Annotated in this window: 46 protein-coding genes (1 of these 46 running past the window's edge); 18 read left to right on the top strand and 28 right to left on the bottom strand. The window is 71.4% G+C overall.

What is annotated here, in order from left to right:
- Positions 1–10: 10 nt before the first annotated feature.
- Positions 11–2,020, top strand: a complete 2,010-nt coding sequence (locus AQJ54_RS22810; protein ID WP_062240530.1) for a beta-galactosidase — start codon at positions 11–13, stop codon at positions 2,018–2,020.
- A 220-nt stretch (positions 2,021–2,240) separates the two neighbouring features.
- On the top strand, positions 2,241–3,881 hold the full coding sequence (gene pgm / locus AQJ54_RS22815) for a phosphoglucomutase (alpha-D-glucose-1,6-bisphosphate-dependent) (RefSeq protein ID WP_062240532.1): 1,641 nt from the start codon (positions 2,241–2,243) through the stop codon (positions 3,879–3,881).
- A 465-nt stretch (positions 3,882–4,346) separates the two neighbouring features.
- Here the strand turns inward: pgm and AQJ54_RS22825 are convergent, their stop codons facing one another.
- The 8 genes from AQJ54_RS22825 to AQJ54_RS22860 form a co-directional block, all read right to left on the bottom strand.
- The gene (locus AQJ54_RS22825) at positions 4,347–5,333 is read right to left on the bottom strand and encodes a TIGR01777 family oxidoreductase (protein WP_062240535.1); all 987 of its coding nucleotides are present in this window, start codon (positions 5,331–5,333) and stop codon (positions 4,347–4,349) included.
- A gap of 66 nt (positions 5,334–5,399) precedes the next feature.
- The gene (locus tag AQJ54_RS22830) at positions 5,400–6,092 is read right to left on the bottom strand and encodes a GAF and ANTAR domain-containing protein (protein WP_062033770.1); all 693 of its coding nucleotides are present in this window, start codon (positions 6,090–6,092) and stop codon (positions 5,400–5,402) included.
- 166 nt (positions 6,093–6,258) lie between these two features.
- A complete protein-coding gene (locus AQJ54_RS22835) occupies positions 6,259–7,437 on the bottom strand; it encodes an MFS transporter (protein ID WP_248845415.1) in 1,179 nt (392 codons plus the stop codon).
- Positions 7,434–8,003 (bottom strand): Chromate resistance protein ChrB, encoded by a 570-nt coding sequence (locus tag AQJ54_RS22840; protein ID WP_062240537.1) that lies wholly within the window; start codon positions 8,001–8,003, stop codon positions 7,434–7,436. Before AQJ54_RS22840 ends, AQJ54_RS22835 begins: the two co-directional genes overlap by 4 nt.
- A 43-nt stretch (positions 8,004–8,046) precedes the next feature.
- Positions 8,047–9,408, bottom strand: coding sequence for a GH1 family beta-glucosidase (locus AQJ54_RS22845; protein ID WP_062240539.1), 1,362 nt, complete (start codon positions 9,406–9,408; stop codon positions 8,047–8,049).
- A gap of 20 nt (positions 9,409–9,428) precedes the next feature.
- Positions 9,429–10,268: a carbohydrate ABC transporter permease gene (locus tag AQJ54_RS22850; RefSeq protein ID WP_020136930.1), complete on the bottom strand. Its 840-nt coding sequence runs from the start codon at positions 10,266–10,268 to the stop codon at positions 9,429–9,431.
- Between the two features lie 13 nt (positions 10,269–10,281).
- Positions 10,282–11,274, bottom strand: a complete 993-nt coding sequence (locus AQJ54_RS22855; RefSeq protein ID WP_062240541.1) for a carbohydrate ABC transporter permease — start codon at positions 11,272–11,274, stop codon at positions 10,282–10,284.
- Between the two features lie 5 nt (positions 11,275–11,279).
- Positions 11,280–12,596, bottom strand: coding sequence for an ABC transporter substrate-binding protein (locus AQJ54_RS22860; protein ID WP_062240543.1), 1,317 nt, complete (start codon positions 12,594–12,596; stop codon positions 11,280–11,282).
- Positions 12,597–12,752: 156 nt separating this feature from the next.
- On the opposite strand from AQJ54_RS22860, the gene AQJ54_RS22865 reads away from it, so the two are divergent.
- Positions 12,753–14,021: an ROK family protein gene (locus AQJ54_RS22865; protein WP_062240544.1), complete on the top strand. Its 1,269-nt coding sequence runs from the start codon at positions 12,753–12,755 to the stop codon at positions 14,019–14,021.
- Positions 14,022–14,201: 180 nt separating this feature from the next.
- Here AQJ54_RS22865 and AQJ54_RS22870 read toward each other — a convergent pair whose 3' ends face one another.
- Positions 14,202–14,570 carry a VOC family protein gene (locus AQJ54_RS22870; RefSeq protein ID WP_062240546.1) on the bottom strand — a complete coding sequence of 123 codons (369 nt, stop codon included), beginning with the start codon at positions 14,568–14,570 and terminating at the stop codon, positions 14,202–14,204.
- A gap of 62 nt (positions 14,571–14,632) precedes the next feature.
- On the opposite strand from AQJ54_RS22870, the gene AQJ54_RS22875 reads away from it, so the two are divergent.
- The gene (locus AQJ54_RS22875; protein WP_062033725.1) at positions 14,633–15,103 is read left to right on the top strand and encodes a MarR family winged helix-turn-helix transcriptional regulator; all 471 of its coding nucleotides are present in this window, start codon (positions 14,633–14,635) and stop codon (positions 15,101–15,103) included.
- A gap of 64 nt (positions 15,104–15,167) precedes the next feature.
- On the opposite strand, the gene AQJ54_RS22880 is transcribed toward AQJ54_RS22875, so the two are convergent.
- The 7 genes from AQJ54_RS22880 to AQJ54_RS22910 form a co-directional block, all read right to left on the bottom strand.
- The gene (locus AQJ54_RS22880) at positions 15,168–16,589 is read right to left on the bottom strand and encodes an RICIN domain-containing protein (protein ID WP_062240548.1); all 1,422 of its coding nucleotides are present in this window, start codon (positions 16,587–16,589) and stop codon (positions 15,168–15,170) included.
- Between the two features lie 130 nt (positions 16,590–16,719).
- Positions 16,720–19,305 (bottom strand): alpha-L-rhamnosidase, encoded by a 2,586-nt coding sequence (locus AQJ54_RS22885; RefSeq protein ID WP_062240550.1) that lies wholly within the window; start codon positions 19,303–19,305, stop codon positions 16,720–16,722.
- A complete protein-coding gene (locus AQJ54_RS22890) occupies positions 19,302–20,198 on the bottom strand; it encodes a carbohydrate ABC transporter permease (RefSeq protein WP_062033734.1) in 897 nt (298 codons plus the stop codon). The genes AQJ54_RS22885 and AQJ54_RS22890 overlap by 4 nt, the downstream gene beginning before the upstream one ends.
- A gap of 6 nt (positions 20,199–20,204) precedes the next feature.
- Positions 20,205–21,089 (bottom strand): carbohydrate ABC transporter permease, encoded by an 885-nt coding sequence (locus tag AQJ54_RS22895; protein ID WP_062033737.1) that lies wholly within the window; start codon positions 21,087–21,089, stop codon positions 20,205–20,207.
- Between the two features lie 50 nt (positions 21,090–21,139).
- Complete coding sequence (locus AQJ54_RS22900; protein ID WP_062240552.1) at positions 21,140–22,450, bottom strand: ABC transporter substrate-binding protein; 1,311 nt, start codon at positions 22,448–22,450, stop codon at positions 21,140–21,142.
- Between the two features lie 291 nt (positions 22,451–22,741).
- Complete coding sequence (locus AQJ54_RS22905; RefSeq protein ID WP_062240554.1) at positions 22,742–23,740, bottom strand: LacI family DNA-binding transcriptional regulator; 999 nt, start codon at positions 23,738–23,740, stop codon at positions 22,742–22,744.
- Between the two features lie 425 nt (positions 23,741–24,165).
- Positions 24,166–24,954 (bottom strand): CPBP family intramembrane glutamic endopeptidase, encoded by a 789-nt coding sequence (locus tag AQJ54_RS22910; RefSeq protein WP_062240556.1) that lies wholly within the window; start codon positions 24,952–24,954, stop codon positions 24,166–24,168.
- Between the two features lie 248 nt (positions 24,955–25,202).
- Between AQJ54_RS22910 and AQJ54_RS22915 the strand changes: the two genes are divergently transcribed.
- The gene (locus AQJ54_RS22915) at positions 25,203–26,414 is read left to right on the top strand and encodes a metallophosphoesterase (RefSeq protein ID WP_062240558.1); all 1,212 of its coding nucleotides are present in this window, start codon (positions 25,203–25,205) and stop codon (positions 26,412–26,414) included.
- Positions 26,415–26,585: 171 nt separating this feature from the next.
- On the opposite strand, the gene dhaK is transcribed toward AQJ54_RS22915, so the two are convergent.
- Positions 26,586–27,590, bottom strand: a complete 1,005-nt coding sequence (dhaK, locus tag AQJ54_RS22920; protein WP_062240560.1) for a dihydroxyacetone kinase subunit DhaK — start codon at positions 27,588–27,590, stop codon at positions 26,586–26,588.
- Positions 27,591–28,096: 506 nt separating this feature from the next.
- On the opposite strand from dhaK, the gene AQJ54_RS22925 reads away from it, so the two are divergent.
- From AQJ54_RS22925 to AQJ54_RS22940, 4 genes are all read left to right on the top strand, one after another.
- Complete coding sequence (locus AQJ54_RS22925) at positions 28,097–28,945, top strand: MIP/aquaporin family protein (RefSeq protein ID WP_062240562.1); 849 nt, start codon at positions 28,097–28,099, stop codon at positions 28,943–28,945.
- Between the two features lie 62 nt (positions 28,946–29,007).
- Positions 29,008–30,525, top strand: coding sequence for a glycerol kinase GlpK (gene glpK, locus AQJ54_RS22930; protein ID WP_062033750.1), 1,518 nt, complete (start codon positions 29,008–29,010; stop codon positions 30,523–30,525).
- 166 nt (positions 30,526–30,691) lie between these two features.
- Positions 30,692–32,404 (top strand): glycerol-3-phosphate dehydrogenase/oxidase, encoded by a 1,713-nt coding sequence (locus AQJ54_RS22935; protein WP_062033753.1) that lies wholly within the window; start codon positions 30,692–30,694, stop codon positions 32,402–32,404.
- Positions 32,405–32,516: 112 nt separating this feature from the next.
- On the top strand, positions 32,517–33,020 hold the full coding sequence (locus AQJ54_RS22940; protein WP_062033756.1) for an AMIN-like domain-containing (lipo)protein: 504 nt from the start codon (positions 32,517–32,519) through the stop codon (positions 33,018–33,020).
- 115 nt (positions 33,021–33,135) lie between these two features.
- On the opposite strand, the gene AQJ54_RS22945 is transcribed toward AQJ54_RS22940, so the two are convergent.
- Positions 33,136–33,504, bottom strand: a complete 369-nt coding sequence (locus AQJ54_RS22945; RefSeq protein ID WP_062033759.1) for a hypothetical protein — start codon at positions 33,502–33,504, stop codon at positions 33,136–33,138.
- A gap of 182 nt (positions 33,505–33,686) precedes the next feature.
- On the opposite strand from AQJ54_RS22945, the gene AQJ54_RS42995 reads away from it, so the two are divergent.
- The gene (locus AQJ54_RS42995; RefSeq protein WP_063806451.1) at positions 33,687–34,667 is read left to right on the top strand and encodes a helix-turn-helix domain-containing protein; all 981 of its coding nucleotides are present in this window, start codon (positions 33,687–33,689) and stop codon (positions 34,665–34,667) included.
- On the opposite strand, the gene AQJ54_RS22950 is transcribed toward AQJ54_RS42995, so the two are convergent.
- Both AQJ54_RS22950 and AQJ54_RS22955 read right to left on the bottom strand, forming a co-directional pair.
- Positions 34,612–35,523, bottom strand: coding sequence for a hypothetical protein (locus AQJ54_RS22950; protein ID WP_062033765.1), 912 nt, complete (start codon positions 35,521–35,523; stop codon positions 34,612–34,614). The two genes, AQJ54_RS42995 and AQJ54_RS22950, sit on opposite strands and share 56 nt — an antisense overlap.
- Before the next feature lie 5 nt (positions 35,524–35,528).
- Entirely contained in the window at positions 35,529–35,963 is a 435-nt protein-coding gene (locus tag AQJ54_RS22955) for a hypothetical protein (RefSeq protein ID WP_062033767.1), read from the bottom strand.
- Between the two features lie 322 nt (positions 35,964–36,285).
- Between AQJ54_RS22955 and AQJ54_RS22960 the strand changes: the two genes are divergently transcribed.
- Entirely contained in the window at positions 36,286–37,686 is a 1,401-nt protein-coding gene (locus tag AQJ54_RS22960) for an MFS transporter (protein ID WP_062240564.1), read from the top strand.
- Between the two features lie 52 nt (positions 37,687–37,738).
- On the opposite strand, the gene AQJ54_RS22965 is transcribed toward AQJ54_RS22960, so the two are convergent.
- The 4 genes from AQJ54_RS22965 to lnt form a co-directional block, all read right to left on the bottom strand.
- Entirely contained in the window at positions 37,739–39,694 is a 1,956-nt protein-coding gene (locus AQJ54_RS22965; protein ID WP_062241265.1) for a helix-turn-helix domain-containing protein, read from the bottom strand.
- Positions 39,695–39,760: 66 nt separating this feature from the next.
- The gene (locus tag AQJ54_RS22970; RefSeq protein ID WP_062240566.1) at positions 39,761–40,567 is read right to left on the bottom strand and encodes a 3-hydroxybutyrate dehydrogenase; all 807 of its coding nucleotides are present in this window, start codon (positions 40,565–40,567) and stop codon (positions 39,761–39,763) included.
- 54 nt (positions 40,568–40,621) lie between these two features.
- Positions 40,622–41,101 (bottom strand): NUDIX hydrolase, encoded by a 480-nt coding sequence (locus tag AQJ54_RS22975; RefSeq protein WP_062240568.1) that lies wholly within the window; start codon positions 41,099–41,101, stop codon positions 40,622–40,624.
- Between the two features lie 191 nt (positions 41,102–41,292).
- Positions 41,293–42,906: an apolipoprotein N-acyltransferase gene (lnt, locus tag AQJ54_RS22980; protein WP_062240570.1), complete on the bottom strand. Its 1,614-nt coding sequence runs from the start codon at positions 42,904–42,906 to the stop codon at positions 41,293–41,295.
- Between the two features lie 229 nt (positions 42,907–43,135).
- Between lnt and AQJ54_RS22985 the strand changes: the two genes are divergently transcribed.
- Positions 43,136–44,164, top strand: coding sequence for an O-antigen ligase family protein (locus AQJ54_RS22985; RefSeq protein WP_079069989.1), 1,029 nt, complete (start codon positions 43,136–43,138; stop codon positions 44,162–44,164).
- Between the two features lie 15 nt (positions 44,165–44,179).
- Here AQJ54_RS22985 and AQJ54_RS22990 read toward each other — a convergent pair whose 3' ends face one another.
- Together AQJ54_RS22990 and AQJ54_RS22995 are read right to left on the bottom strand one after the other, a co-directional pair.
- Positions 44,180–44,740: a hypothetical protein gene (locus AQJ54_RS22990; RefSeq protein ID WP_062240571.1), complete on the bottom strand. Its 561-nt coding sequence runs from the start codon at positions 44,738–44,740 to the stop codon at positions 44,180–44,182.
- 206 nt (positions 44,741–44,946) lie between these two features.
- Positions 44,947–45,735 carry a glutamate racemase gene (locus tag AQJ54_RS22995; RefSeq protein ID WP_062026576.1) on the bottom strand — a complete coding sequence of 263 codons (789 nt, stop codon included), beginning with the start codon at positions 45,733–45,735 and terminating at the stop codon, positions 44,947–44,949.
- A 39-nt stretch (positions 45,736–45,774) separates the two neighbouring features.
- Between AQJ54_RS22995 and AQJ54_RS23000 the strand changes: the two genes are divergently transcribed.
- Positions 45,775–46,971, top strand: a complete 1,197-nt coding sequence (locus AQJ54_RS23000; RefSeq protein ID WP_062240573.1) for a glycosyltransferase — start codon at positions 45,775–45,777, stop codon at positions 46,969–46,971.
- A gap of 13 nt (positions 46,972–46,984) precedes the next feature.
- On the opposite strand, the gene AQJ54_RS23005 is transcribed toward AQJ54_RS23000, so the two are convergent.
- A complete protein-coding gene (locus AQJ54_RS23005) occupies positions 46,985–48,238 on the bottom strand; it encodes a TerD family protein (protein ID WP_062240575.1) in 1,254 nt (417 codons plus the stop codon).
- Between the two features lie 294 nt (positions 48,239–48,532).
- On the opposite strand from AQJ54_RS23005, the gene AQJ54_RS23010 reads away from it, so the two are divergent.
- The 4 genes from AQJ54_RS23010 (at position 48,533) to AQJ54_RS23025 (ending at position 53,281) form a co-directional block, all read left to right on the top strand.
- Positions 48,533–48,982 carry a DUF6643 family protein gene (locus tag AQJ54_RS23010; RefSeq protein ID WP_030326270.1) on the top strand — a complete coding sequence of 150 codons (450 nt, stop codon included), beginning with the start codon at positions 48,533–48,535 and terminating at the stop codon, positions 48,980–48,982.
- Positions 48,983–49,024: 42 nt separating this feature from the next.
- Complete coding sequence (locus AQJ54_RS23015; RefSeq protein WP_062240577.1) at positions 49,025–49,864, top strand: MOSC domain-containing protein; 840 nt, start codon at positions 49,025–49,027, stop codon at positions 49,862–49,864.
- Between the two features lie 264 nt (positions 49,865–50,128).
- Positions 50,129–50,734, top strand: a complete 606-nt coding sequence (locus AQJ54_RS23020; RefSeq protein ID WP_062241269.1) for an Rv1733c family protein — start codon at positions 50,129–50,131, stop codon at positions 50,732–50,734.
- A gap of 111 nt (positions 50,735–50,845) precedes the next feature.
- Positions 50,846–53,281, top strand: coding sequence for a right-handed parallel beta-helix repeat-containing protein (locus tag AQJ54_RS23025; RefSeq protein WP_062240578.1), 2,436 nt, complete (start codon positions 50,846–50,848; stop codon positions 53,279–53,281).
- Here the strand turns inward: AQJ54_RS23025 and AQJ54_RS23030 are convergent.
- Positions 53,251–55,707 (bottom strand): hypothetical protein, encoded by a 2,457-nt coding sequence (locus AQJ54_RS23030; protein ID WP_248845416.1) that lies wholly within the window; start codon positions 55,705–55,707, stop codon positions 53,251–53,253. The two genes, AQJ54_RS23025 and AQJ54_RS23030, sit on opposite strands and share 31 nt — an antisense overlap.
- 290 nt (positions 55,708–55,997) lie before the next feature.
- Between AQJ54_RS23030 and AQJ54_RS23035 the strand changes: the two genes are divergently transcribed.
- A protein-coding gene (locus tag AQJ54_RS23035) for a DeoR/GlpR family DNA-binding transcription regulator (RefSeq protein WP_020136966.1) crosses the window boundary here: on the top strand, positions 55,998–56,826 show its 5' portion. The gene runs 11 nt beyond the window's last position; 829 of the gene's 840 nt are visible here — the first part of the coding sequence; it begins with the start codon at positions 55,998–56,000; the stop codon falls past the right edge of the window.

The raw sequence follows: 56,826 nt of genomic DNA on the forward strand, positions 1-56,826 counted from the left end.
CGACTCCTGCATGACTACCGCACGCCGTCTTCGCCTTCCCGGAATCGCCTACGGCGGCGACTACAACCCCGAGCAGTGGCCCGAGGAGGTCTGGGCCGAGGACGTCCGTCTCATGCGCGAGGCGGGGGTGAACATGGTCAGCGTCAACATCTTCTCCTGGGCGCTGCTGGAGCCCCGCGAGGGCGAGTTCGACTTCTCGCGCCTGGACCGGATCCTCGCCCTGCTGCACGAGCACGGCATCGCCGCGGACCTCGCGACACCGACGGCCGCCCCGCCCGCCTGGTTCTTCCGCAAGCACCCGCAGGCCCTGCCCGTCGACCGGGACGGCCGGCAGCTGTCGTACGGCAGCCGCCAGACCTTCTGCCCCTCAAGCCCCGCCTACCGCGAGGCGGCCCTGCGGATCGCCCGCGCCCTCGGTGAGCGCTACGGCGACCACCCGGCCGTGGTGATGTGGCACATTCACAACGAGTACGGCTGCCACAATGCGGAGTGCTACTGCGACACCTCTGCCCAGGCCTTCCGCCGTTGGCTGCGCGAGCGCTACGGCGACCTGGACACCCTCAACGACGCCTGGGGCACCACCTTCTGGAGCCAGTGGTACTACGACTGGGACGAGATCATCCCGCCCCGCACCACCGGAGCCGTCCCCAACCCCACCCACAGGCTGGACTGGCGGCGGTTCTGCTCCGACGAACTGCTGTCGCTGTACACGGCGGAACGGGACCTGCTGCGCGAACTGGCTCCGCAGATCCCCGCCACCACCAACTTCATGGTGAACTTCTCCTTCGAGGCGCTGGACTACTGGCGCTGGGCACCGGAGTTGGACATCGTCTCCAACGACCACTACCTGCGCTCGACCGACCCCGAGTCGGAGATCGACATCGCGCTCAGCGGTGATCTGGTCCGCTCGCTGGCCGGCGGGCCGTGGCTGCTGATGGAGCACTCGACAGGCGCCGTGAACTGGCAGCCGGTCAACCGGGCGAAGACACCGGGTGAGTTGCGCCGCAACGCCCTCGCCCATGTCGCCCGCGGCGCCGACGGCATCGCCTACTTCCAGTGGCGGGCCGCCAAGGCGGGCGCCGAGCAGTGGCACTCGGCGATGCTGCCGCACGCAGGCACCGACAGCCAGATCTGGCGGGACGTCGTCCAACTGGGCGCCGACCTGGGCGCCTTGGCCGAGGTGCGGGGCAGCACGACGGCGGCCCGGGTCGCGGTGGTGTGGGACTGGAACGCGCACTGGGCCGTCGAGGCGGAGTCCCAGCCCAGCGGCGAACTGCGCTTCGTCGACCTGGTGCGGGACTGGTACCGGCCGTTGTGGCAGGCCGGTGTAGCCGTGGACTTCGTACGCCCCGACGCCGACCTGTCCGGGTACGGTCTCGTGCTCGCGCCGAGTCTCTACCTGGTCGACGACGCGGGCGCGGCCAACCTGACCGGCTTCGCCGAGCGCGGCGGCACGCTGGCCGTCGGCTTCCACAGCGGTGCCGTGGACGCCAACTGCCATGTGCGGCTGGGTGGTTATCCGGGCGCCTTCCGGGAGGCCCTCGGGGTGCGCACCGACGAACTCTTCCCGCTGCTGCCGGGCGAGTCCCTCACCCTCAGCGACGGCGGCACCGCCTCCCTGTGGTCGGAGCGGGTCGCGCTCGCCGGAGCGGAGACCGTCACGTCGTACACCTCGGGTCCCCTGACCGGAGTCCCGGCGGTCACCCGGCACTCCTACGGCGAGGGCGTCGCCTGGTACCTGGCGACGCGCCCCGACCCCGCGACCCTCGCCGCCCTGCTCGCCCGCATCTGCGAGGAGGCCGGGGTGCAGCCGGTTGTGGCCGGTGTGCCGACCGGTGTGGAGGTGGTCCGGCGCACCGGCGCCGACGCCGAGTACCTGTTCCTGATCGACCACGCCGGGAGCGGCGCCGAGGTCCCGGCCGAGGGCGTCGAGCTGCTCACGGGCAAGGACGTCAGCGGTTGGGTCACCGTCCCGCCGGGGGGTGCGGCGGTCGTTCGCGAGCCGCGGAACCGGCCGTGAAATGGCGCGTCCCAGTCGGGCATGAGTGCGGATCTTCCGGGTAGCCGGGTCATGCCGAGCGGGGAGGGGCCGCCACACCTGGGGAGGTCGCGGCGGCCCCTCCCCGCTCGGCCCCGGTCCGTCGTCACCTGGTCGCCCCCTGAGGTCGGGGGCGTCCCGGTGGGCCCGGCAGGGGAGAATGAGGGCCGTACCCAACGGTCGACCCTTGAGGAGCGGGGAAATGCAGAACGCGCGAGCGGGACAGGTCGCGGGACCCGAGGACCTCATCGATGTGGCACGTCTGGTCACGGCGTACTACGCACTGCACCCCGACCCGGCCGAGCCGGGGCAGCGGGTGGCGTTCGGCACCTCGGGGCACCGCGGTTCGTCCCTCGCGGTGGCGTTCAACGAGGACCACATCGCGGCCACCAGTCAGGCCATCTGTGAGTACCGTGCCGCCCAGGGCACCGACGGTCCGCTCTTCCTCGGCGCCGACACCCACGCCCTGTCGGAGCCGGCGCGGATCACGGCGCTGGAGGTCTTCGCGGCCAACGACGTGACCGTGCTCATCGACGAGGCCGACGGCTACACACCCACCCCGGCCGTCTCGCACGCCATCCTGACCCACAACCGCGGGCGCGCCTCCCGGCTCGCCGACGGTGTGGTGGTCACGCCCTCGCACAATCCGCCCGCCGACGGCGGTTTCAAGTACAACCCGCCGAGCGGCGGTCCGGCCGGTTCGGAGGCGACCTCCTGGATCCAGGACCGCGCCAACGAGATCATCACCGGCGGTCTGAAGGACGTACGGCGCATCCCCTGCAGCCGTGCCCTCGCCGCGCCCGGCACCGGCCGCTACGACTTCCTCGGCACCTATGTGGCCGACCTGCCGGCCGTGCTGGACCTGGAGGCGATCCGGTCCGCCGGGGTGCGCGTCGGCGCCGATCCACTGGGCGGTGCGTCGGTGGCCTACTGGGGCCGGATCGCCGAACAGCACCGGCTCGACCTCACGGTGGTGAACCCGCTCACGGATCCCACCTGGCGGTTCATGACGCTGGACTGGGACGGCAAGATCCGCATGGACTGCTCGTCGCCGTACGCCATGGCCTCGCTGATCGAGCAGCGCGACCGCTTCGACATCGCCACCGGCAACGACGCGGACGCCGACCGGCACGGCATCGTCACGCCGGACGCGGGTCTGATGAACCCCAACCACTATCTGGCCGTGGCCATCTCCTACCTGTTCTCGCACCGGGAGCAGTGGCCCGCGGGCGCCGGGATCGGCAAGACGCTGGTGTCGTCGAGCATGATCGACCGGGTCGCGGCGGACGTCGGCCGGCCGCTGGTCGAGGTCCCCGTCGGGTTCAAGTGGTTCGTGGACGGTCTGGCCGACGGCACGCTCGGCTTCGGCGGTGAGGAGTCGGCCGGTGCGTCCTTCCTGCGCCGGGACGGCTCGGTGTGGACCACCGACAAGGACGGCATCATCCTGGCGCTGCTCGCCTCCGAGATCACGGCGGTGACCGGCAAGACCCCCTCGCAGCACTACGCCGGGCTCACCGACCGCTTCGGCGCTCCGGCGTACGCGCGCGTGGACGCTCCGGCCTCCCGCGAGGAGAAGGCCCTGCTGGCCAAGCTGTCGCCGCGCCAGGTCACCGCCGACACCCTCGCCGGGGAGCCGGTGACCTCGGTCCTCACGGAGGCTCCGGGCAACGGCGCCGCCCTGGGCGGTATCAAGGTCGCCACCGCCAACGCCTGGTTCGCGGCCCGTCCCTCGGGCACGGAGGACGTCTACAAGATCTACGGCGAGTCCTTCCTCGGCCAGGACCACCTCCACCAGGTCCAGGAGGAGGCCAGGTCGGTGGTGCTGGGGGCACTGGAGTCCTGACCGGGCCGTCGGTGTCCCGGGGGCACTGGAGTTCTCACCCTGTCCGTCAGTGTCCCGGGGCACTGGAGTCCTCACCCTGTCCGTCGGTGTCCCGGGGCACCTGAGTTCCGCCCGCCAGGTCGTCGTTGCTGAGGCGCTGAAAGCCGGCCACGGCCCACCGGGCATACCCGGGCACGCGAGTCCCGCCCGCCAGGTCACCGGTGGTGAGGCGCTGAAAGCCGGCGCCAGTCCGTTCGGTGATCCGGGGCCCGGGAGACCCCATCCGGGACACCGGGCACCCCGCCGATGCGGGTCGGCTCCGGCCGGGCGGGGACTCCAGGCCGGGTCTCGTTCGGCGGCCATCGCCCCGGGGTCAGCTTGCGTCCGCCGAGCCGGACCGGCGCTCCGGTCCGCCCTCCTGCCGGCCCCCGGTCGCCCGGCCGTTCGGCGGTCGTGGTCGGTGGGACGGCTCGCTCCCAGAGCCGGCTAGGCAGCGCGGCTCGTCGGGGTCCGGCGCCGGTCCCCCGTCGCGTGGGTCGGCCTGCACCGCCGTACGAGATCCTGCGCGGCCGTCTCCCACTCCGGGTGTTCGAAGGTGAAGCCCGCCGACCGCAGTCGGCCCGGTGTCACCCGGCGGCTCTTGAGGAGCAGCTCGGTGTCCGAGCGCAGTGCGAACGCGCCCAGTTCGGCCATCCAGCGGGTCGCGGGCAGCCCGGCCGGGACACCCCAGGCGGTGCGGAGCGCCCGCATGAAGTCGCGGTGCGGCAGGGGGCCGGGCGAGGCGAGGTTCACCGGGCCCGAGAGGTCGTCGCGGGCGATCAGGAAGTCCACCGCGCGGACGAAGTCATCGGCGTGGATCCAGGACACGTACTGTGCGCCGCCGGCCACCGGGCCGCCGAGTCCGAGTCGGACCAGTCGCGACAGGACGTCGAACACGCCGCCGCGGTCGGGGCTCATGACCATCGCCGCGCGCAGGGCGATCTTGCGGGTCGCGGGCGTCCGCGCCTCGGTCTGCGCACTCTCCCAGTTCTTCGCGATCTCCACGCTGTGGGCCCAGTAGTCCGGCACCCCGGCCTCGGAGCCGCCGATCACGCCGGTGGTCTCGTCGTGGGCGGCGTCGAAGCGGTGGGCGTAGATCGTCGCCGTGCTCATCTGCAACCACACCCGCGGCGGCCGTGCGGCTGCGGCGACGGCCTCGCCGACCACGCGTGCCGAGTCCACCCGGGAGTCCATCATGGCCCGCAGGTTCTCGGCGGTGTAGCGGCAGGACACGCTGCGCCCGGCCAGGTTGATCACAACATCGCTGCCGTCGATCGCCTCGGCCCAGCGGCCGAGGGTGACGCCGTCCCAGGCGAAGTGGTGCGGGCGGGTGGGTCGTCGGGTCAGCACCGTGACCTCGTGGCCGGCGGCCGTCAGGGCACGGTCGAGGACCGTGCCCACCTGTCCGGTGCCGCCGGGCAGCACAAACTTCATGAGATCCCCCTCAGCGTGGCTCGCCACCAGCCTAGCCGCCGTTTTTGAACATGTTCAACATGGGGGTCAGGTCTGGTCGGGCCGGTCCTTGCGCACCCGCTGGGCCACATCGCGCAGCTTGATGTTGTGGTGCTGGGAGATACGACGCAGCACGCTGAACGCGTCGTCCTCGCTCAGCCCGTGCCGCTCCATCAGGATGCCCATGGCCTCGCCGATGGCGTGCCGGGACTTCATGGCGTCCTCGAGCTGGTCGATGGTGCGTGCGTCGGCCACGGCCACGGCGGCGTGCGAGGCGAGCAGCCAGCCGGCGGTCTCGATGTCCTTGCCGAAGGCTCCGGGGCGGCGGGAGTAGAGGTTCAGCGCGCCAAAGTCGTCGTCGTGGGTGTAGAGCAGCACTCCGGTCATGCTGCCGATGCCCAGCTCCCGCGCGGCCACGGCGAAGCGGGGCCAGCTCGGCTGGGGTTCGCGCAGGTCCGCGATCCGGTACACCCGCTCGCCGTCCGGGTGCTGCGCGAGATCGAAGCAGGGCCCCTCGGCCAGCTCGCCCTGGAGCCGGTCGGACGCCTCGACGACGTCCCCGCAGGAGGACAGCGTGACCGCCCGGCCCTTGCGCAGTGCGAGGATCCCGGCCGCGTCGCAGCCGTCCACCAGTCGCACCGCCGAGGCCGCGATCTCGTCCAGCGTGCCCTGCACCGAGTCCTGCGCCAGCAGGTTCCGCGCGAGCTGGGCCATCGACTCGGCGAATTCCCGCCACTCCACCACGACCACCCGCTTCGGTCATTCGTACGAACACCCTATCGCCGCTCCGCCGAGCCGTCCTCGGCGGAGCGGGTACCGCTACGGGCCCCGGGGACCACTCCCCCGCGACCTCTGCCGTCAGTGCCGTCGCATACCCGCAGCCGTGCGAATCAGGCCACGCCGGGTCTCACCGCTTCCCGGGGCGGTGCGCGAGCACGACGAGCGGCCCGGCCGCGAGCAGCACGGCCAGGGCCGCGTAGCCGTAGGTGAGGGTCGTGGCCGTCGCGACAGCGGCGACGAGCAACGGACCGCCCGCGTCGCCGAGTTCGCGGCCGAGTTCGGCGGAACCCATGGTCTGGCCGAGGCGTCCCGGCGGGGTCGACGAGGCCAGCGCGGCGAAGCCGAGCGGGGTGATCAGGCCGGTTCCGGCGCCGATCAGCGCGGCCGCGCACAGGACGCCGGCCAGGCCCGGCAGCATCGCGCAGGCCAGGCCGGCCGCGGTGACGAGGAGTCCCGCGAGCAGGCCGGAGCGGGTCGTCAGGCGCCCTTCGTCGAGAGCACGCCCGGCCCTGGGCTGGACGACGGCCGCGCAGGCGGCGAGCACGGACACGGCGGCACCGGTGGCGACCGTGCCGAGGCCCGCGGCCCGGCCCGAGACCGGCAGGAAGCCCACGCCGACGGACAGGGCGGCGGTCGCCCCGGCCAGGGCGGCTGTCGGGGCGAGGAAGACGGGGTCGGCGAGGCGCCGCGCAAGGTCCAGCACGGTCTGCCGGGCCTTGGGCAGCGGGGGTACGACGGGTACGGCGACGGCGGCCCAGACCGCCACGGCCGCGCCCAGCACCGCCAGCACCGCGAACAGCAGCCGCAGTCCCCCGGCCCACACCAGCACCCCGCCGAGCAGCGGGCCGAGGGTGTAGCCGACGGACTTGCAGAAGCCGTAGCTGCCGAACGCGCGGCCGTGCCCGGCGGCCGGGTTGAGGCGGGCCACCAGGGCGGACGCGGACGGGGAGAAGGCCGAGGCCGCGGCACCCTGGCCGAGGCGGGCCGCCCACAGCCAGCCCGGGCTGTCCGCGACGACGTACAGCGCGGAGGCGACGGCGAAGGCGACGAGGCCGCCGAGCAGCACCGGGCGGGCGCCGATCCGGTCGGCGAGGCAGCCGAACAGCGGCTTCAGGACGACCTCGGCGCCGTCGTACAGGGCGAGAAGGCCGCCCAGCACGAGGAGTGAGGTGACGGCGTCGTCGGAGAAGCCGCCGAGGTTCGCGGCGATGCCGTGGGCGCCGAAGGCGGTGGTGAAGCCGGCCGCGTAGAGGGGCCACATCGCGCGGGCCGGGGCCGCCTGTCGGGGTGCCTCGGTCGGGTTCATCGCTGGTCGGCCGGGATCTCGTGGAGGGCCGCGAAGACCCGCTCCGCGTAGTCCTCACAGGCGGCCGTGCGCTGCCCGAGGCGTTCGCCGGCCCGGGCCGCCTCCGGGGTGCCGGAGACGTCCCGTGCGGTCAGGTCGCGGTGCCGGCCTCGCAGCCGTTCCGGCGACTGCTCCTCTTCCTCCAGTTCGGCGAGGGTGAACTTGGCGATGCGGATCTCCTCGGCCGGCTCCTCCTCGAACCGGCCGCAGTCCGCAGGGAACTTCGCCCCGTCGGCCGACCGGGCCGCGCCGCACGGCTCGCGGAGGCGGGCCGCGTCCCGCGGCCCGCGCCCCGACGGGGTGAGCGTCATCGCCTGTCCGCCGGCCTTCACCGTCGGAGCGAGCGCCCGAGTATCGCCGTCGCCGAGGACCGGCACGTCCGGTACGGCCCAGATGCCCTGGCCGAGCGAGAACGCACCGGTCTTCCGCAGCTCGCGCCGGACCGCCGCCACGCGGTGCCGGGAGGGCTCCGCTTCCAGCTTGATCGCGAGGCCGAGCCGGTGGCCCGCGTTCTCCACAGCCGTCACGCGAGTGAAGGTAGCAGCCGTTGCATCGCCGCTCGTGGCACGGTCAGGCGGCCCTGCGACCGCCGCTCTCCGCGTGCGCGCGGATGACGTCGGCGTACCGGTGACCTGTCCCCTTGATGGTGCGCTTCTGGGTCCGGTAGTCGACGTGGACGAGCCCGAACCGCTTCTCGTAGCCGTAGGCCCACTCGAAGTTGTCCAGCAGGGACCAGGCGAAGTAGCCGGCCAGCGGGGCTCCCTTGCGGGCGGCGGAGGCGCAGGCGGCGAGGTGGTCGATCAGGTACTTCTGGCGTTCCGGGTCGTCGACCGTGCCGTCGGGGCGTACGACGTCGGGGTAGGCGGAGCCGTTCTCGGTGACGTAGAGCCTGCGGGCGCCGTACTCGTGCGTCAGGCGGAGCAGCAGGGTCTCGATGCCGCTCGCGTCGATCTCCCAGCCCATGCCGGTGCGCGGGACACCGGGGCGGGCGATCTCGCGGACCCGGGGTGCCGGGCCGTCGGGGTCGTCGGCGACGGTGGCCGGCATGTAGTAGTTCAGGCCCAGCCAGTCCAGGGGCGCCGCGATCGTCTCCAAGTCACCCGCCCGCTCGGGGAGTTCGACGCCGTAGACCTCGCGCATGTCCTCGGGGAAGCCGCGGCCGTGGATCGGGTCGAGCCACCAGCGGTTGGTGTGGCCGTCCATGCGGCGGGCGGCCTCGACGTCCTCGGGCCGGTCGGTGGCGGGGTGGATCGTCGAGAGGTTGGTGACGATGCCGACCTGGGCGCCCGGGGCCGCCGCGCGGATCGCCCGGGTGGCCAGGCCGTGGCCGAGGAGCAGGTGGTAGGAGGCGCGGACGGCGGCCGTGAGGTCGGTCAGGCCGGGGGCCATCTTGCCCTCCAGGTGGCCGATCCACGCCGAGCACAGGGGCTCGTTGAGCGTGGTCCAGTGCTTGACCCGGTCCCCCAGGCGCGCGGCCACGACGGAGGCGTACGCGGCGAAGTGCTCGGCGGTGTCGCGGGAGGGCCAGCCGCCGCGGTCCTGGAGGATCTGGGGCAGGTCCCAGTGGTAGAGGGTGACGGACGGGGTGATGCCGGCGGCGAGGAGGGCATCGATCAACTCGTCGTAGAAGTCGAGGCCCTTGTCGTTGACCGGGCCGTCCCCGCCGGGCACGACGCGCGGCCAGGCGACGGACATCCGGTAGGCGTTGGTGCCGAGTCGGCGCATGAGGTCGATGTCCTCGCGCCAGCGGTGGTAGTGGTCGCAGGCGACGTCGCCGGTGTCGCCGCCCGCGACCTTGCCGGAGGTATGGCTGAAGGTGTCCCAGATCGAGGGGGAACGGCCGTCCTCGGCGGCCGCCCCCTCGATCTGGTAGGCGGCCGTGGCCGTGCCCCACAGGAAGTCGTGCGGGAGTGCGGCGAGGTCGATGGTCACGAAAGTCCTTTCGGCGTGGGTCACTTGACGGCGCCCGCCGTCAGCCCGGCGACGAGATAGCGCTGGAGGAGGAGGAACCCGGCGACCACGGGGACGCTGACGACCAGCGAGGCGGCCATGATCTGGTTCCAGTAGACGTTGTTGAGCGTGGAGTAGCCCTGGAGGCCGACGGCGAGGGTGCGGGTGGTGTCGTTGGTCATGACGGAGGCGAAGAGCACCTCGCCCCACGCGGTCATGAAGGCGTAGACGGCGACCGCGACGATCCCGGGGATCGCGGCGGGCACGACGACCCGGAACAGCGCGCCGAGCGGCCCGCAGCCGTCGACCAGGGCAGCCTCGTCCAGGTCGCGCGGCACCGAGTCGAGGTATCCGATCAGCATCCAGATGGAGAACGGCAGCGAGAAGGTGAGGTACGTCAGGATCAGTCCGCCGCGCGAGCCGAACAGGGCGATCCCGGTGGCGTTGCCGATGTTGACGTAGATCAGGAACAGCGGGAGCAGGAAGAGGATGCCGGGGAACATCTGCGTGGACAGCACGGTGACCGTGAAGACGCGCTTGCCCCGGAAGTCGTAGCGGCTGACCGCGTACGCGGCGAAGACCGCGATGACGACCGAGCAGACGGTCGCCGCGCCCGCCACGATCAGGGAGTTCACGAAGTAGCGGGCGAGCGGGATCGTCGACCAGATGTCGATGTACGGCCGGATCGTCAACTCGCTGGGAAGCCAGTGGAATTGGCCGGTGACGTCGGCGAGTGGCTTCAGCGAGCTGGAGACCATGACGTACACCGGCAGCAGCACGAATCCGGTGAGCAGGGTGAGGAAGATCCGCCGGGACCACAGGAACGAACGCGGCGGCGCCATGGGCGAGTGGGGGCTAGACATCGGCCGGCTTCCTTCCCCGGGTGGTCAGCAGCAGGTACACGCCGGTCACCACGAGCAGGAACAGCAGCAGCAGGACGGACATGGCCGAGCCGGTGCCGAAGTTCCAGGTGACGAAGGACGCCTGGTAGATGTGGACCGAGATGAGGTCCGCGGCCTCCGGTGCCGACCTGCCGAACAGGACGTAGGGCGTGTTGAAGTCGTTGAACGTCCAGAGGAACAGCACCAGGAGCAGCACCTGGTTGACCGGGCGCAGGGACGGCAGCGTGATGCGGCGGATCTGCTGCCACAGGCCGGCCCCGTCCAGCGCCGCCGCCTCGTACAGCTCACCGGGGATGTTCTGGAGTCCGGCCATCACGATGAGGAAGGCGAACGGCCAGCCCTTCCACACCGACACCGTCAGCAATGCCCAGAAGCTGTTGTCGCCGATGAGCCAGAAGGACGGCTTGTCGGTGAGGTGCAGCTGGTCGTGCAGGACGTGGTTCACCAGGCCGTTGTCGTGCTGGAACATGAACACCCAGGTGATGACGGCCGCGTAGACCGGCAGCGCGTACGGCACCAGGAACAGGGCGCGCAGCAGGCCCCGGCCGCGGAAGGTGTCCTGCATGAAGACGGCCGCCGCCGTGCCGATCAGCCAGCACAGGCCGACCGACAGCAGCGTGAAGGCGACGGTGACGAGGAACGAGTGCAGCAGGGCCTCGCCGACCGGGGCGTCGAAGTCCACCGACACCTTGTAGTTGTCGAGGCCTGACCAGGGCGCGGCGCCCCAGTCGCGGATGTAGAACTGCGTGAGCTCCTTGAAGCTCATGACGGTGCCGATGACCATCGGCACCAGATGGACCAGGAGTTCGAGGAGCAGGGCCGGCAGCAGGAGCAGGTACGGCAGCCCGATGCGGCGGATCCTTCCGGGGCGGCGGCGGGGATGAGGATGCGCCGCCCCGGAAGGGGTCTTGTCCACGGACTGCTCCGCGGGAGCGGTGGTGGTCATCGTGCTCACTTCGTCGGCATCTGCTGCTGGGCCTTCTCCAGCGCCGCCTTCACCGAGTCCGTGGTGACCGCGCGCCCGGCGGCCGCGTCGGCGAACAGCTCCTTGACCGCGGTCCCTACGGCGGTCTCGAACTGTGACTCGTCGGCGACCTGCGGCAGCGCGGCGGCGCTGGTGGCGAGGGTGTCCTTGAGGACCTTGTTGGCGCCCGAGCTGAAGGTGCTGTCCGACTGCACGGACTTCACCGGCGGGATGGAGCTGTAGGCGGTGTTGAGGATCTTCTGCTCGGCGTCGCTGGTCATGAACTTCACGAACTTCTTGGCGCCGTCGATGTTGTCGGTGTTCTTGAAGACGGCCAGGTTGATGCCCATGACGGCAGAGTTGACCTGGGTGCCGGTGCCGGGTGTGCCGGACTGCACGGGCACCGGTGCGATGCCGTACTTGTCCGCGCTCATGCCCTGGGACTCGAGGTTGGCGGAGGCGGACTGCCACAGCAGCATGGCCTGGTTGCCCTTGGCGAAGTCGCTCACGGACTGGTTCTGGGCGTACTCGGCGTCGCCGGTGGGGATGACCTTGTCCTTGGCCATGAGGTCGACGTACTGCTTGACCGCGGCCACGACCTTGTCGTTGGTGAAGTCGGGCTTGCCGTCGGGGGTGAAGAAGTCGCCGCCGTGCTGCCGGGCGAAGACGAAGACGTGGTGGATGTTCTCCGACAGGTTCGCGCCCTCGGCACCGAGCGCGGACTTGCCCTTGGCCTGGATCTTCTTGCCGTCGGCGATCAGCTCGTCCCAGGTGGCCGGGGGCTTGCTGATGCCGGCGTCGGCGAAGAGCTGCTTGTTGTAGTAGAGGGCGTAGGCCATGGAGTAGAGCGGGACGGCGGCCGGGTCCTGGCCCTGGGCGCCGGTGGAGCCGAGCGCGGAGTCCACGAAGCGGTCCTTGCCGCCGATCGCGGCGTAGTTCTTGGCGTTCCAGGGCAGCAGGGCGCCGGTGGCCTGGAGGGAGGCGCTCCAGGTGTTGCCGATGTTGAGGACGTCGGGGCCCTGCCCCGAGGTGGTCGCGGTGAGGATGCGGTTGAGCAGGTCGGACCAGGGGACGACCTCCACCTTGACCTTGATGCCGGTCTGCTTCTCGAACTTGTCGAGCTCGGGCTGGAGGACCTTCTTGTCGACCTCGATGCTGGCGCCCTGGTTGGAGGCCCAGTAGGTGAGGGTCTTCGGCGAGTCGTTGGACCCGTCGCTCGTCGACGATCCGCCGCCGCAGGCGGTCACGAGCGTCAGCAGCGAGGCGGTGACGGCTCCGGCGGCCGCGACCCGGGTTCTGCGCATCTGGCGTCCCTTCCAGAGGAGACCCCTGGGTGCGTTCACTTCCCGAACGCCCACCCAGGAGTTAATTTATGGCGTGATTTAAGACGCGAAGGAAACGCGCGTCAAGGGCTCGGACCGGGGTATCTTGCAGGTCGGGGCCGATCCGGAGGGGTTCACATGGCGGTGCGGAACGGGCGGACGGTGCGCGACCTGCGACGGGGCAACCGCACCGCCGTACTACAACGGTTGTATTTCGACGGCCCCATGAGCCGCTTCGCGCTGGCCCCGGCCACCGGACTCAGCGCCGGCTCCATCAGCAACGTGGTCGCGGACCTGATCGCGGACGACCTGGTCGAGGAGGCCGGCACCGTCGAGTCCGACGGCGGCCGCCCCCGCACCCTGCTGCGCGTCGCGCCCGGCGGCGGGCACATGATCGGCGTCGACGTCGGCGAGACCCGCGTGCGCGTGGAGCTCTTCGACCTCACCCTGACCGAACTGGCCCGCACCGAGAGGCCCTTGGAGCATCACGGCTACGACGTCGAGGTCGTCGTCGGGCACATCCGTGACGGTGTCGCCGAGGTCCTCGCCGCCACCGGCATCGCCCCCGGGCAGCTGCTGGGTGTCGGGATCGGGGTCCCCGGCATCGTGGCCCGCGCTCCCGGGCAGGGCGCCGTGGTCCACGGCCAGACGATCGGCTGGGACGCCGTGCCGCTGGAGGCCCTGCTGCGTTCGAGCGGTGAACTCCCGGACTCCGTCGCGTACTTCATCGACAACGGGGCCCGCACCCTCGGCCAGGCCGAGCTGTGGTTCGGAGCGGGCCGGGGCTGTCGCAACGCGGTCGTGGTGCTCTTCGGCTCGGGCGTCGGCGCCTGTCTCGTCACCGAGGACATGGAGTACGGCCGCCCGCTGGAGTGGGGGCACCTGACCGTCCAGGTCGGGGGGCGCCGCTGCCGCTGCGGAGCACGGGGCTGCCTGGAGGCGTACGCGGGCGCCGAGTCGATGCTGGAGCGGTGGCGGGAGGAAGGCGGACGGCCACCGCGGGGCGTGGACGAGGAGAGCGCACTGACGGCGATGCTGCGGGCCGCCCATCCGGACACGGGTGACGGGGACGAAGGGGGCCGAGAGGCCGACCCGGTGGCGCTCGCCGTGCTGGAGGAGACCGCCGAGTACGTCGGCGCCGGACTGTCCGACCTGATCAACCTCTTCCAGCCCGAACGCATCCTCATCGGCGGCTGGGCGGGCCTCCAGCTCGGGCCGCGTCTCCTGCCCGCCGTACGCCGGTACGCCGACGCGCACGCCCTGCGCCATCCCGCCGAGCGGGTCTCCATCGACCTGGGCGAACTCGGCCCGGACGCGGTGACGGTCGGCGCCGCGAGTCTGCCGCTGGCCGACTTCTTCGCCCGGGGCGGACAGCGCGGGGACCGCGGTGGGGTGCGGGAGGGCTGAGCGTCCGCGTGGGCCCGCGTGCGCCCTGGTACGCCCGGTCGCTCAGGCGCGGTCGTGGAGTGTCCGCGTGGGACCGGAGCGCGTGATCCCGCGTGCGCCCGGTCGCTGCGGTGCGGTCGTGGAGCGTCCGCGTGGGACCGGACCGCGTGATCCCGCGTGCGCCCTCGTACGCCCGGTCGCTCAGGTGCGGTCGTGGAGCGTGACTTGGTAGCCGTCGGGGTCGGCGAAGGTGAAGGTGCGGCCGAAGGGGCCGTCGACCGGAGCGGAGACGATGGTGCGTCCGTCGGCGACCAGTGCGTCGTGGATGCCCTGGACGTCGGTGGCGTGGAGCCAGAGGGCGACGCCGATGCCTGGTTGGTCGACGGAGTCGAGGTCGGTGCCGGGAAGGAGGTCGCGCAGCGCGAACGCGATCGGCTTCGTCTCGAAGACGACGGCGTGCGCAGGCCCGGCCGGCGAGCGGACGAGGCCGAGGTAGCGCTCGTAGAACGCCTGCGAGGCGTCGAGGTCGCGCACTTGCAGCGAGATGAAGTCGGGGCCGGTCGCGGGCATGGTGACGCTCCTTCTTTCGTGTCAGTTTTCTGACACGCAGGAAGCTATGTCAGAATCCTGACATGAGTCAAGAAGGTGTCGGCATCGACCTGGAGACGTCACTGGGCTATCTGCTCAAGGAGGCGTCGAGCGCCCTGCGCACGGCGATGGAGGAGGTGCTGCGGCCGCTCGGGATGAGCGTGACGCACTACTCCTGCCTCGAACTGCTGGCGCAGCGACCCGGCTTGTCGAACTCCGAGCTCGCGCGGGGCGCGTTCGTGACCCGGCAGACGATGAACGTGCTGCTCCAGGCCCTGGAACGGGACGGTTACGTGACCAGGCCCGCCGAGGCGCCGGTGGGGAAGGTGCTGCCCACCCGGCTCACGCCGAGCGGCCGGCGCAGTCTTGAAAAGGCGAGCGCGGCCGTCCGGTCCGTCGAGGCGAGAATGCTGTCCGGGCTGACCGGGGCCGAGCAGGCGGCCGCGTTCGGGGCCCTGAAGAGCATGATCCGTTCACTGCGCGGCGACGACGGGGGCACACGGGTCGTTCCCTGACAGACGCGAGCCCTGCTCTCCGTTCAGGGGAGAACAGGGCTCGCTGCCAAGGGGCCTCGCGGCCTCAGACGACCATCCACTGCTGGTTGGCGCCCGCGGTGCAGCTCGCCTGGTCGAGGGCGGCTCCGTTGGCGGTGGACGCCCCGGCGACCTCCAGGCACTTGCCGCTGTTGACGTTGGCGAAGGTGACGTAGCCGCCGATCACGGCCGTCCTGGTCCACAGCTGGTGCGGGGCGCCGGTGCACGTCGACTGGACGGCCACCGCCCCGTCGGCCGTCGAACCGCCGGAGATCTGGAGGCACTTGCCGCTGTTGACGTTCACCAGCTCGTAGGCGGAGCCCACCGCGGTGGGGACCCACTGCTGGTTGGCACCGGAGTTGCAGTTGCCGGAGTTCACCGAGGCCCCGTCCGCCGTGCTCAGGTACCACACGTCGGCGCACTTGCCGCTGTTGCGGTTGAGCAGGTGGTTGTTCGCGGTGCCGAGTGGAGCGGCGAGGACCGGCCATCCGCCCGCGAAGGTCACCTGGCGGATGTCCAGGGTCTCCTGACCGGAGTTGTCTCCGTCGTAGTAGTGGTAGGCGAGGAACTTGGTCGTGCCGTCGTCGTAGGCGTCGGCACCGCCCGCGGCCACCCTGGGATAGGCGCCGGTGAGGACGGTGGTGCCGCCGCCCGAGGCCATGTCCGTGCCGTTCTGGTCGAGATAGGGGCCGGTGATGCTGGTGGAGCGGCCGACCACCGTGTAGTAGGTGCTGTTGACCCCGCTGCAGCACAGGCCCTTGGAGCCGAAGAGGTAGTAGTAGCCGCCGTTGAGGATGATCGTCGGGTTCTCGATGCCGACGGCGATGTGCCAGAGGTTGTTGTCGGTGGTGGAGAGCTTGCCGGTGGTCTGGTCCAGGACGTGCATGTAGGTGCCGCTGCCGGTCCAGGAGCCCCAGGAGATGTAGAGCCGGCCGTCGGGGCCCCAGTCGACGTTGGGGTCGATCGGGTAGTTGACGTCCGTGACCATGCCCTGGTCGGTCCACGGTCCCTCGATGTTCGTGGCCGTGGCGACGCCCATCACCGCGTAGTTGGAGCCCCAGAGCGAACCGGCGTAGTACAGGTGGTAGCTGCCGTTGAAGTACTTGATGTCCGGGGCCCAGATGTTCGGCGGGGTCGAGCCCAGCTTGGCGGTGATCCAGGACGGGGTGGACGACCACACGTTGCCGACCTTGGTCCAGCCGGAGGCAGCGGTGCCGCCGCAGGTCTTGCGGATCGTGATGGACCCGCTGGGGTTGAGCGGGTCGTTCTCGAACCCGGTGGAGAAACCGTAGTAGCAGCTGCCGACCTTGATGACGCTCGGGTCGTGCATCCGCAGGTCACCGCTGAGCGCCTGGGCCGGACCGGCGGTCACCAGGCCGAGGAGGGCCATCAGGGCGACCATGAGCGCGGCGAGGACGGAACGCCCCGCGCGGGTGCGCCTCTCGCCGGATGTCGGGGGTCTGTGCATGCGAAACTCCTTTGTGCCGCTGCGTGGTTGGCCGGGGGGTGGGTGTGTCAGCCGGGGGGGGTGGGTGTGTCAGCCGGCGTCGGAACCGTGGTTCGCCCGCCGGACGGTGGTGGTGCCGGTCGGCAGGAGGTCAACGGTGATGCGCCCGTCGGACGGTGGTGGTGCCGGTCGGCAGGACGGTCACGCCTCCGTCGGGCCAGTCGACGCGTGCCGTGGTGCCGGTCGGCACGGTCGCCCGCACGGTGAGTCCGCTCTCGTCGAGGTCCCAGCGGATCTCGACGCGCCCGTACGGCGACTCGTGGGCGGCGTGCGCCCAGGTGATGCCGCCGCCCGGCCGGGGCCGGAAGACGATGCCGCGGTAGCCGGGTTCGCTCGCGCCCAGTCCGGCGACCGTGCCGTGCAGCCACTCGGCCACCGCGCCCAGGGCGTAGTGGTTGAACGAGGTCATCTCGCCCGGGTTGACGCTGCCGTCGGGCAGCATGCTGTCCCAGCGTTCCCAGACGGTGGTGGCGTCGTGCTTGAGCGCGTAGAGCCAGGACGGGCACTCCTGCTGGAGGAGCAGGGCGTACGCGGTGTCGTCGTGGCGGGTGGCGCTCAGCGCGGGGGCCACCAGCGGGGTGCCGATGAAGCCGGTCTGGATGGTGTGGCCGCCCTCGGCGACCAGTTCGGCCAGCCGGCGCCCGGCGGCGGCCCTGGCCTCCGTGTCCGGGAGGAGGTCGAACTGGAGGGCGACGGCGTAGGCGGTCTGGGTGTCGCTGGTCATCCGGCCGCCGGGCAGCACGTACGCGTCGACGAACGCCTGCCGGACCCGGTCGGCGAGGTCCCCGTAGCGGTCCCCTTCGTCGGGGCGGCCGAGGACACCGGCCGTCCACGCCACATGGCGCGCGGACCACGCGTAGTACGCCGTGGCGATGAGGTGGCGGTCGGTGCGGCCTGCCCCGGGGTCGTCCGGGGGTGCGAACGGGTCGAGCCAGTCGCCGAGTTGGTAGCCCCGGTTCCACAGACCCGACGGGCCGGCGAGCCGGGTGACGAGGTCGACCCAGCGCCGCGCGCTGTCGTACTGGGCGGCGAGGAGTCCGGTGTCACCGGAGGCCCGGTACAGGTCCCAGGGGGTCAGCGCCACGACGTCGCCCCAGCCGGCGCCCGGTCTGGCGGGGGTCCACTGCTCGCCGCCGGGGATCTCGGGGACGTACCAGGGGACGGTCCCGTCGTCGTGCTGTTCCACGGCGACGTCCCGCAGCCAGGAGCCGAGCATGCCGTGGCAGTTGTACAGGAAGGCGGCGGTGGGCGCGAAGATCTGGATGTCGCCGGTCCAGCCGAGCCGCTCGTCACGCTGGGGGCAGTCGGTGGGGAGGTCGACGAAGTTGCCGCGCAGGCTCCACACGACGTTCTGGTGCAGGCGGTTGACCTGGTCGTTGGAGCACGCGAACCAGCCGGTGCGCGCCATGTCGGTGTGGTGGACGCGGGCGACGATGTCGCGCCCGGGGAAGCCGCCACCACGCCAGCCGGTGATCTCGGCGTACCGGAATCCGTGCAGGGTGAAGCGCGGCTCCCAGGTCTCGGGGCCGCCGCCGCGCAGGGTGTAGCGGTCCGTGGAGGTGGCGCCGCGCAGGGGGCGGACGCACAGTTCGCCGTCCTGGAGCACTTCGGCGTGGCGGATGACGACCGTGTGCCCGGCCGGTCCGGAGACCGTGATGCGGACCCGGCCGACGAGGTTCTGCCCGAAGTCCACCAGCAGCCGGTCGTCGTCCAGCGCGGTCACCAGCACCGGGTGGATCTCCTCGGTGCAGCGCACGGGTGGGCCGGTGGGCGCGACCAGGGTCGCCGGGTCCCGGGGGACGACGTCCACCGGTGACCAGTCGCCGTCGTCGAAACCGGGTCTCGACCAGCCGGGCAGTTCCTGCCGGGCGTCGTACGTCTCGCCGTCGAGCAGCCCCGCAGACAGGATCGGGCCCTGGGCGGCCCGCCAGGAGGGGTCGGTGCCGATGACGGTGACGCTTCCGTCGCGGTGGACGATCTCCAGCTGGGCGAGGAGCGCGACCCGGTCGCCGTAGAGGTCGGCGTGGCCGCCGCCGAAGCCGAGGCGGCCCCGGTACCAGCCGTCGGCCAGCCAGGCACCGATGGCGTTGGCACCCGCGCGCAGATGCCCGGTCACGTCGTGGGTCTGGTAGCGCAGCCGGTGGTGGTAGCTGGTCCACCCGGGTGCGAGGGCGTGGTCGCCCACTCGTCGGCCGTTGATCTCGATCTCGTAGAGCCCGTGGGCGGTGACGTACAGCCGGGCGCGCTCGATGTCCGCGGCGGCGGTGAACTCCTTGCGCAGCAGGGGCGGACGCCGGTCGCTGTCGCTCCCCCGCGGTGAAACGGCCTGGGCCGTCCAGTCGCCGGGGGCCAGCAGGCCCGTCTCGATGTGCAGGGGCGGGCTCCAGTCGCCGGCCACCTGGTCGGCGCCCCGGACCCGCACCCGGATCGCGCAGGCCTCCCGGGAGCCCAGGGGCGGCAGCGGCCAGGAGACCAGCACGGAGTCGGGAGAGGTCACCCAGTCCGTGCGGTGGGTCCCGTCGGCGCGCGTCGCCTCGATCTGGTAGGCGTGCTGGGTCCAGCCGGTCGGCGCGGTGGTCTTCCAGGAGAGCCGGGGCGCGGACTCGCCGATGCCGAACGGCTCCCGGTGGTGCTCCGCGGTCGGGGCGGCCACTGTGGGTATGCGCTCGGGGGTCATCCCTTCACCGCCCCGGCCGTCAGGCCCTTGATGATGCGCTGGTTGATGAGCAGGTAGAGGACCAGGGCGCCGACGACGTTGATGCTGATCGCGGCGAACAGGGGGCCGAAGGCCGTCTCGCCGTACTGGCCGGTGAAGTTGAGCAGGCCCACCTGGACGGTGCGCAGGTCGTCGTTGGTGGTGAAGGTGAGGGACACCAGCAGGTCGTTCCAGATGAAGAAGAACTGCACGAGCGCGACCGTGAAGACGGCGTTGCGCACGACGGGGAACCCGATCCGCCAGAAGGCCGTGAGCATGCCGGCGCCGTCGAGGGTGGCGGCCTCGAACATCTCGCGCGGTACCGCCCGGAAGTAGGTGGCCATCATGAAGACGGTGAGCGGGAGGCCGACCGCGGTGTAGGTGATGATCAGCGGCCACAGGGTGCCGGACAGACCGCTCTGGAAGTACACCCGGAACAACGGGAGCAGGATCATCTGGCTCGGCACCATGATGCCCACCAGGAAGACGAGGAGCACCTGGTGGCGGCCGCGCCAGATCATGACCTCCAGGGCGAAGCCGGCGGCGGTGCCGAGCAGGATGATGAGCGCGAGTGAGGGCACGGTGGCCAGGAGGCTGTTGCGGAGGTAGAGGGCGACATGGCCGGTCGTCCACGCGTCGGCGTAGTTGTGGAAGTCCCACTTCCCGGGCAGTGACCAGGCGGGGTCGTTGACGAACTCCGACTGGGTCTTGAACGAGCTGAGCAGCAGCCACAGCAGGGGCGTCACCTCGACGAGGACCAGCAGGGCGACGAGCAGGTTGCGGGTCAGGCGCCGGGCGTACCCGCGCTTGCGGACGGTGGCCGGCCGTGGGGTGGGCAGGAGTTCCCGCGGCGGGGCCGTGAGGGTGTCGGTCATGGGGGTTCAGCCCTTGGTCAGGTCGCGGCGCGAGAAGCGGAAGACGACGAGGGTGACGCCGAGGCAGACGACGGTGAGCAGGGAGGCGATGGTGCTGCCGTAGCCGTAGTCGCCGTAGGAGAAGGCGGTGCGGAACATGTAGAGGGTCAGGGGGGTCGTGCCGCTGCCCGGGCCGCCGTTGGTCAGGGCGAGGACCGAGTCGAAGACCTTGAGGGTGCCGTTGATGCTGAACACCACCGAGGACAGCAGCACGGGCGCGGACAGCGGCAGGACGATGTGCCGGATCAGCCGCCATCCGGTGGCGCCGTCCAGCCGCGCCGACTCGAGCGTCTCCTCGGGGATGTCGAGGAGCCCGGCGAAGATGAGGACGCCGTAGAAGCCCATGGAGCGCCACACGTCCATGACGACGAGGACGACGAAGGAGCCGCCGGCGCTCGCGAACCAGTCGCCGTGGTGCACCCCCAGCCCTTCGAGGGCGATGTTGGCCAGGCCGTTCTGCGGGGCGACGGCGAAGAGCTTCTGGAACATCAGGGCCACGGCGACGGTCGGCAGGATCACCGGGAAGAACACCAGGGTGCGCACGACCGCGGACGACCTGCGCAGCACGAACACGTAGAGCAGCGCGAGCAGGTACCCGCAGAGGACCTGCCCGGCGCTGACGGCGAGCGCGTACTTGAAGGTGAACCACAGCGCCGAGTGGGCCTGCGGGTCGTGCCACAGCTTCTCGAAGTTGCCGAGCCCGCCGAAGGTGAAGCCCTCGATGACGTTGCCCTTGAAGAAGGTGTACCCGAGGGACCAGCCCATCGGCACCAGCATCACCAGGGTGTAGACCAGCAGCGCCGGGCCGAGCAGGACGGCGATGGCGCGGCGGTCTCCCAGAACTGAACGCATGACGGCTCTCTCACGAAGGGTTCGGTGCGGACGGCGGTGGTGCGGCGGGATCAGCCGTTGTCGAGGTCGGTCTGGATCTTCTGCATGAAGTCCTTGGCCGAGAGGGAGCCGGTGACGAGCGGCGCGGCGTTGGTCTGGCTGGTCTCCGTCGCCTTCGTGTTGAACAGGGCCTCGAACCACAGGGTGCTGGTCGTGGTCTTCGAGATGGTGTCCTGCACGGTCTGGGTGAGCGGCGGGAGCGTGCCGGTGTCGCCGTTGGGCTTGAACCCGGAGACGGTGCCCTGGTCCTTCAGGGAGGCGGCGCCGTAGTTCTTGGTGATGCAGGTGAGCCAGTCGCCCACCTTGGCGTCGTAGGACTTCGCGGAGACGGCGACGGGGAGGCCGACGTTGGCCGGGATCTGGTCCGCGCTGCCCTTGCCACCGGCGACGGTCGGGAACGGCATGAAGCCGACGTTGTCCGCGCCGATCCTGTTCTTGGTCTTGTCGTTGAAATCGCCGAGCGCCCAACTGCCCATGTAGAACATGGCGGCCTTGCCGGTGAGGAACTGCTGGGTGGCGGTGTCGTAGTCGATCGATCCGACGCCCTGGCCGAAGTAGCCGGCCTTGCCGAGCTCCGCGACGGCCTGCGCGGCCTTCACGTAGGCGGGGTCGGTCAGTTTCGCCTTGCCGTCGGCGACCGCCTGGAGGGCGTCCGGGCCGAGTTCGCGGTAGAGGTAGCCGCTGATGAGCCGGGTGAGGGGCCAGCCGTCCTTGCCGTCGGCGGCGAAGGGGGTGACTCCGGCGCCCTTGAACTTCGCGGCGGCCGCGACCAGTTGGTCGTACGTGGTCGGGGTCGCCACGTGCTGGTCGGCGAAGAGCTTCTTGTTGTACCAGATGCCCTCGATGTTGAACTGGTAGGGCATGACGTTGAACTTGCCGTACAGGTTCTCGACGGTCTTGATCGCCGCGGGCTGGAGGTCGTCCCACACGCCGAGGTCCTTGAGCGTCTTCTCCAGGTCGAGGACCTGGCCCGCCTTGTCCAGCGTCTTGGTGAGCTGAGGCGTGCCGCCCGCCGCGAACTGCACCGGCAGCGCGTTCTGACCGGCGAGGAGCTGCACCTTCTGGTCGACGTTGCCGATGGGAAGCGTCTGGATCTTCAGCGGCAGGGCCTTGTTCTGCGCCGCGCAGGCGCCCTTGCCCAGGGTGGTGAGCTCCTGCTGGACGATGTGGTTGTCGTCGTTGATGGTGAGGCTGAACTCCTTGGCGGCACTGCCGGCGCCGCTTCCACCACCGCAGGCGCTCAGCAGCAGGGCGGAGGTGGCGGCCGTGGCGACGAGGGCGACACGGCGGGTCCTGAGGGTGTTTCTGAGGGTGTTGTGCACGGGTGCTCCTCGGCACACAGAGCGTTGAAACGCTTCAATTAGGAGATGCGGGGAACCTATGACCCGGTTCGGCGTGTGTCAAGGATTTGTCGGGGACGTTTCTGAACCGCGTCCGAGGGGGGCGGGTGGCGCGGGCGGTCAGGGTTGCAGGCGACAGGGATGCGGAAAGTGCTGGTCAGATCGTTGAGGAGCGCCACGGCACCCGGTTCGGCTCGGCAGCTCCCGGCCTGTCACTTCTGCGTGCCGGCCCGCGCGATCGGCTCGCGCCCCCGATCGGCGCGGGGACCCCTCTTAGTTCGGCGCGCTGGACCGCACGATCAGCTCCGGCTCCAGCACCACCGTGGCGTGCCGGTGCTGCTTGCCCGAGGCCACCTCGTCCATCAGCAGCCGGATCGCCTCCTGGCCCATCATCCGGCCCGGCATGTCCACCGCGGTCAGCGGCACCGCCGCCGCGCCTGCCGCACGGTTGTTCTCGCAGCCGACGACCGCCACTTGGTCCGGCACCCGGATCCCCGCCACGGTGTGCAGCTCGTGGATGATGGCGTTGGCCAGCTCGTCCGTGACGACGAGCAGGCCGTCCGGCAGCTCCTCGGGCGCCCGGCGGGCGAGTTCGGCCCCCACCACATGCCCGTGGGACGTGGTCAGACCGACGCTGTCGATCTCCTCCAGGGTGACGCCGGGACCCGCCTCCTCGACCGCCGCCCGCACTCCCCTGCGCCGGTCGCGCACCGGCTGGTAGTCGTCGTGCGCGACCACGTACGCCAGCCGGGTGCGCCCGGTGTCGATGAGATGGCGGGCCGCCAGATACCCCACGTGCTCGTTGTTGACCAGCACCGAACAGCAAGTGCCGGGCCGCGGGGCGTAGTTGAGCAGCACGACCTGGCGGCCGTGCGAGCGGATGCGGGCGATGCCGGCCGTGGAGTCCTCCATCGGCGCCAGCAGCACACCGGTCACCCGGGACTCGTCGAAGAGGTCGAGATAGTCGTCCTGGAGGCGCATGTCGCACGCGGTGTTGGCCAGCAGGAGGTTCTGCCCGATCGCCCGGGCGGCGTCCTGAGCGCCGTGCGCCATGTCGATGAACAGGGAGTTCTCGATGTCGGCGAGGACCATGCCGATGCTCTTGGTCGAACCGGACACCAGCGACCGGGCGGCGTCGTTGCGCACGAAGCCCAGGCGCCCGATGGCCTCACGGACGCGCTCCGCCGTCGCGGGGCTCACCTTCGCCGGGTGGTTCAGCACGTTGGAGACCGTGCCGACCGAGACGCCGGCGGCGTCGGCGACGTCCTGCATGCTCGGACTGGCATGCCCCTGAACTGCTCGCGGACGGGCGGTTGCCACAGCGCTCCTCGACCTCCGGTCTCGTTCCAACCCGGGACCGCACGGCACCCACAGTGACCAGGCTGTCGCCGACAAGGCGCAGAATACATGACGGGTTTTGAAACGCTCCAAGGTTGTCGTTCGGGCGGTTCGCACGCCGGGGCGGAGACCGAGCGATATCGGCTGGTCACCCGGGAGCCGAGGGCTGCGCGGTGCCCTACCGTGCACGGGCGTCTGCGGGATCGGCCCGCGCCGGAACGACTCCTCCGGAACCCGCCCGCGGTCGGTTGAACTGGTCGATCGGCGCGGCTGGTCTTGACGGCCCGACCGGAGCGTGCGAATCTCCCAATCTTGCTCGATTGAAACGCATCAACCGGGACCCGGTGCTCCACCGCCGGTCAGTCCATGGACCCGGCCGCCTCGGGGCGCGGGTCGTCGTCCCCGGCGGCGTTCCGCGGCGGAAGCCGGTCCCGGTCGGCGTAACGGCGCAACAGCCACCAGCCGTACGCGGCCTGAAAGACGTACACGCTCACCTGCCACCAGTCCGGGGCCGAGCCCGGGGAGCGGATCTGGAAGAAGTCGTCGAGCGCGTGGACGACCACCATCGGCCAGACCGACCCGATCGCGAAGCGCAGTCCCGCGCAGGTGAAGCCGAACAGCGCGGCGGACAGCATCTGCCACAGGGTGTCGTCCCACGCGGCCCCGAAGAACAGGTGGTTCTGGAGGTGCCCGAGGCCGAAGAGGACGGCCACACCGGTGGCCGCACGCAACGGGCCGAGCGGGGTGAGGGTCTGCTGGACGAGGCCACGGCTGTAGACCTCCTCGTCGATACCGACCCACAGCAGCGAGACCAGGGAGCTGACGACTACCGTCGTACGGCCGTCGAGCCCGGCGAGCGCGTACGAACCGGCGATCAGCAGCATCGGCAGCGCCAGCCACCAGCGCCGTCGGCGGCCGAACGTGGTGGTGCCGGACACCCGCAGCCATCCCCACCGCCACAGCACGCACCAGACGCCGGTGAGGCAGATCGCGTTGATCACGGTGGCGCCCAGGCCGGGGAACCATGCCGGGGCGAGTGGGGGCAGCAGAACCTTGGCGAAGAGCAGGAGCACGACATGCCAGGCGAGCGTCAACTCCACGGCGCCGCAGACCGGATGACGGGTTACGTGTCCTTTCCAGCGCTCCATCACGGGGCGAGGGTATCCGCGGCTGCCCGCGCGGTACCCCTCGTTGTCGGGAACGCCGGAGGAACTGCCGACGTTGCCCCGGAAGGGAGCGCTGTCGGCGTTGCCCCAAGGGTCCCGCTGTCGGCGTTGCCCCAAGGGTCCCGCTGCCCGGGTTGCCCCGAGGGGCCGCTGTCACGAACGTCCGTGCGGCCGCCACCGGGCGACCGGTTACAGTGCGCGAGACGGCAGCCCGGTCAGGGAGGAACAACGTGACCGACACCAGCAACGCCCGGCCCGCCGAGGGCGAGGCACAAGCACCGAGGCAGAGCCGGCTGCTCCGCCTGCTGCGCTACCTCCCCCTGATCGCTCCCGTCCTGCTGTGGGCCGTGCCCTGCTGGGTGCTCCTGTTCACCGGCCAGCACTGGCCGCTCCCCGTCACCGTGGCCGGCACCGCCCTGTTCGTCCTCGGGCTCGCCGCGATGCCGCTCGCGATGATGCGCGGCCACGGCCGGCGTCAGCAGGACCGGGCGGCGATCATCGGTGACACCCTGCTGGGCGGCAGCTGGGTGTTGTTCACCTGGTCCGTCCTGCTCGGAGTCCTGCTGCGGCTCGCCCTGACCGTGGCCGGCGTCGGCCAGAGCGAGGACCGGGCCCGGATCGTCACCTGGGCCGTGCTCGGCGTGTCCGCCGCGTTGCTCGCCTGGGGGTACGTCGAGGCCCGCCGTGTGCCCCGGGTGCGCCGGCTCGACGTGCCGCTCCCCCGACTGGGAGCCGGGCTGGACGGTCTGCGTGTCGTACTGATCACCGACACCCACTACGGCCCTCTCGACCGTGCCCGCTGGTCGGCCCGGGTGTGCGAGACGGTGAACACCCTGGAAGCCGACCTGGTCTGCCACACCGGGGACATCGCGGACGGTACGGCCGAACGCCGCCGCGCCCAGGCCACCCCGCTCGCGACCGTGCGAGCCACGGAGGCCCGGGTCTACGTCACCGGCAACCACGAGTACTACAGCGAGGCCCAGGGGTGGGTCGACCTGATGGACGAGCTGGGCTGGGAGCCGTTGCGCAACCGCCATCTGCTGCTCGAACGCGGTGGCGACACCCTCGTGGTCGCCGGCGTGGACGACGTCACCGCCGAGTCCTCCGGGCTGGCGGGTCACCGCGCCCACCTCGCCGGAGCCCTGGACGGCGCCGACCCCGAACTGCCCGTGCTGCTCCTGGCGCACCAGCCCAAGTTCGTCGACCGGGCGGCGGCGGCCGGGATCGACCTCCAGCTCTCCGGCCACACCCACGGCGGGCAGATCTGGCCCTTCCACCACCTGGTCCGCCTCGACCAGCCGGCCCTCGCGGGTCTCAGCCGGCACGGTGTCCGCACCCTGCTCTACACCAGCCGCGGCACCGGCTTCTGGGGCCCGCCGTTCCGGGTCTTCGCGCCGAGCGAGATCACCCTGCTGGTGCTCCGCTCAGCGCAGCAGCGTTGACTTGCGCGGTCCCTTGGGTGGGCGGAGTCCGTACACCGGAGGAGGTGGCGCGCATGGCCTCCGGTGCCCGCACTTGTCCGCACACCGGGGAAGTGGCGCGCACGGCCTCCGCAGCAGCGGGGTCGCTCCCACTTCCCCCACGGGCTCAGCGGCCCCAGCTCCACAACAGGCTCAGCGGCCCCAGCGCAGCGCGGCCGTCTGCACGGGTGCGTCCCACAGCCGCAGCATCTCCTCGTCAGCCCGGCAGAGGGTCACCGAGCAGCCCGCCATGTCCAGCGACGTGACGTAGTTGCCCACGAGCGCCCGCGCCACCGGCACGCCCCGGGCCTCCAGCAGCCGGGCCACCTCGGCGTGGAACCCGTACAGCTCCAGCAGGGGCGTCGCACCCATCCCGTTGACCAGGGCCAGTACCGGCCCGTCGGCCGGCGGCAGCTCCCGCAGTTCCTCGAAGACGGCACCCACCGCGACCTCCGCGATCTCCCGGGACGGCATCATCGCGCGCCGCTCCCGGCCCGGCTCGCCGTGGATCCCGACCCCGAGCTCCATCTCCCCGTCCGGCAGGTCGAAGGTCGGTCCTCCGCTCGCGGGAGTGCTGCACGCGCTGAGCGCCACGCCGAAACTGCGCGAGCACTCGTTGACGCGCCGGGCGATCTCGGCCACCTGCTCCAGGGGTGCGCCCGCCTCGGCGGCCGCCCCGGCGATCTTCTCCACGAACAGGGTCGCCCCGGTGCCCCGCCGCCCGGCCGTGTAGGTGCTGTCGGTGACGGCGACATCGTCATTGACCAGGACACTCTCGACCCGGACACCGTCCTCCTCGGCGAGCTCGGCGGCCATCTGGAAGTTCAGCACGTCCCCGGTGTAGTTCTTGACGACGAACAGCACGCCCTGCCCCGCGTCGACGGCGCTTGCCGCGCGCAGCATCTGCTCCGGGACGGGCGAGGTGAACACCTCCCCGGGACAGGCGGCCGACAGCATCCCGTACCCGACGAACCCGGCGTGCAGCGGCTCGTGCCCGGAACCGCCGCCGGACACCAGCCCGACCCGGCCGCTCTCGCGCGCGTCCCGCCGTACGACCACCCGCCGTTCCACGTCCACGTCCAGGTCCGGGTGGGCGGCGGCCAACCCGGACAGGGCATCGGCGACCACGGTCTCCGGACTGTTGATCAGCATCTTCATGGCACCTCCCGGGTGGAACCGGCGGCCGAGCCTCTGCCCCCTGTCCTCACGGAGTTCAAAGTCCTCACGGAGCTGAGGGTCCTCACGGAGCTCGGGCATCGCCGGACGGGCGGACGCATTCGCGATCGCACGCCCCACGACCAGTGTGCCGCCACCCGGTGGACAACCGCGATGCGTGCGCGCTGGCCCTCCGGGCAGAGAGGGGGTGCGGCCACTTCGGTCGGGCGGCCAGGGCGCCGTCGAAGCGCCGCAGGTCCTGGGAGCGCGCCCCCGTAGCCGTCTGCGCAGCACTTGCCCGGGATGACGGCGACCGCCACCTGCCCTGCCAGGGATGACGGCGATCACCCCGCACCCCGCCCTCCGCCCTCCGCACCCCGCACCCCGCACCCCGCAATCGCATGCCTCTGGCGTCCCGCACGCGCATACCTGCGGCCGGTCATACAATGATTTTTGAAGGCTCGGGGCAGTCGACAGCCGACCTTCGGGCCGGCGGGAAGCGGGCACCCATGGCTGAGCGACTCAAGAGATCAGGACTGGTCGGCGAGCTTTCAGCGGAATTCGCCGGCACGATGATCCTCATCCTCTTCGGTTGTGGCGTGGTGGCTCAGGTGGTCGCCGGCGGGGCCCTCACCAATCCCGCGGGCGGCCTCGGAAACCACGACAGCATCGCCTGGGCCTGGGGCCTCGGCGTCACCCTCGGTGTGTACGTCGCGGCGAGGCTGAGCGGTGCGCACCTCAATCCCGCGGTGACCCTGGCGCTGGCGGCGTTCAAGGGGTTCCCGTGGAGCAAAGTGGCTCCCTACGCGCTGGCCCAGACAGCCGGCGCCTTCGTGGCAGCCCTGATCGTCCGGTGGAACTACACCGAGGCGCTCGCGAAGGCGGATCCCACCCACACGATCAAGACGCAGGGCGTCTTCTCCACGCTGCCCGCGAACGGCAACCCGAATCTGCCGGTCCACGAATGGGGCGCATTCCGCGACCAGGTCATCGGCACCGCGATCCTGCTGCTGCTGATCCTGGCGGTCACGGACCTGCTCAACACGCCCCCCGGCGCCAACCTGGCACCGTTCATCGTCGGTCTGATCGTCGTGGCCATCGGTATGGCCTGGGGTACCAACGCGGGTTACGCGATCAACCCGGCACGCGACTTCGGTCCACGGCTGGCCAGCTTCCTCACCGGGTACGGCGGAGCGTGGCGAGATCAGTACGGGAACTTCTACTTCTGGGTGCCGATCGTCGGTCCGGTGGTCGGAGGCCTGCTGGGAGCGGGCCTGTACAAGGTCTTCATCGGCCGGTTCCTGCCGAACGCCGAGCCGGAGCCCCCGGGACGGGTCCCGGCCCCGGACGAGAACTGACCGGCTCCCGGGGTGGCCGGGCTCCGGCTGCCCCGGGAGCGCCCTAGGAGAGGCGGCATCCCATGGCGGACTTCGTCGGCGCGGTGGACCAAGGGACCACCAGCACCCGTTTCATGATCTTCGACCATGCCGGCAACGAGGTGGCGCGGCACCAGCTGGAGCACTCACAGATCCTCCCGCGCTCGGGGTGGGTCGAACACGATCCGGTGGAGATCTGGGAGCGCACCAACTCGGTGATCCAGACGGCGCTCCGGAACGGCAACCTCTCGGCGGAGGACCTGGCGGCCATCGGCATCACCAACCAGCGGGAGACGACGGTCGTCTGGGACCCGCGCAACGGCCGCCCGTACTACAACGCGATCGTCTGGCAGGACACCCGTACGGACTCCATCGCGGCAGCGCTGGACCGCTCGGGCCAGGGCGACGTCATCCGCCGCAAGGCGGGACTGCCACCGGCCACGTACTTCTCCGGCGGCAAGATCCAGTGGATCCTCGAGAACGTCGACGGAGTGCGTGAGGCGGCCGAGCAGGGCCATGCCCTCTTCGGCAACACCGACGCCTGGGTGCTGTGGAACCTCACCGGCGGCCCCGACGGCGGCGTCCACGCGACCGACGTGACCAATGCCAGCCGCACCATGCTGATGGATCTGGAGACCCTCGACTGGGACGACGAGTTGCTGGGCTTCTTCGGCGTTCCCCGGGCGATGCTGCCGACCATCAACCCGTCCTCCCACCGGGAGGCGTTCGGACAGACCCGTACGTCCCGCCCTCTGCGGGCGGCCATCCCCATCACCGGTGTGCTCGGCGACCAGCAGGCGGCGACGGTCGGACAGGTCTGCTACGCCCCCGGCGAAGCCAAGAACACCTACGGCACCGGCAACTTCCTGGTGCTCAACACCGGCACGGAGCTGGTGCGGTCCCAGCACGGCCTGCTGACCACCGTGGCCTACCAGTTCGGCGACAGCCCGGCGATCTACGCCCTCGAAGGCTCCATCGCCGTCACCGGCTCCGCCATCCAATGGCTCCGCGACCAGCTGAAGATCATCAGCGATGCCGCGGAGAGCGAACGCCTGGCGCTCACCGTCGACGACAACGGCGGGATCTACTTCGTGCCCGCCTTCTCCGGCCTGTTCGCCCCGTACTGGCGTTCCGACGCCCGCGGCGCGATCGTCGGCCTCGCCCGGTACAACGACAACGGCCACCTGGCGCGGGCCGCCCTGGAAGCCATCTGCTACCAGAGCCGCGACGTGGTGGAGGCCATGGAGCAGGACTCCGGCGTCCACCTCGACGTGCTCAAGGTCGACGGCGGCGTGACGGCCAACGACCTGTGCATGCAGATCCAGGCCGACGTCCTCGGCGTCCCGGTCAGCCGCCCGGTCGTCGCCGAGACCACCGCGCTCGGCGCCGCCTACGCCGCCGGTCTGGCCACCGGTTTCTGGCAGGACACGGACGAACTGCGCACCCACTGGCAGGAGTCCAAGCGCTGGGAGCCCCAGTGGTCCGAGGAACAGCGCGCGGAGGGATACGCGGGCTGGAAGAAGGCGGTGGAGCGGACGCTCGACTGGGCCAAGGTCGAATAGGTTCCGGCCGGGAGCGACCGAAGGGGGCCGCCGGCGCCGCGTGCACCGGCCGCCCCCGCACCCGCACCCGCACCCGCCCCAGCAGTCGCACCCGCTCCCGCTCCCGCTCCCGCACCCACCCCATCACCCGCTCCTGCACCCGCACCCGCTGCACGAGGAGAAGACCATGGCGAACCCGGTGGCCCTCTCGCCCGAGGCACGCGCGGAGGCTCTCCACCGACTGGGAGAGAAGGAGCTCGACGTCCTCGTCGTCGGGGGCGGCGTGGTGGGCGCCGGCGCGGCCCTGGACGCGGCCACCCGTGGCCTGCGAGTCGGCCTCGTCGAAGCCCGGGACTGGGCCTCGGGCACGTCCAGCCGCTCCAGCAAGCTCATCCACGGCGGTCTGCGCTACCTGGAGATGCTGGACTTCCGGCTCGTCGCCGAGGCCCTGAAGGAACGCGGACTCCTGCTTCAGGTCCTGGCTCCGCATCTGGTGCGTCCGGTGCCGTTCCTCTACCCCCTGCAACACCGGATCCGGGAGCGGCCTTACGTCGGCGCCGGCGTGCTGCTGTACGACACCATGGCCACGGCCTCCGGCACCTCCAGAGGCCTGCCCCACCACCGCCATCTGCTCAAGCGCCGAGCCCTGCGCGAGGCGCCCGCGCTGCGCTCCGACGCCCTGGTCGGCGCGATCCAGTACTGGGACGCCCAGGTCGACGACGCCCGGCACACCCTGTTCCTCGTCCGCACGGCCGTCGCCTACGGAGCGCTGGCCGCCAACCGCACCCGGGTCAGCCGCTTCCTGCGGCAGGGCGAGCGGGTGGTGGGAGCCGTGGTCACGGATCTGGAGACGGGCGACGAGACGGAGGTGCGGGCCAAGCAGGTCATCAACGCGACCGGCGTGTGGACCGACGACACCCAGTCCCTCGCCGGTACACGGGGCCAGTTCCACGTCCGCGCCTCCAAGGGCGTACATCTGCTGGTCCCCCGCGACCGGATCAACTCCCGCACCGGGCTGATCCTCCGCACCGAGAAGAGCGTCCTGTTCGTCATCCCCTGGGGACGGCACTGGATCATCGGGACCACCGACACCGACTGGACACTCGACAAGGCCCATCCCGCCCTCAGCTCCAAGGACGTCACCTATCTGCTGGACCACGTCAACAGCGTCCTGGCGACGCCGCTGGCTCCGGAGGACGTCGAAGGCGTCTACGCCGGTCTGCGTCCCCTCCTGTCCGGCGAGGCCGCGGAGACCAGCAAACTGTCCCGTGAGCACCTGGTCGCCCACCCGGTCCCCGGTCTCGTCGTGGTGGCCGGCGGCAAGTACACGACCTATCGGGTGATGGCCAAGGACGCGGTCGACGAGGCGGCCCGCGGCCTGGACGAGAAGGTGCCCGACTGTGTCACACAACGCGTTCCGCTGCTCGGCGCCGACGGCTACCCGGCCCTCTGGAACTCCCGCCACATCCTCGCCGAGCGCTCCGGGCTGCATGTCGCCCGCATCGAGCACCTGTTGAACCGCTACGGCTCCCTGGTGCACGAGCTGCTCGCCCTGGTCGCGGCCGACTCCTCGCTCGGCGCCCCGTTGCCGAGCTCCGACGACTACCTGCGGGTCGAGGCGGTGTACGCGGTGACCCATGAGGGAGCCCGCCACCTGGAGGACGTGCTCGCCCGTCGTACCCGGATCTCCATCGAGTCCTGGGACCGAGGTGTGGACGCGGCGCGGACCGTGGCGGACCTGATGGCGCCTCACCTGGGGTGGGACCAGGCGCACCGGGACCGTGAGGTCAACCACTACCTGAAGCGAGTGGCCGCCGAACGCGAGGCCCAGCAGCAGCCGGACGACCAGACCGCCGACGCGGTACGGCTCGGCGCCCCCGACATCATCCCGGTGCACTGAGTTCACTCTGAGTTCGGGGACAAGAGAGTCTCACCGAAGCGTGCAACCGTATGACCCTCGCATATGTCTCATACTGTGACCATCAGTCCCCGACGTCTCATAGGGGGGCGTCATGCATACCCGCCACCGCCTCATGGCCACTACCGCGAGCGCACTCCTGCTGGCCGGCACCGCGGCGTCGACCTCTGCCGCCGCCACGTCCTCGGCACCGGCCACGAGTCTCGTGGTCAACGCCAGGATCGCCGGTCACTGCTCCTACGACAGGGTCGTCATCGACGTGAAGGGCAAACTGCCGCCGGCCACCGTCAAGCGTGTCAAGGAACTCCGCTACGACAGCTCCGGGAAGAAGGTCCCGCTGGCCGGGAAGTACTTCCTGGAGATCAAGCTCTCCCCCGCAGCAGCCCACGACGACGCGGGCAGGAACGTCTACAAGGGCCCGCGCCTGATCAAGCTGAATCTGCCGAAACTCAAGGGCTTCGCACTGACCGGCGACTTCGAGGGCGTCGTCACCTTCGGGGCCGCGTTCAACAGCAAGCCCTCCTACACGACGAAGCAACTACACCGCCCCGAACGCTTCGTCCTCGACATCGCCCACCACAACACCTGCCGTTCCTAGCACCGAGGTACACCGAAGCCGCGCCGTACGGGATCAGCCCGGTAGTCGGCGAGAACGGGACCGCCGGGACCGGTGTGGTCCGGCCCGGCGGTCGTTCCCCCGTGGCGAAGGACCGCTACGGCCGGTTCAGGGTGATGGAGTTGACCGGCGTGAGGTTCTCGTACGTCCAATCGTCCTGGAAGAGGGTCTCGTAGCAGTTGGTGCCGCCGTAGTTGTAGCAGAGGCTGGCGGTGGCGCCGCCGTACTGGTTGTTGAGGACCCAGTGGTCCCCGTACTGGTTCCTCAGGTTGTGGTAGCCGTAGCTGGAGTACTGGACCGTCGGGTGCGGGTCGTCGAAGGGTTCGACACCCTGGGCCCAGATACACACGTTGCCGGACCTGCATCCGTACACCGTGTCGTCGCCGGCCTGGGCGGTACCGCTCATCACCACCATTGCCGTGGCAGCGGTCGCGAACGCGGCGGCGGCACTCATCACCTTGCGCATGTTTCCCCCTGGCGGGTGGCCTGCATAGTCGCAGGCAGAGCTTCGAGTCGACGGGAGCGGATGCGGTGATCCCCTCATCCGCTCACGAGTTGCAGCCCGGCTGACCGAGCAGCTCCTAGCCTTCAGGGCCGAGCGCCGGGAGTCTTGTACGAAGACGCAATCGCAGCGGAGGAACATCAGCAGTGTCCGAACCGATCGACCAGCCCGGCGAGTTCATCGGCCGGCCGGCCGCATCCTTACGCGGCATCGTCATCCGCTATCGCGGCCACTACATGGCGGGGGCAAGGCCCGCGAGGGTCACCCTGCCCTCGGCGAGCGTCACTCTCCTCCTGGGATGGGAGCAGCCGCTGACCATCCGGAGCGGGCCGGCACAAGGAGTGGCACCAGCTTCGTGGCCTGCGATGATCGCGGGCCCGCAGACTGCGCCCACGGTCGCGGGTTTCGACGGGGCCGGGTATGCCGTCGAGATCGACCTCACGCCACTCGGCGCGTACCAGCTCCTGCATCTCCCCCTGCACCACCTGGCAAGAACGGTCATCGCCCCGGACCACATCATGGGACCGGGCTGGGCCGCGAACACCACCGAACGGCTGGCCGCAGCACTGTCCTGGCCTCGCCGCTGGCAGATTCTCGACGCTCTGCTCGCCCGGCGCCTCAGCGCCGGAACTCTCCCGTCGCCTGCCGCCGTTCAGGCGTGGAACCTGCTACGGGAGCGGGGCGGGGCCGTCTCCTTGCGAGAGCTGACCCGGGCCACCGGCCTCGGTCAGCGCCGTGTCCAGCAGTTGCTGCGGGAGCACATCGGACTGCCCCCTCAGACGCTCTCCCGCATCGTCAGATTCCACCGCGCCCTGGCAGTGGCATCGACAGGTCCGGACTCGCTCGTCGACCTGGCCGGCCTGGCGGGCTACCACGACCAGTCACACATGAGCCGCGACTTCCGTGCCCTCTCCGGCAAGACACCAGGAGAACTGCTCCACCTCATGCGCCGAAGACCAGCAGGGCACAGCGGCGGGCACATCCAGTCCTTCAACGACTTCGGCCTCCCTGCCCCACCAAGCCGCCCGGCGGGGTTCGCCGTCCCTGCGCCCGCTGACCCCACGAAGGCTCCTAGCCCTCCGCGACGATCCTGCGTGCCGCCTCCGTCTTCTTCCGGTGGGCCGTGAGGAGCTCTTTCAGGGGCTTGGAGTTCTTGTCTATTTCCGCCTTCTGCAAGGCTGATTCGGCCTTGAACCAGATGTCGAGCAGGTCCGTCTTCTCCTTGCAGCGCACATCCGCGCGCGCGGTCTCTTTCTCCTTCGTGGAGATGTCCTCGCGCTGGAATTCCCTGTTGTTCGCCGGTTCGAGCGGAGTGGTATATCGGAATCCTGAACTCCGCATGCAGGCGGACCAGTTCCGGAATACCTCCTTCACTTTCGGTTCGGTGAGCGAATCCTGGTAGCTCTGCGTGGAGATGGCCCGGGCGATCTCAGCGGCTTCCGGGGCGTCGTACTTCTTGGCGAGTTGCGCCACCGACTGGCCGAAGCAGCCGTTCCTCGGCACTTCCCTTCCTTTGTAGACGACCTTTTCCGCAGTGCCCGGTTCTGCACCTCGGTTTCCGTAGAACACCCGCAGGGCGTCCTCGGGAAGGTCGGGGCCCGCGGGCAGCGGGCCGAGGTCGGGGTGGTATCCGAGGCGAGCCGCCTCGCTCGAGCTGGACAGCCCGTAGCGGCGGTCGGCGGACGTGGAGGTCTCGGCCTCCCGCTTCGCAGGCTCGTACGTGATCCCGTAGGTGCGCAGACAGCGTTTGGTCAGAATTTGCTGCGCGGACTCGATGACGGCGGACTCGTCAGCGGTGTAGCTGTAGCGGGCAATGGGCAACCGCTCACCAAAGGTGACCTGCGGCTTTGCCGCCGAACCGCTGGAGGTGACGGGCGTCTTGGAGGGCCCGGCCGGGGCGCCGCCCTCGCTCGGACCGCTCCCGGAGGAGCAGCCGAGCAGGGCGGCGGCCAGGGCCAGGCACAGGGGTGCCAGGCGTCGCACGCGGGTCAGAACTTGTAGCAGGTGTTGTCGTTGCGGCCGTACCCGAAGGAGGCGTTGTTGTTGTACGTGTTCTTCAGCTGGTACGCCGTCCCGAACTCGGGGAGGGAGTCGCACGCGCCCTGGAGGTTGCTGTTGAAGTAGATCACCAGGTTGTACGGCGCCATGTTGACCGCGGAGGCGGCGTTGTTCTTGACGGGCTGGCCCTTTCCGGCGCCGTCACCGAGGAACGTGTAGCCGTTCAGGCTGTAATGGTCGAAGCCGCGGAACACGGTACGGGAACCGGCAAAGCCGGTGTTGTAGTGGAACCGCATGCAGTAGGTCTGGGAATCGGGACAGGTGAGTCCCGCGTCGGCATTCGACTGCGGGGCCACTCCGAGCACCAGACCGGCGGTGGCGGTGGCGGTCACACCGAGGGACGCGAACGTCCGGCTCAAACGCATGGCATATCTCCCGTGTTGGTCATACACGATTGGAGCGGCGCCATATTCCTCGCCGCGCGAGCCGGATGATCGTAACAACCCTTGATTCGTTGGGGAATTGGGATTTGCTGCTGTGGCACATGCTGACCGAGGGACATCGGAGACTATGTCGGACATCACCCCTGCACGCAGACCTGAAGCACCATCCCACGCCCCGGCATGGCGGTCTCACGCATAGCCAATGCCCGAACTATGTTGCCCCGCCACATGTGCCCTCGCGATGCGCGTTCCTACGGTGTCCGGACACCCACCCGTCCCCACCGCACACGAGGAAGTGGCGCACATGGCCTCCGCAGCATCCGCTCCCCCGACGCCGAACAACCTGAAGCGCATCGTCGCCGCCAGCCTCATCGGCACCACCATCGAGTGGTACGACTTCTTCCTCTACGGCTCCGCGGCCGCCCTCGTCTTCAACAAGCTGTTCTTCCCGGACTCCGATCCGCTCGTCGGCACACTGCTCTCCTTCCTGACGTACGCCGTCGGATTCGCCGCCCGCCCGCTCGGCGCGCTGGTGTTCGGGCACTACGGCGACCGGCTGGGCCGCAAGAAGCTGCTGGTGCTGAGCCTGCTCCTGATGGGTGGGGCGACCTTCGCGATCGGCCTGCTGCCCACCCACGCGACCGTCGGCACCGCCGCCCCCGTACTGCTGACCGTGCTCCGCCTGGTCCAGGGCTTCGCGCTGGGCGGCGAGTGGGGCGGCGCCGTACTTCTGGTGTCCGAGCACGGTGACGCGCGCCGGCGCGGCTTCTGGGCCTCCTGGCCGCAGACCGGGGCACCGGCCGGGCAACTCCTCGCGACGGGCGTGCTGTCGCTGCTGACCGCCGTCCTGTCGGACACCGCGTTCGGCAGCTGGGGCTGGCGGATCCCCTTCCTGCTCTCCGGGGTCCTGGTGATCGTCGGGCTGTGGATCCGGCTGTCCGTCGACGAATCGCCCGTGTTCAAGAAGGCGTTGGCGCAGGCTGAGGCCCGCAAGGCGGCGCGCGCGGGGACGGCCGAGAAGCTGCCGGTCGTCTCCGTGCTGCGGCACCACTGGCGCGATGTGCTGGTCGCGATGGGCGCGCGCATGGCGGAGAACATCTCCTACTACGTCATCACCGCGTTCATCCTCGTCTACGCCACCACCTCCGCCGGTGTCTCCAAGCAGACCGCCCTCAACTCGGTGCTCATCGCCTCCGCCGTGCACTTCGCGGTGATCCCCGCCTGGGGCGCCCTGTCCGACCGTGTCGGCCGCCGCCCGGTGTACCTGCTCGGCGCGGTCGGCGTGGGCGCGTGGATGTTCCCCTTCTTCTCGCTCGTCGACACCGGCGGCTTTGGCAACCTGGTCCTCGCGGTGACCGTCGGGCTCGTCCTGCACGGAGCCATGTACGCACCCCAGGCCGCCTTCTTCTCCGAGATGTTCGCGACCCGCATGCGGTACTCCGGCGCCTCCATCGGCGCGCAGTTCGCGTCCGTCGCGGCCGGCGCCCCCGCCCCGCTCATCGCCACCGCCCTCCTCGCCGACTACGGCACCTCCACCCCGATCGCCCTCTACGTCATCGCCGCGGCCGTCCTGACCGTGGTCGCCGTCGGCGTCGCCCAGGAGACCCGCCACCGGGACCTGGCCGACGTCGAACCCGCCACCACCCCGGCCGCCGAGACGGGGTCCGCGGCCCACTCCCCCGCCGCCGACGCCAGGACCGTCTGAGCCCTCACGGCCCGGAGCCGGACCCGGCCCCCGTACGCCACGCGTGCGGGGGTCAGTTCCGTATGGACGCCGACAAGCGGTGCAGACGCAGGGCGAGTTGGATCTCCAGAGCGCGGGCGGGGCTCTGCCAGTCCTCACCGAGCAGCCGACCCACGCGCTCCAGACGTTGGGCGACGGTGTTCACGTGGACGTGCAGGTCGTCCTTCGTACGGGCCGGGCTCATCCCGCTGGCGAAGTAGGCGTCCAGGGTGCGCAGGAGGTCGGTGCCCCGTCTCTCGTCGTACGCGACAACCCGGCCGATGGTCCGCTCGACGAAGCCCGCGATGTCCCGGTCGCCGGCCAGGAGCAGTCCGAGGAACCCGAAGTCCTCGGCCGCCGCCCCGTCCCCCGAGCGGCCAAGGAGCCGCAGGGCGTCGAGGCAGCGGCGGCCCTCCTCGTAGGCGGCGGCCACGGCGTCCGGGTGGACGGCGAGGTCGCGCACCGGGGCGGAGGCACCCACGGTGACCGCCTCGTGGACGGCGGTGCCGAGGTGCCCGGCGGTACGACGGGCCAGTTCGGTGGCGGTGTCCTTGTCGGTCAGGGGCAACAGCAGGACGGTCCCGCCGTCGCGGGCGGCGGCCAGGCCGTGCCGGGTCGTGGCGAGGTGGGAGGCCGCGGACCACAGGCGTCTGCGGGCTGCCGCCTGCTGGTCGGCGTCGGCCGCGGGACCGTCGAGCCGTGCCGCCAGCACGACATGGGTGGCGTCGAGGTCGGCACCCAGCCGCGCGGCCCGTTCCCGTAGCAGACGCGGATCGCGGTCCCGGGCGTCGAGCAGGTCGTCCAGCAGCTCGCCGCGCACCCGCTGTTCGGCCTCCGCGGCGGACCGTCTGGCGAGCAGCAGCAAGGAGGTGACCATCGCGGCGCGCTCCAGCGTGCGCTGGTCCACCGGGTCGAGCCCGGGGTGACCGCGCAGCACGAGCGCGCCGAGGAGTTCGCCGCCGGCGGCGACGGCGGCGATCCAGTCGTCCCGGTGCCGTACGGCATGGCCTTCGATGCGGGAGGTCTCCAGTGGCTCGGCGGGTGCGAGTTCGGTGAACTCCACCGTGCCGTCGAGGATCTCGGAGACGGCCGCCGCCACGTCGTGCACCCCGCCGCCGCGCAGCACCAGTTCGGCGAGCCGGTCGTGGACGTCGGAGGCGCGCTCGATGACACCGCTGCGGTCCCGGATGATCTCGTTGGCCCGCTCCAGCTCGGTGAGGGCCGAGCGGGTCTCGGTGAGGAGGTTCGCGGTGTCGATGGCGGCCGCGGCGAGGGCGGCGAAGGAGCCGAGCAGGGCGATCTGCTCCCGTTCGAAGACCCGGGCCCGCCGGTCCGCCGCGAACAGCACCCCGATGACGCGGTGCCCCAGGGTCAGCGGCACGCCGAGGATGGCGACCAGGCCCTCGTCCCGTACGCCCGAGTCGATGGCCAGGGTGTGCCGGAAGCGGTCGTCCTTGAAGTAGTCGTCGGTGACGTAGGGGCGGGCCGTCTGGGCGACCAGTCCGCCGAGGCCCTCGCCCATCCCGAGCCGCAGCTGCTGGAACCGGGCGGCTACCGACCCCTCGGTGACCCTCATGTAGGTGTCACCGCGGGCCGGGTCGTGCAGGCTCAGGTACGCCACGTCCGTGCCGAGCAAAGACCGGGCGCGCTGCACGATGGCCCGCAGCACCGCGTCCAGGTCCCGGAGCCCTGCCAGGTCGTGGGCGGTCTCGAACAGGGCGGAGAGTTCGGCCTCGCGCCGGCGCCTGCCCTCCAGCTCGGAGCGCACGCACAGGGCGACCGTCCTGGCCGCCTCGAGCGCCGCGATCCACTCGGCGGACCTGCCCTCGGCGCGGGCGATCAGCACAGGCTGCTCGTAGGCGTCGGCGGACGCGCCCCTGGCCAGCAGGGCGAGGAAGGGTGCCTCGGCACTGGCGGCGGAGGGCTCGGCGGAGTGCGGGTGACCGCCGGGCCCCGGCTGACCGTCGAGCTGCGTGTGATCGCTGGACATGCCCACAGGATTGCTCATCGCACGCTCACCCCGTCAGGCCTGTGGAAAACTCCGGGCCGGTCCCGGTCAGTGCGCGGTCCAGCCGCCGTCGAGGACGAGCGAGGTGCCGGTGACGAAGGACGCGTGCGGGCCGCACAGGTACGCCACGGCCTCCGCGACCTCCTCGGGTTCGATGAGCCGCTTGAGCGCGCTGTCCTGGAGCAGCACCTCGGACACCACGCGCTCCTCGGGGATGCCGTGCGCCTTGGCCTGGTCGGCGATCTGTCGTTCGACCAGTGGGGTGCGCACATAGGCGGGGTTCACACAGTTCGAGGTCACTCCGTGGGGGGCGCCTTCGAGGGCGGCCGTCTTGGAGAGACCCTCCAGGCCGTGTTTGGCGGCCACGTAGGCGGCTTTGTAGGCCGAGGCACGCAGTCCGTGGACCGAGGACACGTTGACGATCCGCCCCCACCCCTGCCCGTACATGTGCGGCAGCGCGCCGCGGATCAGGCGGAACGGCGCCTCCAGCATCACGGTGAGGACCGTGTGGAACGCCTCGGGCGGGAACTCCTCGATGGGACGGACCAGTTGGATGCCGGCGTTGTTGACCAGGACGTCGGTGCCGGCAGCCGCGTGCTCGGCGGCGTCCAGGTCGGTGAGGTCGAGGACATGCGGCTCCACCGTCCCGGACAGTCCCGTGGCCTGCTCGGCGAGCGCCTCCAGACCGGCGGCGTCCCGGTCGACCGCTCTCACCTTGGCCCCGGCGGCCGCGAGCCGCAGCGCGCAGGCGCGGCCGATGCCGCCGGCGGCGCCGGTGACGAGGGCGGTGCGGCCGCCGAGATCGAGCGCGGCGGCGTGAGATGCGGGTCCCGGGAGGACACTGCTGGCGGTCATGGTCCGACCCTAGGCAGGATCCCCTCCTCGCCACATGTGGTCACGCCCCATAATTCACTCGGAACTCATGGTTTCGAACCATGTGGGGGCGTCCACCGTCGCCTGCTTGATCCGCTGCATCCCGAACTCGTTGAGGTCGGGCAGGGCGTCCAGGGGGAACCATCCCACTTCCAGCGACTCGTCGTCGTTGACCCGGGCCTCACCGCCCACGGCACGACAGCGGAACGAGATGTCCATGTACTGGCAGATGTCACCGTTGACGTACGTCACGGGATTGAGCGCCTGGACCAGGACGACCCGCTCGACGACACAGAGGACGCCCGTCTCCTCCTCGACCTCCCGCACGGCACAGTCCGCGGGCTGCTCCCCCGGCTCCGGGATACCGCCGAGCATCGACCACTTGCCGGTGTCCGAGCGGCGGTTGAGCAGCACTCTGCCCTCGTCGTCGAAGACGATGGCGCTGACGCCGGGGAGCCAGAGCAGGTCGTGGCCGATGGACTTCCGGAGGGTGCGGATGAAATCTGGGGTAGCCATGGGCCGACCCTAACCGCCGCCGGTGACACGTCCGTGTTCTTCCGGACGAGGACGGGCGGACGCCCGGTCACCCGCCGCACCCGCAGCACCCGCAGCACCCGCAGCACCCGCAGCACCCGCAGCACCCGCAGCACCCGCAGCACCCGCAGCACCCGCAGCACAACGCCTGACGCCTGACGCGGTCGTACGCCCTACACGTCCCCGGTACGACGCCCCCGCACCCCGGCGCTGATCGCCCAGCCGAGACCGCCGGCAGCCACCAGGACCAGGAGCATCTCGGGCAGGGTGCCCATCAGGGTGGCCGGGGTCTCCGACGACCTCAGCGGCACCTTCTGCACCAGCGAGGCGGGGACGAACATGCCCGTCCTCTGGGTGATCCTCCCGTCCGGCATGATGATCGCACTGACGCCGCTGGTCACCGGGACGGTGACGGTCCGGCTGTGCTCCACCGCGCGGACCCGGGACATCGCGAGCTGCTGGTAGGTCATCTCGCTGCGGTCGAAGGTCGCGTTGTTGCTCGGCACGGAGATCAGCTGGGCGCCGTCGGTGACCTCGGAGCGCACGGCCCAGTCGAAGGCGGCCTCGTAGCAGGTGACCAGGCCGACCTTGGCGTTGGCCATCCGGAACACACCCGGCTTGGTGCCGCGGCTGAAGTCCTGGCGGACCATGGAGGTCCAGTTCTTGTTGATCGCCCCCACGAGCGAGCGCAGCGGGAGGTACTCGCCGAACGGCTGGATCTGCCGCTTGTCGTAGGTGTCGGTGGGGCCCTTGACCGGGTCCCAGAGGATCTGCTCGTTGTAGAGCTTGCCGCCGCGCTCGACGACTCCGCCGACGGAGATCGGCGCGTCGATGGCCTGGGCGGCCTGCTCGATGGTCGCCGCCGCCTCCGGGTCGGTGTAGGGGTCGACGTCGGAGGAGTTCTCCGGCCAGAGCACGATGTCGGGCTTCGCGACCTTGCCGGCCTTCACCTCGGCGGCCAGCCGCTCCGTCTCACGCGCGTGGTAGTCGAGCACGGCCCTGCGCTGAGCGTTGAAGTCCAGACCCGCGCGCGGCACGTTGCCCTGGATGGCCGCGACGGTCACGGTGCCGTCCTCGGCCTTGTCGCTCACCAGGCCCCGGGCGGCGAGCGCCCCGACCACCGGTACGACCACGCTCAGCAGGGCCACGGCGGCCGCCGGGCGTCGTACGGCCCCGGTCCCCCGCCGCTCCACGACCAGCCGGACGACGTCGTACAGGCCGAATCCGCACAGCACGACGGCGAAGCCCAGCACGGGTGTGCCGCCCACCGCGGCGAGCGGCAGGAAGACACCGTCGGCCTGTCCGAACGCGATCTTGCCCCAGGGAAAGCCGTGGAACGGCACACGCGCGCGTGCCGCCTCGCCGGCGATCCACACGGCGGCCGCCCACACCGGGGCGCCGGGCAGCTTGGAGACCGCGGCCACGCCCACACCGACCAGCGCGACGAAGATCGCCTCGATCGCGACCAGCGCCAGCCACGGGCCGGGGCCGACCTCGACGCCGGTCCACACCAGCAGCGGCAGCAGGAAGCCCAGTCCGAAGAGGTAACCGAGACCGAAGGCCGCCTTCCAGCCACGGCCGCGCAGCACCCAGCCGAAGACCGCGAAGGCGGGCAGGGCCAGCCACCACAGGGTGCGGGGCGGGAAACTGACGTAGAGGAGCACTCCGGAGAGCGCCGCGGCGGCGGCCGGCAGGAGACGGCGGAGCCGGGCGGCCCAGCGGGAGGCGGGTGCGGACGGCGGTTCCAGCTGGTCCGACTCGTCCACGGAGGTTGCGGTGACGGTCACTCCGGGAGTGTACGGCGGTTGACCTTGGCGTCGACAGCGCGGTCCGCCTGGTGACCGGGGTCCCCCCGGACCGCTCGAACCGTGCCGCTGCCGGGCAACCCGGCGCAACTCGTCCACAAATCGACCTTCAGCCGTTACGGTGTGCCGGAGTCCTCGTCGCGCGGGTGTCCGGGCGGCGGGCCACAGGTCGGGGGACCGGGGTTCGGGGGGCGGGGTGGGTTCCACGGGGATGACGTCTGTGGCCGGTGCTGCGGCGGACGGCGACAGACGCAACGCTTCGGACGGGGTGGGCGTCCTGGTCCTCGGGGCCTGTGCCGCCTGGTCGCTGATCACCGCGGCCGTGCACGACGGCCGTCCGGAGGGCGTTCTGCTCGCCCTGCTGGCCGTGTCCGCGGGCTACGCCGCGGGCCGGATCTCGGGGGCGCTGCTGCCGGTCGCCGCACCCTGTGCCGCCGCGGTGACCGCGTTCGGACTCGCGGTGGGGCTCCCCCATCTCGCACCGGGCCCCGAGATCGTCGCGCCGCTCGGTCACGCGGGCGCCACGGCCGCACTGCTGACCCTGGCCGCCGGTGCGGCGTGCTGTGCCGCCTGGACCACCGGATCGCCCGTCCTGAGGCTCCTTCTGCGGCTGCTGGCCGTCGCCATCGCGGTGACCTCGGCGGTTCTGGGTTCGGTCTCCGGGCTGGTGACGTGTCTGGCCGTGCTGTTGTGCTCGCTCGCGGCGAGCAGGATGGACCACCGGGGCCCCGGCCTCCTCGGTCTCGTCCTGGCCGCGATGTCGGTGACCGGGCTGACCTGGGCGGTCGCCGGGAGCGCGGTGCCGGACGGGCTCACCGAGTCGCTGCGCGGGCAGCTCACCCCGCACCGGATCGACCTGTGGCACGACGCCCTGCGCATGGCCCGGGAGAACACCGCCCTCGGTGTGGGACCGGGGCGCTTCGGGGAGCTGAGCGGCACGGCGGCCGGCTCGCTGCTGCCCGACGGGAAACCGCATTCGGCGCCGCTCCAGATGGCCGCCGAGCAGGGCGTGGTCGGGGTGGTGCTGCTGGCGGCGGCCTTCTGCTGGCTGCTGTACGCGCTGTGGCGCTCGCGGCGCTCCACCCCGATCGTCCTGACGGCGGGCGCGGCCCTGACGGCGCTGGCGGGGATCGCCGCGGTCGGCAACGCGCTCAGCTTCACCATGGTGTCGGTGGGTGCGGGCCTCCTGGCGGGCCTGGCGACGGCCCACCCGCTGACCGAGGAGTCGGCTCCGCGATGAGGGACAGGTCCGGACTCAGCGTCGCGGGGCCGTGCTCCCGGGCCGCAGCCGGTCCCGGATGATGCGTACGGCGGCCTCGGCGTCGTCCACGGTGACGGTGAACGTGTGGCCGTCCCACAGCTGGAGCACCACGCCCTCGCCACGCCGTACGACGACCGCGGTGCCCTTCTCGGGCCGCCAGCGGTAGCCCCAGCCGCCCCACTGACGCGGGGTGACGTGCGCGACGAACTCGGCTCCGGTGACATGCGCCAGCGGGATCCGGCGGCGCGGCACGCCGATGTGGCCGCAGCGCACCTCCAGGGAGTCCGTGTCGACCTTGAGGGCGACATGGACGAAGGCGAGCGTCAGGAAGAGGACGAGCAGTCCGGCCGCGATGCAGCCGACCACGGACATGACGAGAGGGGCGACACCGGAGGTCCACGCCGAGTCGACGGCGAGTTCGACGCCGAGCGCCACGATCGCCGCGCCGCCGAGCGCGAGCAGCCACTGGATCCGGTTGGACGCGCGACCGGTCCAGACGTCGGCGTGGTGCGAGGTCTGCTCGCCGTGGGGGTAGTCCCGGGGGTGGTCCCTCATGCGTACGAGATTACTCAGGTTTCGCCCCGCGGGTAGTTCGTCGCGGAGAGTGACCGCGCTGAGCGTGGCATTCCGGCCGGGCGGTAATGGCCGTGGACAGTTCCACGGCAAACGGCAATCGGCCCTCGGTCGACCGACGTAACGTTCCAGTCCCGCGGCGCTCGGTCTCAAGCTGGCCGGTGAAACGTTCCGGCCGCTCGGCGCGCTCAGCGGGCGGGCGTGGCCGTGCGCAGCAGTCGGCCTTCCTCGTAAGCCAGGGCGGGCGCGGGCAGCGCGGTGCCCTCTCGGCCGCTCAGCAGCACGGTGAGGGTGCCGGTGGGCGCTGCCTCGGGCGCCGGCTGTTCGCCGAGCCGGCGCAGCGCCTGGGCGGCGACCGCCCCGGCGGAGCCGTGCAGGACGAGCGGCGGGCGGCCGGGACGCTGTACGGCGGCCCGGATGCGCTCGGCGACCAGTTCGTAGTGCGTGCAGCCCAGGACGACGGTCGTCACGTCCTCGGGAGTGAGGGCGGCGGCCGCGGCGACGGCGGCGTCGATCGCGGCCTCGTCGGCGTGTTCCACCGCCTCGGCGAGGCCGTGGCAGGGCACCTCGGTGGCGGGCACGCCGTCGGCGAAGTCCGCGATCAGACCGCGCTGGTAGGGGCTGCCGGTGGTGGCGGGCGTGGCCCAGATGGCGAAGGGGCCGCCGCCGGCCGCGGCGGGCTTGATCGCGGGGACGGTGCCGATGACCGGCAGGTCCGGTTCGAGGCGGGCGCGCAGAGCGGTCAGGGCGTGCACGGTGGCGGTGTTGCAGCCGATGATCAGCGCGTCGGGGCCGTGCGCGGCGGCCGCTTCGGCGAGGCCCAGCGCGCGCCCGACGATGTCCTCGGGGGTCCGCGGTCCCCAGGGCATGCCGTCGGGGTCGAGGGAGAGCACGAGATCGGCGTCGGGGCGCAGTCGCCGTACCGCGGCGGTGGCCGCGAGCAGACCGATTCCGGAGTCCAAGAGCGCGATCTTCACCCGGCCACGATAGACGATGAGCCCTTGGGGGCCGCTGCCGTGGGGCAGACTGCGCGCGTGAGCGCCATCGTGTGGACCGCCGCCGTATCCCTCGCCGCCTGGCTGTGGCTGCTGCTCTTCCAGGGCTTCTTCTGGCGCACGGACGTGAGGCTGCCGCCGGAGCGGGACCCGGCGCATTGGCCGTCGGTGGGTGTGGTGGTCCCGGCCCGCGACGAGGCGGAGGTGCTGCCCGCGAGCCTTCCGTCCCTCCTGGCGCAGGACTATCCGGGACGCGCGGAGGTCTTCCTGGTCGACGACGGCAGCTCGGACGGCACCGGGGAGCTGGCTCGCGAGCTGGCCCGCCGCGCGGGCGGGCTGCCGCTGACCGTGTCGTCTCCGGGTGAGCCGCCCGCGGGGTGGACCGGCAAGCTGTGGGCGGTGCGCCATGGCATCGGCCTGGCACGCGCGCGTGGTCCCGAGTACCTGCTGCTGACGGACGCCGACATCGCGCACGAGCCGGACAGCCTGCGCCGGCTGGTCGCCGCCGCGCACGGCGGGGGCTTCGACGTGGTCTCCCAGATGGCCCGGCTGCGGGTGGAGAGTCTGTGGGAGCGGCTCGTGGTGCCGGCGTTCGTCTACTTCTTCGCTCAGCTGTATCCGTTCCGGCGGATCGGCAGGAAGGGCGCGCGGACGGCGGCCGCGGCGGGCGGCTGTGTCCTGCTGCGCGCCGCTACCGCCGAGCGGGCGCGGATCCCCGACGCCATCCGGCACGCCGTCATCGACGACGTGGCCCTCGCGAGGGCGGTCAAGGGCGGCGGCGGACACATCTGGCTGGGGCTGGCCGAGCGGGTGGACAGTGTGCGCCCCTACCCCCGGCTGCACGACCTGTGGCGGATGGTGTCGCGCAGCGCCTATGCCCAGCTCCGCCACCACCCCCTGGTCCTGCTGGGCACGGTCCTCGGACTGGCGTTGGTCTATCTGGTCCCGCCGCTCGCCGTCGTCGTCGGCCTCGCGACAGGCGGCACCTCGACCGTGCTGCTCGGCGGATGCGCATGGCTGGTCATGACCGGGACGTACGTCCCCATCCTCCGCTACTACCGGCAGCCGCTCTGGCTCGCGCCCCTCCTGCCGTTCACGGCGTTCCTCTACCTCCTCATGACGGTCGACTCGGCGGTGCAGCACTACCGGGGGCGCGGCGCGGCCTGGAAGGGCCGTACCTACGCCCGCCCGGACGCCGTGGTCGGTGAGGAGAGGTGAAGCGGTCAGAGCCTCATTTGCGGCCCGGTGTCCAGTTCATGCCCCAGCCGTAGGCCTGGTCCACGGTCCGCTGCGGGCTCACTCCCCGGTCGGGCACCAGGTAGCGGGCCTCGCGCTGGACGACGAGGTCGTGGCCGGTGTTGGTGATCAGGGCCAGCGCGCAGACCGTCGAGGGCACCGTGCACTCGTCCAGGGAGAAGTCGATCGGGGCGCCGTGCTGCGGCTGGAGCGTGACGGTGGCGTGCAGGTCGGCGAAGGACCGCGCGCCCTCGTAGATGGTGACGAACACGAGGATGCGCCGGAAGTCCCGCTGGTGGTCGAGGTTCACGGTGAGGTTCTCGCCGCTCGCCACCGCCCCGGTGCGGTCGTCGCCGTCGAGATGGATGTACGGCGGCTGGTGCAGGGCTCCATAGGCGTTGCCCAGCGCCTGTACGACCCCTTTGCGGCCGTCGGCGAGTTCGTAGAGGGCGCACAGGTCCAGGTCGAGGTCGGCGTGCATGGCCACCGCGCGGCCGCGCTTGCTGCCCCAGCCGGAGAACTGTTTGTGCACCTGCCAGTTGAGGTTCACCCGCATCGCACCCGAGGTGCCGCCCTGTTTGGTGAGGGAGACCGACGGGGCCGCCTTGGTGAGCGTGACCTTGGAGAGGCGGACGGGCGGCGCGGCGGGCGGGGGCGGCGGGGCGGCCGGTGCGGGTGGGCTCGCCGGGGGCGCGGTGCGCTGAGGCTCGCCCACAGGCGCGGTCCGCTGGGGCTCGTCCACGGTGATCCCGAAGTCCGTTGCGAGTCCTTCCAGTCCGCTGTCGTAGCCCTGGCCCACGGCACGGAATTTCCAGGCTCCCTGCCTCCGGTAGAACTCCCCCAGCACGAAAGCGGTTTCGACGGTGGCGCCCGTACTGTCGAACCGCGCGGCGACGGTGCCCTGCACGGCGTCGCGGACCTCGATGTACAGCTCCGGGACCTGGGCGAAGGTCCCGCCGTCCGCGGAGGCGGCGAGCACCACGGTCTCGACCGAGGGCTCCACGCGCGCGAGGTCGACGAACAGGGTGTCCGTCACCCGGCCGCCGTCGGTGCGCTTGCCCTCGTGGCGGACCGAGCCGGAGGCGTGCTGGGGCTGGTTGTAGAAGACGAAGTCGGCGTCGGAACGGACCTTTCCGCCGACCAGGAGCAGGGCCGAGGCATCCGCGTCGGGGACCCCCGGTCCGGAACGCCAGCCCAATTCGACGCGCAGTGCCGTCGTGGGCACGGGAACGTTCGAGCCTTTCGGCATTGACATGTCTGCCCCCTCGGGTGTCGGCAGGCCAGGACGCCCCGGCGGCCACCGGTGTGCTACCCGCCCAACCTATTCCCCCATGACAGCGAACTCCCATCCCGCGCACAGCAAGATCGCCGGTCAACCACCGGTAACCCCCTCGGAACTCGGCCTTTACACGACCTCAACCCGGATTGGCGTCCTATTTTGCCGAGTTCGCTCGCATTGGGGATCCAGGGTCACTGCCGACACGGAAAACAACCCTCTTATCGGTCTCCCCAACCAGCACATCGTGGGCTTAACTTATGTGCCATGACCTCCCCCCGCTCCACTTATGGCGGCGGCTACTACTCCGCCTCCTTCCCGGACACTCCGATCTACGACTCGCTCGTGGCCGAGCGGGGCACCCCGCAGATCGCCCCGATCCGGGTCCCCGCCGCGTACGACGTCCCGGTCAGCCACCTGCCGGCGCTGCCGTCCGCCCTGCCCGCCCTGCCCGCGGGCCCCTCCCAGTCCGCCTACGGCTATCCGCAGGCGCAGCAGCCCTCGCCGCTCCAGCAGGCGCCCGCCGCGTACATCCCGCAGCAGGCCGCCGCACCGCGCGGCTATCCGGGGCCGCAGCAGCAGCCCCGCCCGGCCGCGCCCGGCATGGGAATGGGCATGAGCACGGGCTACGAGGCGATGCGCCCCGCGGCCCCGCGACCCGCCCAGGCGGCTCCCTACCAGGATCCGTACAACAACCAGCAGTACCGCGGGTACTGATTCCCCTCCCGGACTGTCGGTGCCACCTGGCACGATGGCTCCATGGGGAATGCCGAGCTGCTGTCGATCCACGTCCATCCGGTCAAGGCGTTCCGGGGTCTCGCGCCCCGGGAAGCCGAGGTGGAGCCCTGGGGGCTGGCCGGAGACCGGCGCTGGGCCTTGGTCGACGACGGGGGAAAGGTCGTCACACAGCGACAGCAGCCACGTCTCGCACTGGCCGCCGCCGAGCTCCTGCCCGGCGGCGGCATCGTGCTGTCGGCGCCCGGTATGGAGCCGCTGACCGTGCCCGCGCCCGCGCCGGGCACCACCGTCACGCTGGAGCTCTTCGGGGAGAAGGTCGAGGGAGTGCCCGCCGCCGACGCGGCCGCGCACAGCTGGTGCAGCGAGTACCTGGGCGTCCCGGCGCGCCTCGTGCACATGGACGACCCGGCCACCCGCCGCCCCGTCGATCCCGAGTACGCGCTGCCGGGTGAGACCGTCTCCTTCGCCGACGGCTATCCGCTGCTGCTCACCTCCACGGCCTCCCTGGACGCCCTCAACTCCCTGATCGCCGAGGGCCGGCACGCCGCCGACGGTCCGCTGCCCATGAACCGGTTCCGGCCGAACGTCGTCGTGGGCGGCACGGAGGCCTGGGCCGAGGACGACTGGTCGAGGATCGCGATCGGCGACATCGCCTTCCGGGTGGTCAAGATGTGCGGCCGGTGCGTGGTGACGACGACCGACCAGTCGAGCGCAGTGCGCGGCAAGGAGCCTCTGCACACGCTCGGCCGCCACCGGCGCTTCGGCAGCAACCTGGTCTTCGGCCAGAACCTCGTGCCCGAGTCCCGCGGCACGATCCGGGTCGGTGACCCCGTCAGGGTCCTCGACCGGAAGACCGGGTGACCGGTCGGGGTGGTCGGGGTGGTCGAGGCTGCCGGGGTTGGCCGGAGCGGCCAGGGGCTGCCGGGGCGGTCGCGGACAAAGTTCCGTCAAAGATCCACCTGGGTGCGATCGCCGGGAACCCGGCTCGGGGGCCCGCGCGTTGGAGCTTTCATGAGGAGTTCATGAGAGGCCCCGGCCGCAGGTGATTTGGCTCTCTCTTCGGCCGGTGCCACGCGTGAATTCCTCTCCCGGGGGTTATCACGGAGCGGGAAGGGGGTGCGGACGGTGCGAGCGATCAGCGGACTCTGGCGGTGGCGGCACAACCCGCTGCGCCGCGGGACCGACCTGGCCGAGGCCTGGGTATGTCTCATGGCTCTGCTGCTGATCCTGGTGGTCGCCCCGGTGGCCGGCGCGTTCGTCGGCGGGGTGGCTCAGGGCGCGCTCCAGCGGGCGGTGCGGGAGCAGCGTGAGTCCCGGCAGCTGGTGACGGCGACGGTGATCCGCAAGCTGGACCGCTCCCCGCTCGACGCCGACCCGGAGACGGCCTCGGGGCGCGATCTCAGAAGCCAGGTGCTGGCCGGCTGGACCGCGCCGGACGGCACCACCCACCAGGGCTCCGTCATGGCCGCCCTCCAGACCCCGCACCGCGGCGACCACTTCGACATCTGGACGGACCATGACGGGCAGATAGCGGCCCGCCCGCTGGACGCGACGACCGCCACCACCCATGCCGTGCTCGCCGGCATCGGCGCGGCCCTGCTGGCGGCCGGGCTGATCGAGGGCGGGCGGCGGCTGGCCCTGTGGCGCATGGTCCGTCGCCGGTACGCCGACTGGGACCGGGCCTGGGACAGCGCGGGCCCGGACTGGGGCCGGACCGGCACCGGCAGTTGACGGCCTTACGGCTCTGGTCAACCCACCACCCGCGCGCACGCTACGGTGGACCGGCCGAACCTCTTCGGCAGCACAAACCCGCGTACTACGAGGTGGGGGCACAGCAACGCCATGGCACAGGGCACGGTCCAGGTGACGCACACCGGTACATCGCGGTGGCGGCGCCGCACAGGTGAGTACGCGTCGCTCGCCGCCGCCCTGGAGGCCGCGGCCGAGGGCGACGTCCTCACCGTCGCCCCCGGCACCTACCGGGAGAACCTCGTGCTCCAGCGGGCGGTGACCCTGCGCGGCCCGGAGGGCTCGCCGGGATCCGTGCGCATCGCGCCCGTGGACGGCGTGCCGTTGACCGTACGTGCCTCGGCGGTCGTCCAGGACCTGCACGTGGAGGGCCAGGACGCCGCCGCGCCCGCGCTGCTCGTCGAGGAGGGCACCCCGGAACTCTCCGACATCAGGGTCGTCACCCGCTCCGCGGCCGGCATAGAGGTGCGCGGCGGTGCCCGGCCGACCGTGCGGCGCTGCACCGTCGACAACCCGGCGGGCATCGGCATCGCCGTGCTCGAGGGCGCGGGCGGGGTCTTCGAGGAGTGCGAGATCGTGGCGGCCGGCCAGTCCGGTGTCTCGGTGCGCGGCGGCGCCCACCCCCGTCTGGAGCGCTGCCGGGTGCACCACACCTCGGGCGCGGGCCTGGCGGCGACCGGTGAGAACTCCGCGCTGGAGGCCGTGGGTTGTGAGGTCTACGAGGTCCGCGGCAGCGGGGTCCAGATCACCGGCCGGGCCACCGCGCACCTCACCGACTGCGATGTGCACCGCACCACGGCCGACGGGGTCACCCTCGACACCGACGCGGTGCTGACCCTGGCCGACTGCCGTATCCACGACATCCCGGAGAACGCCGTCGATCTGCGCTCCCGCTCGGTCCTGACCCTGACCCGCACCACCGTCCGCCAGTTCGGGCGCAACGGCCTGTCGGTGTGGGACCCGGGCACCCGCGTGGACGCCAACCAGTGCGAGATCTTCGACAGCACCGGCGACTACCCGGCCGTCTGGGTCAGCGACGGCGCCACCGCGGTCCTGGACTCCTGCCGGGTGCACGACGTGCCGGACGCGCTGTTCGTCCTGGACCGCGGCTCGCGCGCGGACGTCGTCGACAGCGACATCTCCCAGGTCCGCAACACGGCCGTGTCCGTGAGCGACGGCGCCACCGCGCAGCTGGACGACTGCCGGATCCGGGACGCGGCCACCGGTGCCTGGTTCCGTGACCACGGCAGCGGCGGCACCCTCAACAACTGCACCGTGGACGGCACCCAGACCGGCGTGATCGTCACCAAGGGCGCCGACCCGACGATCGAGCGCTGCACCGTCGACTCCCCCGCTGAGGCCGGCTTCTACGTGTCGGCGGGCGGCCGCGGCAGCTTCCTCAACTGCCGGGTGACCGGCAGCGGCGGCTACGGCTTCCACGTGATAGACGGCAGCCGCTCGACCCTGCGCAAGTGCCGTACGGAACGGTGCGCGCGCGGGGGTTACGAGTTCGCCGACGCCCCCGACGCGGCGGCCGGTTCGGGGCCCGTCGTCGAGGACTGCACGAGCGACGAGAGCGGCGGCCTCACGCCGCCCGCGGCCCGGGAGACCGCCGTACAGACCGAGTCCCGCTCCCCCGGGCTGCTCGGCGCGATCCCCGAGCAGCGGATCACCGAGCAGGAGCCGCCTGCCACTCCCGCGGAGCCGGAGAAGCCGGCGCGCGCCTCCAAGGCCGTCCTCGGTGAACTCGACGCGCTGGTGGGCCTGGACAGTGTCAAGCGTGAGGTGCGGGCGCTCACCGACATGATCGAGGTGGGCCGGCGCCGCCAGCAGGCGGGCCTGAAGGCAGCCTCCGTCAAGCGCCACCTGGTCTTCACGGGCTCTCCCGGCACCGGCAAGACGACGGTCGCCCGGCTCTACGGCGAGATCCTCGCCTCCCTCGGGGTCCTGGAGAAGGGCCACCTGGTCGAGGTGTCCCGCGTCGACCTGGTGGGCGAGCACATCGGCTCCACCGCGATCCGCACCCAGGAGGCCTTCGACCGGGCACGCGGCGGAGTCCTGTTCATCGACGAGGCGTACGCGCTGTCGCCGGAGGACTCGGGCCGGGACTTCGGCAAGGAGGCCATCGACACGCTGGTGAAGCTGATGGAGGACCACCGCGACGCGGTCGTGGTGATCGTCGCCGGCTACACCGCCGAGATGGAGCGGTTCCTGTCGGTCAACCCGGGTGTGGCGTCCCGGTTCTCACGGACCATCACCTTCAGCGACTACGACCCGGACGAACTGCTCAGCATCGTGGAGCAGCAGGCCGAGGAGCATGAGTACCGGCTGGCGCCGGGCGCCCCCGAGGCGCTGCTGAAGTACTTCACGGTCATGCCCAAGGGGCCCGCGTTCGGCAACGGCCGTACCGCGCGGCAGACGTTCGAGGCGATGGTGGAGCGGCACGCGAGCCGGGTCGCGCAGGTCGCCGACCCGACCACGGACGACCTGACGCTGCTCTACGCCGAGGATCTGCCCGGCTCGTCCTGAGCCGGCGGACCGGGTTCGTCCTGAACCCTCGGGCTCGGCTCGTCCTGAACCCGGGGGCCCGGTTCGTCCTGAACCCGCGGGCTCGGCTCCTCCTGAGCCCGCGGACCGCGCTCGTCCTGAACCCGCGGGCTCGGCAGGTCCGGCTGGAGTCGGCCCAGCAGTTTCGCGCGTTCCTCGGCGAAGGCGGGGTCGGCCTGGTAGTCGGAGTGGCCGAGGATGGGCGCGGGCAGCGGGTGCAGATCGGTGCGGCCGTAGACCAGGGGGTCCCTGAGGGGCTCGCGGTCCACCTCGGGGCCGCAGTCGCCGGGCAGCCGGACCGGGCCGCCGATGGGGTCGGTGAGCCGGTGGAGGTTGCGCCAGCAGTCCACGTCGTGGTGCAGGGCGGTGAGGGCGGCCGGGCCGAAGTGGGCCGGGAACCAGCGGCCGTAGAGGCGCTCGAGCGGGGAGCCGTAGGTCAGCAGGGCGACCCGCGCGCGGACCGACGGCTCCAACTGCCAGGCCGCGGCGGCGGCGAGGACGCTGCCCTGGGAGTGGCCCGAGATGACGAGTCGGCCGCGGGTGGTGCGGGTCCAGGTCGCGATGCGCCAGGTCAGGTCGGGCACCGCACGCTCGGCGTAGCAGGGCGGGGCGAAGGGGTGGGCGGCCCGCGGCCAGAAGGTGCCGACATCCCAGAGGATGCCGATGGTGCGGCGGGCGGAGGGGTCCTTGTAGGCGCGTCGGCCCCAGGTGACGAACAGCAGGAAGCCGAGGCCGATCAGCCAGGATCCCAGAGCCTGTGCGGTCTCGGCGGCGCTCTCGACGAAGGCGTACGCCCCCTCGGCGGCCTTGGCCGGGGTCCTGCGGGTGGTCAGGGCGCCCACGAGCGCTCCGGCGCCGAGGAGAAGGGTGCTGGCGGCCGTCACGCCGAGCAGGCGCGGCCCCCGGTCCGTCAGGGCCGCCATCGCGCGGGTCCTGGCGATGCGGCGGGTGCGTGTCGCGTCCTTCGGCTCGCCCGTGTACTCGCTCTCCACGGTGGCCAGTTGGGCCCGGCTCGATCGCCAGGTCCGCCGGGCCAGCCAGGCCAGGTGCCCCAGGAGCACGAGCAGGACCAGCGGGATCACGGACGCCTGCCAGGTCAGCAGGACCGGTGGGCCGGGGATGGTGGCGCCGGTGCCGTCCAGCCAGTCCGCGACGCGCTGCGAGACGCCGCCGGACATGACACCGCCCAGGGCGCAGGCCAGCATCGCGACGGCGGGTCCGGCCAGGCCCCGCATCGCGGCGCGCGGATCGGGGTGCGTGCGGTACAGCAGGTGGGCGACGACGGCCAGCGCGATGACCAGGAGGCCCTGGACGAGGGTGATGCCTCCGAAGGTGGCGTCCCCGGACAGCCGGCCCTGCGACTGCCATTCCGGCCGCTCCCAGCCGGCGTACACCGCGGCGAGGGCGAGCAGGACGAGAGCGGTCAGCGGCAGGCGTCGTACTAGCTGCTCGTCGAGCTGCCGGTCCAGGTGCCGCTCGCTGCGGCCGCGGCGGCACACCACCCACACGACCGCCCCGCCGCCGGCGACGAGGCTCAGCTGAAGGAGCCGGCCGAGGGTGTCCAGCGGTGCGGGGCCGCCCGGCGCGCGGTCGAAGCGGGCGGCCGTCGAGCTGACCGCGGCGGCGATCGTCAGGAGGCCGGCCGCGGTGTGCGCGGCGCGCAGCCGGGCGACCAGGCGGCGGCCGTACCAGAAGCCGGGCCGACCCAGCGCGGTCCGGCCGTCGTCCTCCTCGGCCTCGCCCTCGTGGGACAGCGGTTGCTGGGACTCGTAGGCGCTCCAGGTGCGGTGGGACAGGTACCAGAGGAGGCCGGTGAGGGTGGCCGGGACGAGGGCGGCCAGGGCGAGGCGGCGGCCGGGCCTGCTCCACCAGCCGTCGTCGGACACGCCGGGTGACAGGAAGCCGAGCCAGGAGTGGGAGTCGGCGCACGCGCGTGTGCCCGCGCACTGCCAGGCGGCGAGGTCGAGGGCGACCTCGCAGGCGGCGGCGACCAGCAGCACGGTCAGGGTCAGACCGGCGAGTCGCACCAGCAGGCCGTACAATCGCACGGTCCTTTTCCTGTGCCGCGCGGTGGGGCGCATCCAGTGGGCAAGGTTGACGACCATGAACGGCAGCAACAGCAGCCACAGGGCGCGGGTGCCGTTGCCGGAGGTGAGGTTGCACCAGACGTACGCCTCGGGGACCGGGCCGGGGCGGCCGGATCCTGGCCTGCTCTCGGCGTCGACGTCGTCGGCGCGCCGGAACACGGCCGCGACGTCGTCCCCGGTGATCCGCACCGTGCGCGGGTCGTCGAGCATCTTGTCCGGCGTGGTGCCGCCCACTCCGTGGACCAGGAGTTCCAGGGCGGTGCCGGAGTCCTCGGGCCGGACGGCCGAGCCGTCGGTGCCCTTGATCGGGACACGTTCCACTGTTCGCACTTCCCCCGTGACGCGCCGTCGGCATCTGTCCGTGCGGGCACAAGGATCGCCGCCGGTCGCGTTTCGTACACCCCTCGTCACGGAATCTCCCCGATCCGGGTGACAGCGTGGCCCTTCGTGTACACCCGGTGACCCGCGCGCGACGGGTCGGTCGGTGGCGCTGTCGCCGGGGGGCCGTGCGAGTATGGGACGTCCGCGCACCGGGGGACGGGCAGAATGTCCTAGTCGGAGTGGGTGTGCAGGGCATGTCGGAGGCCCCAGGCGAAAGGACCGGAGCGTACGTGAGTGAGAATCAGAACCTCCTCGCGGAGCAGCGGCGCTCCCTGATCCTGGACGAGGTCCGGCGCCGCGGCGGGGTGCGCGTCAACGAGCTGACGCGGAAGCTCGGCGTGTCGGACATGACGGTGCGGCGCGATCTCGACGCTCTGGCCCGCCAGGGTGTGCTCGAGAAGGTGCACGGCGGCGCGGTTCCGGTGGTCGAGGCGAGCACGCACGAGCCGGGGTTCGAGGCGAAGTCGGGTCTGGAGCTGACCGCGAAGGAGGACATCGCACGGTCCGCCGCGGAGCTGGTCGCGCCGGGTACGGCCATCGCGCTGTCGGGCGGTACGACGACGTACGCGCTGGCCCACCATCTGCTGGACGTGCCGGACCTGACCGTCGTGACCAACTCGGTGCGGGTGGCCGACGTGTTCCACGCGGCGCAGCGGACCACGGGGCCCCGGCAGGGGGCGGCGACCGTGGTGCTGACCGGTGGCGTGCGCACGCCGTCGGACTCGCTGGTGGGGCCGGTGGCCGACCAGGCGATCGGGGCGCTCCACTTCGACGTGCTCTTCCTCGGGGTGCACGGGATATCGGTCGAGGCCGGCCTGTCGACGCCGAACCTCGCGGAGGCCGAGACCAACCGCCGGCTGGTGCAGTCGGCACGGCGGGTCGTGGTGGTGGCCGACCACACCAAGTGGGGCACCGTGGGCCTGAGTTCGTTCGCCTCGCTGGAGCAGGTCGACACGCTGGTGACGGACGCGGGGCTGCCGCGTGCGGCGCGGGCGGAGATCTCGGAGCATCTGCGGCGGCTGGTGGTGGCCGGGGATTCCGGTGAGTCCGTTGCCGCTG

It is taken from the genome of Streptomyces griseorubiginosus (genome assembly GCF_001514195.1).
Classification (GTDB): Bacteria; Actinomycetota; Actinomycetes; order Streptomycetales; family Streptomycetaceae; genus Streptomyces; species Streptomyces griseorubiginosus.

What these genes read in the sequence shown, in the direction of transcription:
- AQJ54_RS22985 (WP_079069989.1), top strand. Translation starts at nt 43,136, where the DNA reads ATGACGTCTGTGGCCGGTGCTGCGGCGGACGGCGACAGACGCAACGCT.
- AQJ54_RS22810 (WP_062240530.1), top strand. Translation starts at nt 11, where the DNA reads ATGACTACCGCACGCCGTCTTCGCCTTCCCGGAATCGCCTACGGCGGC.
- AQJ54_RS22895 (WP_062033737.1), bottom strand. Translation starts at nt 21,089, where the DNA reads ATGCGTTCAGTTCTGGGAGACCGCCGCGCCATCGCCGTCCTGCTCGGC.
- AQJ54_RS22850 (WP_020136930.1), bottom strand. Translation starts at nt 10,268, where the DNA reads ATGGCGCCGCCGCGTTCGTTCCTGTGGTCCCGGCGGATCTTCCTCACC.
- dhaK (WP_062240560.1), bottom strand. Translation starts at nt 27,590, where the DNA reads ATGAAGATGCTGATCAACAGTCCGGAGACCGTGGTCGCCGATGCCCTG.
- AQJ54_RS22885 (WP_062240550.1), bottom strand. Translation starts at nt 19,305, where the DNA reads ATGACCCCCGAGCGCATACCCACAGTGGCCGCCCCGACCGCGGAGCAC.
- AQJ54_RS23005 (WP_062240575.1), bottom strand. Translation starts at nt 48,238, where the DNA reads ATGCCGAAAGGCTCGAACGTTCCCGTGCCCACGACGGCACTGCGCGTC.
- AQJ54_RS22870 (WP_062240546.1), bottom strand. Translation starts at nt 14,570, where the DNA reads ATGCCCGCGACCGGCCCCGACTTCATCTCGCTGCAAGTGCGCGACCTC.
- AQJ54_RS22960 (WP_062240564.1), top strand. Translation starts at nt 36,286, where the DNA reads ATGGCCTCCGCAGCATCCGCTCCCCCGACGCCGAACAACCTGAAGCGC.
- AQJ54_RS22890 (WP_062033734.1), bottom strand. Translation starts at nt 20,198, where the DNA reads ATGACCGACACCCTCACGGCCCCGCCGCGGGAACTCCTGCCCACCCCA.
- AQJ54_RS22975 (WP_062240568.1), bottom strand. Translation starts at nt 41,101, where the DNA reads ATGGCTACCCCAGATTTCATCCGCACCCTCCGGAAGTCCATCGGCCAC.
- AQJ54_RS22990 (WP_062240571.1), bottom strand. Translation starts at nt 44,740, where the DNA reads ATGAGGGACCACCCCCGGGACTACCCCCACGGCGAGCAGACCTCGCAC.
- AQJ54_RS22880 (WP_062240548.1), bottom strand. Translation starts at nt 16,589, where the DNA reads ATGCACAGACCCCCGACATCCGGCGAGAGGCGCACCCGCGCGGGGCGT.
- AQJ54_RS22940 (WP_062033756.1), top strand. Translation starts at nt 32,517, where the DNA reads ATGCATACCCGCCACCGCCTCATGGCCACTACCGCGAGCGCACTCCTG.
- AQJ54_RS23015 (WP_062240577.1), top strand. Translation starts at nt 49,025, where the DNA reads ATGGGGAATGCCGAGCTGCTGTCGATCCACGTCCATCCGGTCAAGGCG.
- glpK (WP_062033750.1), top strand. Translation starts at nt 29,008, where the DNA reads ATGGCGGACTTCGTCGGCGCGGTGGACCAAGGGACCACCAGCACCCGT.
- AQJ54_RS22860 (WP_062240543.1), bottom strand. Translation starts at nt 12,596, where the DNA reads ATGCGCAGAACCCGGGTCGCGGCCGCCGGAGCCGTCACCGCCTCGCTG.
- AQJ54_RS22910 (WP_062240556.1), bottom strand. Translation starts at nt 24,954, where the DNA reads ATGGAGCGCTGGAAAGGACACGTAACCCGTCATCCGGTCTGCGGCGCC.
- AQJ54_RS22905 (WP_062240554.1), bottom strand. Translation starts at nt 23,740, where the DNA reads ATGCAGGACGTCGCCGACGCCGCCGGCGTCTCGGTCGGCACGGTCTCC.
- AQJ54_RS22925 (WP_062240562.1), top strand. Translation starts at nt 28,097, where the DNA reads ATGGCTGAGCGACTCAAGAGATCAGGACTGGTCGGCGAGCTTTCAGCG.
- AQJ54_RS23025 (WP_062240578.1), top strand. Translation starts at nt 50,846, where the DNA reads ATGGCACAGGGCACGGTCCAGGTGACGCACACCGGTACATCGCGGTGG.
- AQJ54_RS22875 (WP_062033725.1), top strand. Translation starts at nt 14,633, where the DNA reads ATGAGTCAAGAAGGTGTCGGCATCGACCTGGAGACGTCACTGGGCTAT.
- AQJ54_RS22825 (WP_062240535.1), bottom strand. Translation starts at nt 5,333, where the DNA reads ATGAAGTTTGTGCTGCCCGGCGGCACCGGACAGGTGGGCACGGTCCTC.
- AQJ54_RS22855 (WP_062240541.1), bottom strand. Translation starts at nt 11,274, where the DNA reads ATGACCACCACCGCTCCCGCGGAGCAGTCCGTGGACAAGACCCCTTCC.
- AQJ54_RS22965 (WP_062241265.1), bottom strand. Translation starts at nt 39,694, where the DNA reads ATGTCCAGCGATCACACGCAGCTCGACGGTCAGCCGGGGCCCGGCGGT.
- AQJ54_RS23010 (WP_030326270.1), top strand. Translation starts at nt 48,533, where the DNA reads ATGACCTCCCCCCGCTCCACTTATGGCGGCGGCTACTACTCCGCCTCC.
- AQJ54_RS22865 (WP_062240544.1), top strand. Translation starts at nt 12,753, where the DNA reads ATGGCGGTGCGGAACGGGCGGACGGTGCGCGACCTGCGACGGGGCAAC.
- AQJ54_RS22935 (WP_062033753.1), top strand. Translation starts at nt 30,692, where the DNA reads ATGGCGAACCCGGTGGCCCTCTCGCCCGAGGCACGCGCGGAGGCTCTC.
- AQJ54_RS22945 (WP_062033759.1), bottom strand. Translation starts at nt 33,504, where the DNA reads ATGCGCAAGGTGATGAGTGCCGCCGCCGCGTTCGCGACCGCTGCCACG.
- AQJ54_RS22955 (WP_062033767.1), bottom strand. Translation starts at nt 35,963, where the DNA reads ATGCGTTTGAGCCGGACGTTCGCGTCCCTCGGTGTGACCGCCACCGCC.
- AQJ54_RS22970 (WP_062240566.1), bottom strand. Translation starts at nt 40,567, where the DNA reads ATGACCGCCAGCAGTGTCCTCCCGGGACCCGCATCTCACGCCGCCGCG.
- AQJ54_RS22835 (WP_248845415.1), bottom strand. Translation starts at nt 7,437, where the DNA reads ATGAACCCGACCGAGGCACCCCGACAGGCGGCCCCGGCCCGCGCGATG.
- pgm (WP_062240532.1), top strand. Translation starts at nt 2,241, where the DNA reads ATGCAGAACGCGCGAGCGGGACAGGTCGCGGGACCCGAGGACCTCATC.